Origin of the sequence: Hoeflea sp. TYP-13 (genome assembly GCF_040932035.1) — a bacterium.
Taxonomy (GTDB): Bacteria; Pseudomonadota; Alphaproteobacteria; order Rhizobiales; family Rhizobiaceae; genus Hoeflea_A.
Window position 1 is genome coordinate 118,927 of record NZ_JBFRBB010000003.1, and the last position, 57,671, is coordinate 176,597.

At 57.7% G+C, this 57,671-nt stretch carries 48 protein-coding genes and 1 tRNA gene (1 of these 49 running past the window's edge); 16 read left to right on the plus strand and 33 right to left on the minus strand.

All coding sequences use genetic code 11. The features are described 5' to 3' along the window. Window positions 1-87: 87 nt before the first annotated feature. Window positions 88-1,482 (minus strand): PLP-dependent aminotransferase family protein, encoded by a 1,395-nt coding sequence (locus ABVT35_RS17680; protein ID WP_368468082.1) that lies wholly within the window; start codon window positions 1,480-1,482, stop codon window positions 88-90. Between the two features lie 82 nt (window positions 1,483-1,564). Here ABVT35_RS17680 and ABVT35_RS17685 point away from each other — a divergent pair, with 82 nt between their 5' ends. Continuing rightward, the gene (locus tag ABVT35_RS17685) at window positions 1,565-2,515 is read left to right on the plus strand and encodes an EamA family transporter (RefSeq protein WP_368468084.1); all 951 of its coding nucleotides are present in this window, start codon (window positions 1,565-1,567) and stop codon (window positions 2,513-2,515) included. 158 nt (window positions 2,516-2,673) lie between these two features. On the opposite strand, the gene ABVT35_RS17690 is transcribed toward ABVT35_RS17685, so the two are convergent. From ABVT35_RS17690 to ABVT35_RS17700, 3 genes are read right to left on the minus strand one after another with little or no spacing between them, the layout of a single operon-like run. Beyond that, window positions 2,674-3,168, minus strand: coding sequence for an SRPBCC family protein (locus tag ABVT35_RS17690; protein WP_368468086.1), 495 nt, complete (start codon window positions 3,166-3,168; stop codon window positions 2,674-2,676). 17 nt (window positions 3,169-3,185) lie between these two features. Further along, entirely contained in the window at window positions 3,186-4,073 is an 888-nt protein-coding gene (locus ABVT35_RS17695) for an alpha/beta hydrolase family protein (protein ID WP_368468088.1), read from the minus strand. A gap of 25 nt (window positions 4,074-4,098) precedes the next feature. After that, on the minus strand, window positions 4,099-4,941 hold the full coding sequence (locus ABVT35_RS17700) for an SDR family oxidoreductase (RefSeq protein ID WP_368468089.1): 843 nt from the start codon (window positions 4,939-4,941) through the stop codon (window positions 4,099-4,101). A 105-nt stretch (window positions 4,942-5,046) separates the two neighbouring features. Here ABVT35_RS17700 and ABVT35_RS17705 point away from each other — a divergent pair, with 105 nt between their 5' ends. Beyond that, window positions 5,047-5,622, plus strand: a complete 576-nt coding sequence (locus tag ABVT35_RS17705; RefSeq protein WP_368468091.1) for a TetR/AcrR family transcriptional regulator — start codon at window positions 5,047-5,049, stop codon at window positions 5,620-5,622. Window positions 5,623-5,843: 221 nt separating this feature from the next. On the opposite strand, the gene ABVT35_RS17710 is transcribed toward ABVT35_RS17705, so the two are convergent. Continuing rightward, on the minus strand, window positions 5,844-6,380 hold the full coding sequence (locus tag ABVT35_RS17710) for a TetR/AcrR family transcriptional regulator (protein WP_368468093.1): 537 nt from the start codon (window positions 6,378-6,380) through the stop codon (window positions 5,844-5,846). Between the two features lie 124 nt (window positions 6,381-6,504). On the opposite strand from ABVT35_RS17710, the gene ABVT35_RS17715 reads away from it, so the two are divergent. The 3 genes from ABVT35_RS17715 to ABVT35_RS17725 all read left to right on the plus strand — a co-directional run bounded on the left by ABVT35_RS17715 (window position 6,505) and on the right by ABVT35_RS17725 (window position 9,082). Then, complete coding sequence (locus ABVT35_RS17715) at window positions 6,505-8,004, plus strand: MFS transporter (protein ID WP_368468095.1); 1,500 nt, start codon at window positions 6,505-6,507, stop codon at window positions 8,002-8,004. Between the two features lie 132 nt (window positions 8,005-8,136). Continuing rightward, window positions 8,137-8,346 (plus strand): hypothetical protein, encoded by a 210-nt coding sequence (locus ABVT35_RS17720; RefSeq protein ID WP_368468097.1) that lies wholly within the window; start codon window positions 8,137-8,139, stop codon window positions 8,344-8,346. A gap of 34 nt (window positions 8,347-8,380) precedes the next feature. Then, window positions 8,381-9,082 (plus strand): CPBP family intramembrane glutamic endopeptidase, encoded by a 702-nt coding sequence (locus ABVT35_RS17725; protein ID WP_368468100.1) that lies wholly within the window; start codon window positions 8,381-8,383, stop codon window positions 9,080-9,082. A gap of 28 nt (window positions 9,083-9,110) precedes the next feature. Here ABVT35_RS17725 and ABVT35_RS17730 read toward each other — a convergent pair whose 3' ends face one another. From ABVT35_RS17730 to cpdR, 5 genes are all read right to left on the minus strand, one after another. Continuing rightward, the gene (locus tag ABVT35_RS17730; RefSeq protein WP_368468101.1) at window positions 9,111-10,619 is read right to left on the minus strand and encodes a SpoVR family protein; all 1,509 of its coding nucleotides are present in this window, start codon (window positions 10,617-10,619) and stop codon (window positions 9,111-9,113) included. Further along, on the minus strand, window positions 10,603-11,925 hold the full coding sequence (locus ABVT35_RS17735; RefSeq protein WP_368468103.1) for a YeaH/YhbH family protein: 1,323 nt from the start codon (window positions 11,923-11,925) through the stop codon (window positions 10,603-10,605). Before ABVT35_RS17735 ends, ABVT35_RS17730 begins: the two co-directional genes overlap by 17 nt. Before the next feature lie 153 nt (window positions 11,926-12,078). Then, window positions 12,079-14,013 (minus strand): PrkA family serine protein kinase, encoded by a 1,935-nt coding sequence (locus tag ABVT35_RS17740; protein ID WP_368468105.1) that lies wholly within the window; start codon window positions 14,011-14,013, stop codon window positions 12,079-12,081. 799 nt (window positions 14,014-14,812) lie between these two features. Then, a tRNA-Val gene (locus ABVT35_RS17745) sits at window positions 14,813-14,887 on the minus strand. Between the two features lie 71 nt (window positions 14,888-14,958). Then, the gene (cpdR, locus tag ABVT35_RS17750; protein ID WP_368468107.1) at window positions 14,959-15,318 is read right to left on the minus strand and encodes a cell cycle two-component system response regulator CpdR; all 360 of its coding nucleotides are present in this window, start codon (window positions 15,316-15,318) and stop codon (window positions 14,959-14,961) included. Window positions 15,319-15,684: 366 nt separating this feature from the next. Here cpdR and ABVT35_RS17755 point away from each other — a divergent pair, with 366 nt between their 5' ends. Together ABVT35_RS17755 and hisN are read left to right on the plus strand one after the other, a co-directional pair. Then, a complete protein-coding gene (locus ABVT35_RS17755; RefSeq protein ID WP_368468836.1) occupies window positions 15,685-16,566 on the plus strand; it encodes an N-formylglutamate amidohydrolase in 882 nt (293 codons plus the stop codon). 249 nt (window positions 16,567-16,815) lie between these two features. Further along, entirely contained in the window at window positions 16,816-17,589 is a 774-nt protein-coding gene (hisN, locus tag ABVT35_RS17760; protein WP_368468109.1) for a histidinol-phosphatase, read from the plus strand. Between the two features lie 82 nt (window positions 17,590-17,671). Here hisN and ABVT35_RS17765 read toward each other — a convergent pair whose 3' ends face one another. Then, window positions 17,672-18,538, minus strand: a complete 867-nt coding sequence (locus ABVT35_RS17765) for an AraC family transcriptional regulator (RefSeq protein ID WP_368468111.1) — start codon at window positions 18,536-18,538, stop codon at window positions 17,672-17,674. A 92-nt stretch (window positions 18,539-18,630) separates the two neighbouring features. Between ABVT35_RS17765 and ABVT35_RS17770 the strand changes: the two genes are divergently transcribed. Both ABVT35_RS17770 and ABVT35_RS17775 read left to right on the plus strand, forming a co-directional pair. Further along, on the plus strand, window positions 18,631-20,166 hold the full coding sequence (locus ABVT35_RS17770; RefSeq protein ID WP_368468112.1) for a YjjI family glycine radical enzyme: 1,536 nt from the start codon (window positions 18,631-18,633) through the stop codon (window positions 20,164-20,166). Further along, on the plus strand, window positions 20,138-21,001 hold the full coding sequence (locus ABVT35_RS17775) for a YjjW family glycine radical enzyme activase (protein ID WP_368468113.1): 864 nt from the start codon (window positions 20,138-20,140) through the stop codon (window positions 20,999-21,001). The genes ABVT35_RS17770 and ABVT35_RS17775 overlap by 29 nt, the downstream gene beginning before the upstream one ends. A gap of 79 nt (window positions 21,002-21,080) precedes the next feature. On the opposite strand, the gene ABVT35_RS17780 is transcribed toward ABVT35_RS17775, so the two are convergent. Beyond that, entirely contained in the window at window positions 21,081-22,043 is a 963-nt protein-coding gene (locus ABVT35_RS17780; RefSeq protein ID WP_368468115.1) for an alpha/beta fold hydrolase, read from the minus strand. 215 nt (window positions 22,044-22,258) lie between these two features. Here ABVT35_RS17780 and ABVT35_RS17785 point away from each other — a divergent pair, with 215 nt between their 5' ends. After that, the gene (locus ABVT35_RS17785; RefSeq protein WP_368468117.1) at window positions 22,259-22,732 is read left to right on the plus strand and encodes an Hsp20 family protein; all 474 of its coding nucleotides are present in this window, start codon (window positions 22,259-22,261) and stop codon (window positions 22,730-22,732) included. A 51-nt stretch (window positions 22,733-22,783) separates the two neighbouring features. Here the strand turns inward: ABVT35_RS17785 and ABVT35_RS17790 are convergent, their stop codons facing one another. The 5 genes from ABVT35_RS17790 to ABVT35_RS17810 all read right to left on the minus strand — a co-directional run bounded on the left by ABVT35_RS17790 (window position 22,784) and on the right by ABVT35_RS17810 (window position 26,789). Next, window positions 22,784-23,362 carry a DoxX family protein gene (locus tag ABVT35_RS17790; RefSeq protein WP_368468119.1) on the minus strand — a complete coding sequence of 193 codons (579 nt, stop codon included), beginning with the start codon at window positions 23,360-23,362 and terminating at the stop codon, window positions 22,784-22,786. Beyond that, window positions 23,359-24,186: a DUF2063 domain-containing protein gene (locus tag ABVT35_RS17795; RefSeq protein ID WP_368468121.1), complete on the minus strand. Its 828-nt coding sequence runs from the start codon at window positions 24,184-24,186 to the stop codon at window positions 23,359-23,361. Before ABVT35_RS17795 ends, ABVT35_RS17790 begins: the two co-directional genes overlap by 4 nt. Continuing rightward, complete coding sequence (locus ABVT35_RS17800) at window positions 24,170-25,093, minus strand: DUF692 family multinuclear iron-containing protein (RefSeq protein WP_368468122.1); 924 nt, start codon at window positions 25,091-25,093, stop codon at window positions 24,170-24,172. The genes ABVT35_RS17795 and ABVT35_RS17800 overlap by 17 nt, the downstream gene beginning before the upstream one ends. 74 nt (window positions 25,094-25,167) lie before the next feature. Next, complete coding sequence (locus ABVT35_RS17805; protein ID WP_368468124.1) at window positions 25,168-25,470, minus strand: DUF2282 domain-containing protein; 303 nt, start codon at window positions 25,468-25,470, stop codon at window positions 25,168-25,170. A 269-nt stretch (window positions 25,471-25,739) separates the two neighbouring features. After that, entirely contained in the window at window positions 25,740-26,789 is a 1,050-nt protein-coding gene (locus tag ABVT35_RS17810) for a low specificity L-threonine aldolase (RefSeq protein ID WP_368468126.1), read from the minus strand. 578 nt (window positions 26,790-27,367) lie between these two features. Between ABVT35_RS17810 and gltB the strand changes: the two genes are divergently transcribed. Both gltB and ABVT35_RS17820 read left to right on the plus strand, forming a co-directional pair. Next, window positions 27,368-32,089 carry a glutamate synthase large subunit gene (gltB, locus tag ABVT35_RS17815; protein ID WP_368468128.1) on the plus strand — a complete coding sequence of 1,574 codons (4,722 nt, stop codon included), beginning with the start codon at window positions 27,368-27,370 and terminating at the stop codon, window positions 32,087-32,089. Between the two features lie 168 nt (window positions 32,090-32,257). Then, window positions 32,258-33,712 (plus strand): glutamate synthase subunit beta, encoded by a 1,455-nt coding sequence (locus tag ABVT35_RS17820; protein WP_368468129.1) that lies wholly within the window; start codon window positions 32,258-32,260, stop codon window positions 33,710-33,712. Between the two features lie 27 nt (window positions 33,713-33,739). On the opposite strand, the gene ABVT35_RS17825 is transcribed toward ABVT35_RS17820, so the two are convergent. Beyond that, the gene (locus ABVT35_RS17825) at window positions 33,740-34,966 is read right to left on the minus strand and encodes a DUF459 domain-containing protein (RefSeq protein ID WP_368468130.1); all 1,227 of its coding nucleotides are present in this window, start codon (window positions 34,964-34,966) and stop codon (window positions 33,740-33,742) included. 12 nt (window positions 34,967-34,978) lie between these two features. Then, window positions 34,979-36,175, minus strand: a complete 1,197-nt coding sequence (locus tag ABVT35_RS17830) for a lytic murein transglycosylase (RefSeq protein ID WP_368468132.1) — start codon at window positions 36,173-36,175, stop codon at window positions 34,979-34,981. Window positions 36,176-36,478: 303 nt separating this feature from the next. Between ABVT35_RS17830 and galU the strand changes: the two genes are divergently transcribed. Beyond that, window positions 36,479-37,366 (plus strand): UTP--glucose-1-phosphate uridylyltransferase GalU, encoded by an 888-nt coding sequence (gene galU, locus ABVT35_RS17835; protein ID WP_368468133.1) that lies wholly within the window; start codon window positions 36,479-36,481, stop codon window positions 37,364-37,366. Window positions 37,367-37,377: 11 nt separating this feature from the next. Here galU and ABVT35_RS17840 read toward each other — a convergent pair whose 3' ends face one another. The 11 genes from ABVT35_RS17840 to ABVT35_RS17890 form a co-directional block, all read right to left on the minus strand. Beyond that, a complete protein-coding gene (locus ABVT35_RS17840) occupies window positions 37,378-38,871 on the minus strand; it encodes an outer membrane beta-barrel protein (RefSeq protein ID WP_368468135.1) in 1,494 nt (497 codons plus the stop codon). Between the two features lie 100 nt (window positions 38,872-38,971). Beyond that, a complete protein-coding gene (locus ABVT35_RS17845) occupies window positions 38,972-39,427 on the minus strand; it encodes an NfeD family protein (protein ID WP_368468137.1) in 456 nt (151 codons plus the stop codon). Then, on the minus strand, window positions 39,424-40,413 hold the full coding sequence (locus tag ABVT35_RS17850; RefSeq protein WP_368468837.1) for an SPFH domain-containing protein: 990 nt from the start codon (window positions 40,411-40,413) through the stop codon (window positions 39,424-39,426). The genes ABVT35_RS17845 and ABVT35_RS17850 overlap by 4 nt, the downstream gene beginning before the upstream one ends. 423 nt (window positions 40,414-40,836) lie before the next feature. Next, window positions 40,837-41,850 carry a ferrochelatase gene (gene hemH / locus ABVT35_RS17855; RefSeq protein ID WP_368468838.1) on the minus strand — a complete coding sequence of 338 codons (1,014 nt, stop codon included), beginning with the start codon at window positions 41,848-41,850 and terminating at the stop codon, window positions 40,837-40,839. Between the two features lie 252 nt (window positions 41,851-42,102). Then, window positions 42,103-44,040, minus strand: a complete 1,938-nt coding sequence (locus ABVT35_RS17860; RefSeq protein WP_368468138.1) for a 5'-nucleotidase C-terminal domain-containing protein — start codon at window positions 44,038-44,040, stop codon at window positions 42,103-42,105. 152 nt (window positions 44,041-44,192) lie between these two features. Next, window positions 44,193-45,446 carry a phenylacetate--CoA ligase family protein gene (locus ABVT35_RS17865; RefSeq protein WP_368468140.1) on the minus strand — a complete coding sequence of 418 codons (1,254 nt, stop codon included), beginning with the start codon at window positions 45,444-45,446 and terminating at the stop codon, window positions 44,193-44,195. A gap of 102 nt (window positions 45,447-45,548) precedes the next feature. Continuing rightward, window positions 45,549-45,911, minus strand: a complete 363-nt coding sequence (locus ABVT35_RS17870; RefSeq protein ID WP_368468141.1) for a hypothetical protein — start codon at window positions 45,909-45,911, stop codon at window positions 45,549-45,551. Between the two features lie 339 nt (window positions 45,912-46,250). Further along, window positions 46,251-47,696 carry a homospermidine synthase gene (locus tag ABVT35_RS17875; RefSeq protein WP_368468143.1) on the minus strand — a complete coding sequence of 482 codons (1,446 nt, stop codon included), beginning with the start codon at window positions 47,694-47,696 and terminating at the stop codon, window positions 46,251-46,253. A 117-nt stretch (window positions 47,697-47,813) separates the two neighbouring features. Continuing rightward, on the minus strand, window positions 47,814-48,455 hold the full coding sequence (locus ABVT35_RS17880; RefSeq protein ID WP_368468145.1) for an aminotransferase class IV family protein: 642 nt from the start codon (window positions 48,453-48,455) through the stop codon (window positions 47,814-47,816). Continuing rightward, window positions 48,452-49,624, minus strand: coding sequence for an aminodeoxychorismate synthase component I (locus ABVT35_RS17885; protein ID WP_368468147.1), 1,173 nt, complete (start codon window positions 49,622-49,624; stop codon window positions 48,452-48,454). Before ABVT35_RS17885 ends, ABVT35_RS17880 begins: the two co-directional genes overlap by 4 nt. 149 nt (window positions 49,625-49,773) lie before the next feature. Continuing rightward, window positions 49,774-51,609, minus strand: coding sequence for a M3 family oligoendopeptidase (locus ABVT35_RS17890; protein ID WP_368468839.1), 1,836 nt, complete (start codon window positions 51,607-51,609; stop codon window positions 49,774-49,776). A gap of 401 nt (window positions 51,610-52,010) precedes the next feature. On the opposite strand from ABVT35_RS17890, the gene ABVT35_RS17895 reads away from it, so the two are divergent. After that, window positions 52,011-53,963 (plus strand): DUF882 domain-containing protein, encoded by a 1,953-nt coding sequence (locus tag ABVT35_RS17895; protein ID WP_368468149.1) that lies wholly within the window; start codon window positions 52,011-52,013, stop codon window positions 53,961-53,963. Between the two features lie 72 nt (window positions 53,964-54,035). Here ABVT35_RS17895 and ABVT35_RS17900 read toward each other — a convergent pair whose 3' ends face one another. Both ABVT35_RS17900 and ABVT35_RS17905 read right to left on the minus strand, forming a co-directional pair. Further along, entirely contained in the window at window positions 54,036-54,299 is a 264-nt protein-coding gene (locus tag ABVT35_RS17900) for a DUF2312 domain-containing protein (protein ID WP_368468151.1), read from the minus strand. A gap of 114 nt (window positions 54,300-54,413) precedes the next feature. After that, window positions 54,414-54,719, minus strand: coding sequence for a DUF1244 domain-containing protein (locus ABVT35_RS17905; protein ID WP_368468152.1), 306 nt, complete (start codon window positions 54,717-54,719; stop codon window positions 54,414-54,416). A gap of 279 nt (window positions 54,720-54,998) precedes the next feature. On the opposite strand from ABVT35_RS17905, the gene ABVT35_RS17910 reads away from it, so the two are divergent. Both ABVT35_RS17910 and pyk read left to right on the plus strand, forming a co-directional pair. Next, window positions 54,999-55,388 (plus strand): DUF1036 domain-containing protein, encoded by a 390-nt coding sequence (locus ABVT35_RS17910; RefSeq protein WP_368468841.1) that lies wholly within the window; start codon window positions 54,999-55,001, stop codon window positions 55,386-55,388. Then, window positions 55,388-56,827, plus strand: a complete 1,440-nt coding sequence (gene pyk, locus ABVT35_RS17915; RefSeq protein ID WP_368468153.1) for a pyruvate kinase — start codon at window positions 55,388-55,390, stop codon at window positions 56,825-56,827. The genes ABVT35_RS17910 and pyk overlap by 1 nt, the downstream gene beginning before the upstream one ends. Here the strand turns inward: pyk and ABVT35_RS17920 are convergent. Next, on the minus strand, window positions 56,794-57,671 hold the 3' portion of the coding sequence (locus tag ABVT35_RS17920) for an alpha/beta fold hydrolase (protein ID WP_368468154.1). 205 nt of this gene lie beyond the right edge of the window; only the last 878 of its 1,083 coding nucleotides appear in the window; its start codon lies off the right edge, out of view; it ends in the stop codon at window positions 56,794-56,796. The two genes, pyk and ABVT35_RS17920, sit on opposite strands and share 34 nt — an antisense overlap.

The following is a 57,671-nucleotide window of genomic DNA, read 5'->3' on the forward strand; positions in this document are numbered from 1 at the left end:
CGCTTTGTTGTCACTCGTGCTGAGTGCAACAGCCTCCGGTTTGGACTGTTTTTAAACGTGCCGGCATGCAGCAAAACTGTTTCTGCGTCATATGTCCATCGTGGAGGCGGTTGGCGCGAGGCGCAGCAGGTTGGCCAAAATCCGAAGTCCCTGTTCGAGCCGTGCCTCGCTCATCTCGTGACTCAGACAGACCCGCACCGCTTCGGGTGCATCGTTCCCCCGGGCGGCAAAGCTGCGCCCCTCACTCACCAGCACGCCGTACCGCGCACATTGCGCCCGGAACGTATCGGCTCTCCAATCCGAAGGCAGCGGCAGCCACAGGTGGAAGCCGTGGGGATCAGCAACGTAATCCATGTGACCCAGTATGGTCCGCGCGAGGGACTGGCGGCGCGTTGCCGCTGTTCTTTGCTGCATCGTCAGTTCCGACGCCGTTCCATCGTGGATCACCCGCGCCGCGACTTCCAGGGTCATGGGCGGCGTCATCCAGACGCTGAGGTTGACGGCGTGTCGAATGGCGGGAACCAGGCTGGCGGGTGCGGCCAGAAAGCCAATCCGCAATCCCGGTGCAACGGACTTTGAGAGGCTTGTGACATAGACCGTGTTTTCAGGTGCCCATGTCGCGAGCGGAGCCGGGCGATCCGCCTTGAGCGGACCGAAGACGTCGTCCTCGACGAGGATCACATCGTGCCGCTGTGCGATCTCGGCTATGGCCTGGCGCCGCGCCTTTGAGAGGGTCACCGTTGTCGGGGCCTGCAGGGTTGGTGTCAGATAGAGCGCCTTCGGCCTTCCACGGGTGCAAAGCTCGGCGAATGCTTCCGGGACGATGCCCTTGGCGTCCATATTGACGGTCGCGGTATGCAGGCCCAGCCTTTCAGCCATCGCGCGCACGGGTGTGTAGGTCAAAGTTTCTGTCAGCAGCAGATCACCAGGGCGCAAAAGCGCCATCAGCGTGCACAACAGTCCGTGCTGCCCGCCCATTGTCGTGATGATCTGATCCGGCCGGGCCGTCACCCCGCAGCTTTCAAGCCAGATCATGCCGGCTTCGCTGTGGTGCGCGAGGTCGTCATCCGTCTGGTAATCAAGCAGCGCCGGAAGCCCTTTGCCGCTTGCGATCTCTCCAAGGACACGCCGGATATGCGGTTCGGCGAACCCGGGCAGGGGAAGATTGCGCGACAGATCAATCGGTCCTGTTCGCTCGCGGCGCAGGTTGTTTTGCTCATCGATCTGCAACGCGGCATCGGATGACCGGACAAAGGTGCCGCGCCCGACTTCGCCGCGCAACAGCGCCCGTTTGACGGCCTCGGCATAGGCGCGGCTGGTGGTGTTCGCTGATATGCCCAGCTGATAGGCCAGTTCGCGATGCGGCGGGAGTTGCGTGCCAACAGCAAGGCGATCTGCGGCAATGTCCTCCGCCATCGCCTCCACGATCTGAAGATATTTAGGGCCGACACGGCCTTCGAGATCAGGTATCCAAATTGCCATCAGATCAATATTTTAATTGCATTGATCATAGATTAATAGCAAATCTCATATCAATCAATGCAATTATACCCGGATGCATCCCATGGCACTTCCGTCTGCTTCTGTTGGCAAGGGCATCGCTCTATCGCTGGTCAGTCTTACACTGCTCGGTGTGATGCCGATCGTTTCAAACCTCCGTCCCTCCGATGTGGGAGCGCTTTCATTCGCATTCGCACTGTCCGTCTGGCAGGTGGTCTTCGCTCTGCCGGTCTTTGGCTTTGAACTGAAAAGCGGAACGAAAGGCATATTTGGTGTCGAACTCTCGCAACGTGAGAGGAGCCGTATGATCGCGGTCGCACTCTTCACCGGAGCACTGTTTGGTCTGTCCACCTATCTTTATGTTCTGGGTGTCGAAAAGGCCGGTGCGGCCAATGCTGCAATCGCCATCCAGGCTTATCCGCTCTTTGCTATCCTGTGGGAGAGCCTGTTCCTGAGGCGCAGGAAGTCTGCTGTTGAACTGATGCTGACAGCAGTATTGATCGGCACACTGTATTATCTGGGGACGGAGGGAACGTTTCGGATGTCCGGCCTGTCGCCATGGTTCCTCGCTTCTCTTGGTGTGCCGCTGCTTTGGAGCATTGCGCATGTGATCATCAAGGAAGAGCTGGGCCGGACATCTGTTACCCCCGTGCAGGTGACATTCTTTCGGGTGGTGATTTCAATTCTGTTTCTCTTTGCGGTTCTTGCCGTTGCCAGGCCGACAGGGATTGCAGCGGGCCTAAGCGCGATTTTTCAGACCATGTCGGCGATTATGGGCCTCGTCTATTTTCTCGAACTGATCGTCTGGTTTTATGCCGTCCGGCACATCGACGTTTCGCTCGCCAGTTCCATCACGACACCCTGGCCCGCACTGACCATGGTCCTTGCTGTCATCTTTTTGGGAGACACCATAAGCACGTATCAGGTGACCGCGCTTCTTGTTGTCGTGGCATGCATCTACGGGCTTACCCTGGCGGGGCTTCGAAAAGCAAAACCCGCGCATGCGCAGGCCTAGTCATCCTGGCTGTCGGAGAAGCCGGTAAACAGTCTTTGATACCGGCAATTTCTTCCCGTTAAATATTCGGAATATCCAGAACGGCCGACCGGCCAATCACCGTGTCAACGCCAGTATGTCGCCGAAAAGGTCTTCCCACTCTGATTTGCTGAAGTCGGTCAATGATTGATGCTCGCAATGCGGTCCCGGAGCGCTTCGCTGACCTTTGCATATGACGGTTCAATCCAACCGGAATCCCAAAACCACATGTAGAGGCCCTGATCGATCTCATGCTGAGTGACTCTGGTTCCTCCTTCGACAGATTCCAGAAGCCACTGGTGATCGAAAGTCAGCAGTCCGGTCATCCCGCCTGTCTGCCTGAGCTCACGATTTTCGTTCAGCACTTTGACCGTCGTCTCAATGTCGAGGATCTGTCCGTCGGGCGCCTGCACGGTGTTTCGGATGTTTGCGCCTTCGTTATACTCACCTTCCACCTTGGTGAAAACCGGATTCCAGTCGCCATATGCCGACGTGTCCATCAGGACCGCCCACACTTCTTCCGGCGGTGCGGGAATGGTGACTTCAACGTGAAACGTTTCCCTGCCGATGAGGGCGAGCACAACCGCCACAAGCAGCAACGGAGTGATGACCCATTTCAGAATGGTCCAGATCATGGCGGTACCGATCAGAATTAGTTTTTCGCCATCATGTGCCGATCAAACCAGCCGAACAGCTTTTCAGGTTCCCGTCCAACGAAGTCGTAGGCGGCAAATCGGCTCTTTTCTATATCTAGCCACTTCATTTCCTTCTCAACGGCGAGATTGTCGTAATACTCCTTCACCATTTCAAGATTGGTCCAGGGATCGTTTTTGTTTTGCACGACCATGGTCGGAACGGTTATTTGTCTAGCGTCCGGCAAAAACGACCTGGTGTTGAGATCGAACCCCAGCCGCTCGGCTGTAACCTTGCTGCCGGCGCGCTGGAGGAAGCCTGGCATGCCGAATGCATCAACAAAATAGCTGTAGAGCAGCGGCTGGACCGCGATCATGGCCTTGATACCGGGATATTTTCGCAATCCGTCGTCCAATCCGTAAGCATAGGTTGTGGAAGCCGAGCCCATACAGATGCTGAGCAGGCCGAGGCTTGCGTCACGGTAGTCGGGGTGCTTGCTGATATAGTCCACCGCGGCGATCACATGCTTGGCCTCCTCGGGACCCCAGCTGACCCAGGGCGTTGTTCCGATGTCACTTTCCCCGTGACCGCGTAAATCGTACATAAGCACCGAATACCCGTTGTCAGACAGATATTTGGCCTGCCGCAGGAACGGGATGTCCTGCTTCCACGGTTTGATCAGTCCCTTTCCGTCCGGGCTGTAACCGGCGCGGTTGCACTGAACGCCGAAGTGGCTCTGGATGATGACGCGATCCGTGCCGCTTTTGATCAGCCAGCCCCTTATTGTTACGTCGTCGCGCGCCTTGAATTCGACGTTCTCATACTCAAGGCCATAATTTGCCGGGCTGTCGAACAGTGGCGACTGGAATGGTTTGACCATCATGTTTGCGATCATGTTGCCGAACATGTGCCTCTCCCGATGTTGAAAAATATCAGTTGCCGGGGACCAGCATCGTGCCGATGCGGTCGAGGAAGTCCTGCCGATTGTCCTGGCCCATCATGGCGATAAGCATCTCGGCATCCGCGCCGGTAGGACTGTGGATCGGCATTTCGGATGTTGCGCAGGCGTAGACCCGATCGGCCACCTCCTGCGGGTCGGCTATCTTGCCGCTTTCGCTGGCCATCTGCGCCCCGACGGAATTGATCTGTTCACGCAGCCGGTTTGAATATGCGACCAGTTCCGCATCGCCCTCGTCGATCCGTTTGTCTGTATTGGCGGTGAACCGTGTTGTCGGATAGGCACCTGGTGCCACGGAAAATATTCGGATGCCAAGCGGTCTGTATTCCAGCGCCATCGCCTCGGTCAGCCCGACCATGGCGTGTTTGGATGCCGAATAGATGGAGTTTCCTGGCAATGCCATGTGCCCCGCCATGGATGTCACGTTGATGATGGTGCCTGTTCCCGATGCCCGCATTTTGGGCAGTGCGACCCGCATAATGTTTATGGGGCCAAACAGATTGGTTTCGAACATCGACCGCATGTCAGATTCACTCGCCTGCTCGAACAGACCGTAGCCGCCATAGCCGGCGTTGTTGACGACCGTGTCGATAAAGCCGAATTCAGCTTCGCCAGCGGAAAATGCGGCTTCGATCGATTGAGAGTCGTTCACATCCAGACGGGTCGCGAGCATATGCTCGCCGCTGGCCAGATCCGTTTCCTGTTCCGGCGAACGCATGGTAGCGATCACGTTCCAGTCATTGTCGTGAAAGGTCGTTGCGATCAGTTTGCCGAAGCCGCTTGAGCAGCCGGTAATGAGGGCCGTTTGTCTGTGCATCCGAACAAATCCGTTGTTGTATATTGTGCAAATTCGATTTAACAGATTTACATCATGTGTTAATTCGATAATTAACACTTTTCCATAATCTGTCAAGTTGTAAAAATGACTGAAACGCAAACAAAGCTCCTTGAGGCGGCGATCCGCACATTCGTTCAATACGGCGTCCGCAAGGCGACCATGCTGGACATCGCCGAAGAGGCGGCGGTGTCGCGGCCGACGCTGTATGCGTCCTACCGAAGCAAGGATGAGATCCTCGGCGCATGCATCAGGTTCATGGCCGAAGCATCGCTGGAAAAGGCAAAAAAGGCCTGGGACAAGGTCGATGCGCTGGATCGGAAACTGGATGTCTATTTCGAAAACACCGTTATTCCGGCATTTGATCTGTTACAGAGTTCGCCGTCTTCCGACGATCTGATCAGCGGTCACAATGCGGCCGGGAAAGCGGCCATCCTTGAATCGCGGATCAACGCCCGAAATGCCCTGATAGACGTCCTTGCGCCTTTCGAAAGCCAGATCGAATATTCCGGACAGTCTGTTTCCCAGTTCGCCCATTTCGTCGTAATAACCGCACAGGGAATGAAATATACGGCGGGCAGCAAGGAAGAACTGCTCGACCTTCTTGCCTCGCTCAAGGCCGCGGTGTTGAGCGTTACAGGCGGCGAGTTCCGACGCGCGTAATTTATTACCCGCGGGCTGAATTCAAGTTAAAAGCCATCAACTCCAACGACCGCTTTCGAGCGTAGCCTGTCATTTCCGAAAGGTCCGCATTGCGGCCCTTCCATATGGGTAAAGTCGATGTCCCGAGCGGTTCCACCCGTGCGGTTTTCTGCGGGGCGCATGGAAGCCGGCCCTGACTGGACGCCCGCACTCCGGATTTTCCTGCACCGTCGATCTGTCGTCTATCGTGTCAACGCCAGTATGTCTTTGAGGAGATCATCCCATTCGGATTTGCTGAAGTCGGTCATGCCGAGCGAACTGAGCATGAAGACGCCTTCCGTCGCCAGTATCGCTATGCGCAGCCGGCGTCCCTCATCTGTGCTCAGATCCAGCTTGTCGAAGTAATTGCGATACCATTCGCGGGCCTTGATCCGGTGCTCCTCGGTCTGTGCCAGCAGCAACAGCATTGCCGCGTTGCGCAGATGCCGCTCGGTAATGTCCAGGTGCACGGCTGAGATATAGGCCTTTACCTCGCCATGACCCGACGTGTCGCTGCTTCTTTGTTCCTCGAGCTGGGCGTCAAAGTCCTTGTCCCAGCGTTCGAACATGGCTTCGATCAACGCATCCCTGGTGCCGAAGCAGGACTGAACGCCACCCTTGGATATGTCGGCCTCCTGAGCGACGGCACCGATGGAGAGCCCGGACGCACCTTTGTCCCGCACGACCCTTTCGGCGGCGTCCAGCACTTCATTGCGGTCTATCGTTTTCTTTCTGCCCATTCCCTCATGCTCTTTTTTAATACGGTCGTATTTTTACCATTGATTTTTATAAAATACGATCGTATTTATAAATCTAAACAGGACGTTGTTCCTCCCGACATTGCCAAATTCACAGGGGCTGTAAATGCCTATCAACAACAAATGGCTCGTTCTGGCCATCGTGTCATCCGCGCTCTTGATGATCGTCATGGATCTGACGATCCTCTATACGGCGCTTCCGAGCCTGACCTATGCGCTCGGAGCCGATGCGTCCGAAAAGCTGTGGATCGTGAACGCGTACTCGCTGGTGATCGCCGGCGTGCTGCCCACATTCGGCGCGCTCGGTGATCGCTGGGGTCACCGGAACCTGTTTCTTGCCGGCCTGACCGTTTTCGGTGCTGCCTCGCTGCTTTGTGCCTACGCGCCGAACCCCCAGATGCTGATTGCCGGACGGGTGGTTCTGGCGCTTGGCGGCGGCATGATGATGCCTGCTACCATTTCCATCATCCGCCTGACATTTACCGATGCGCGCGAACAGGCCATGGCCATCGGCATATGGTCCGCCGTCGCAGCCGGCGGCGCAGCGGCCGGACCCATCATCGGCGGCGTTCTGCTTGAATATTTCTGGTGGGGTTCGGTGTTCCTCGTCAATGTTCCGATCGTGCTTGTGTCGCTGGTTGTCGCAATTTTCTGCGTTACAAATGAACAGCAACTCAGCCAACGCCCGCTGGACTGGCGCGGCTCGGCGGAAATCATGTTCGGCATCATTGCGACCGTTTATGCCTTCAAGGAATTCGTCAAGCGCGATCCTTCCTACGAGATTGCCGTACTTGCGGGCCTGCTTGGCATCGTGACGCTTGTGCTTTTTGCGCGGCGCCAGCGTCGGATGTCCGATCCGATGATCGATTTCGGCCTGTTTAACAATACGCGCTTTTCGGCGGGGATATTCATTGCCTTCGTCACGTCTGCCTCGGTTGCCGGATTCGAGCTCGTGTTCAGCCAGCATCTGCAGCTGGTCGACGGGTTCTCGCCGCTTGATGCCGGGCTCTATATCCTGCCGGTTCCCCTGGCTGCGCTGGCTGCCGGTCCGATAGCAGGTGCGCTTATTCCCAGATGGGGTCAGGAAACGCTCATGTGGAGCGGCACGCTCGTAGGCGGCCTTGGCCTGGCTGTCTGCCTTGCGCTGTTCAACTATAATCTTGGTCTTGCGGTTGCCGCGCTGATGGCCCTCGGGTTCGGGATCGGTGTTGCCATGACCGCAGCTTCAAGTGCCGTCATCAATGGATCGCCCGCACACAGGACCGGCATGGCGGCCTCGATGGAATCGGTTTCGTTCGACATGGGTGCGGGGATCGGCGTTGCCGTTTTCGGCGGGCTGATGTCGGCGGCTTATACGTTGTCTTTTGCCGTTCCAAACGGGATTGTTCTGCCGGAAACTGCCGGCGACAGTCTGGAAGAGGCACTGACGGCAGCACACGCACTTTCACTGGCGGACCAGCATCTTGTTGAGGTCGCGGCAAAAAGCGGCTTTACCAGCGCCTTCGTCTTCGTAACCGCGGTTGTGTCGGTTGTGCTGGTGACGACGGCCCTTGTTATCTACGCGAAAACGAGGGTCGCACAGTTCGCTCATGTTCCGGCTGAGTAGTTTTATCGGTCGGCACAGGATTTGGCGTATGCGGAGAAATTTGTCGCAGTCTTCATTTGACGAGGGTCAAAATATGGTCAATCGTCCGGTACTATGATTGCGAACAACGAATAACGATAAGGATGCCGGCGCATGGCTTTTGACGACCTCATCACCAAAATCAACATGCTCTTCGTTGAAATGGAAAACCAGCCGGAAGACGCAACCCAGCTTCTCGAGCAGATTCGCCTTGAGCTCAACAAGCTCAGGGCAACGGGCCAGCCCTTGCCGGACGATCTGGTCAAGCTCGAGGAGCGGCTTGAAAGAGAGTTTGAGGCCCAGGCGCAAAAGGGCAGCTCCTGAACCGCCAGCTTCCGGCGACGGGATTGATTGGTCAATGTCCGGTTTTCGGTTCCTGCTCCCGGTCACATTGTTGAATGCGGACCGGCTGGTCGCAGTCGAACTCGGAACGATCCTTGTCGCACCCTTGCTGCTGGCTTATGGCGTGAACCAGCAGCTGCATTTTCCCGCACTCTTCGTGCTCCTCGGATACTGCCTTTGGCGGTTGTCGAAAGCGGGCGTGCGGCGGGCCTATATGCGGTTTGACTGGCAAGCCTGCCGTTTCGCGCTGTCCGGGATTTTATTAAGGGCAGGAGCGGCCTGGCTCGTGATCCTTGCATTCGTGCTGTGGTTTTACCCGGACCGGCTGTTGTGCATCCCTTCAAACAGCCCGATCATAATTGCAGGTGTGGCGGTGGGATATACGTTTGTCTCGGTTCTGCCTCAGGAAATTGTCTTTCGCTGCTATGCCGGATGGAGGCTGGATGAACTGAAAGTCCGGATTCTGCCCGCCACCATCATTTCGGCTGCACTGTTCGGATGGGTGCATATTCTGTTCGGTTCCTGGCTTTCCGTTGCGCTTGGCTTTGCAGCGGGCCTGGTATTTTATCGCACCTACAGGAAAACCCGGTCACTGGCGGCCGTTTGGGTCGAGCACAACCTTTTCGGCCTCGGTGTCTTTGTCCTCGGCCTTGATCCGCTGTTTTATCAGGGAGCGTTATTGGACCAGTTCGTGCCGGCCTGCGGCGGCGCCGGATAACCGGTACCCATGCGCTGATGCCCGCCGCTCAGGCCGCAACCTCTTCCATCTTGACCTCGTAACCCCATAGGGACTCCAGGTATGCAAGGGTTGCTTCCTTCAGTTCCTTGTCGAGGGGGACGCCGTTGCGCTTGACGTGCTGGAGTTTGAGGCAGCGGTCGCCCAGAAGGTCGACGTCAACCACCTGGATGAAGGGTTCGATCGAACCGAGATCGTAATTCTGGGCGAAGACCTCGCGGACATGCCGGAAGCCGCGTTCGTCGTGGATGCCGGTCACGAGATAAAATGGATCGTCGGAATTGTCCGACAGAGCGAACATGCGGAATTGACGGATGACCGTCGGGCTCAGGAACTGCTGGATGAAGGATTCATCGCGATAGTTGGCCCAGGCTTCGAGCAGCACGTTTCGCCAGTCCTTGCAGCCGGCGATATCCGGAAACCACTCACGATCTTCCTCGTTCGGCTCTTCGCAAATCCGCATGATGTCGCGCATCATCGCAAAGCCGAGGGCATAAGGGTTGATGCCGCTGAAACGGGGATCGTCGAATTCGGGCTGGAATATCACGTTCGTGTGGCTGTGCAGGATTTCAAGCAATGCGCCGTCGGTGATCAGGTTCTTCTGATGCAGGGCATTGACGATGTGGAAATGCACGAAGGTCGCGCAGCCTTCATTCATCAGTTTGGTTTGTTTTTGCGGATAGAAATACTGGGCAATGTTGCGGATGATGCGCAGCACCTCGCGCTGCCACGGCCTGAGAACCGGGCTGTAGTGCTCAAGGAAATAGAGAAGGTTTTCTTCCGGCAGGTGCAGCTCGCGCTTTCGCTCGCGTACTTCTGCGTCCGCCTTGGCCGACAGGGGCGAACCCGGCAATGTGCTCCACAGATAGTTGACGGCGCGTTCTTCGTGTTCGCGCCTGTCCTTCTGGCGTTCCTGCTCTTCTCGAAGCGAAGGTTCCCGTGGCCTTCGGTAGCGGAATACACCGTGCGGCATCAGCGCATGGGCGGCATCGAGCAGCGCTTCGACCTCAGCCACGCCGCAGCGCTCTTCGCACTGGGTGATGAAGCGTCTGGCATATTCCAGATAGTCGAGAATGCCGGCTGCATCGGTCCACTGCCGGAACAGATGGTTCGACTTGAAGAAGTGATTGTGGCCGAAGGCCGCGTGCGCCATGACCAGCGTCTGCATCGCCATGGTGTTTTCTTCCATGCAATAGCTGATGCAGGGATCGGAATTGATGACTATTTCGTAGGCGAGGCCCATAGCGCCCTTGCGGTAATGCCGCTCATTGGAGACGAAGTGCTTGCCGAAGGACCAGTGCCGGTACATCAGCGGCATGCCGATCGATGAATAGGCATCGAGCATCTGCTCGGACGAAATGATCTCGATCTGGTTGGTGTAGAAATCGAGCTTCAGATCGTCGCGGGCGACATCTTCAATGGCATCGTGGACGGTTCTCAGCGTGTCAAACGTCCAGTCGGCCCCTTCGAACAGAGGTTTGTTCTTCTTTTTGCGTACTGCTTTAGCCACTACTACCATCCGCGTATTTCTTGGCGAACAACTCGCGGAACACCGGGTATATGTCGGCCGGCCGGGAAATTCGTTTCATTGCGAAATTCGGCCAGCGGCTGGCAACCCGCCGGTACTCCCGCCACAATTCAACGCCGTTTTCCTCGCTGTTGAGGAATTCGGCTTCGGCCTCGTCGACGATCTCGACATAGGCAAAATACTGGCAGTTCTTCATCAGCTCCTCATTGAGCAGCGTGACGCATTTTTTGGAATCGCCCGAATAGTTCTCACCATCGGAAGCCTGTGCGATGTAGATGTTCCACTCCGATGGCGGGTAGCGTTCCTCGATCAGCCGCTTTGCCTCCACGAGTGCCGTGCTGACGACCGTGCCACCCGTTTCCTTGGCGTAAAAGAACGTCTCCTCGTCCACTTCCTGCGCATTGTGGGTATGGCGGACAAAAACCAGATCGATGGCTTCGTAGCGGCGGCTCAGGAACAGATGCAGCAACACAAAAAACCGTTTTGCCAGATCCTTCTCACGCTCGCCCATGGAGGCCGATACGTCCATAAGGCAGAACATGACGGCATGTTCGCGCGGCTCAGGCCGCTGCTCGAAATAATTGTAACGGACATCGAGCGGATCGATATAGGCGACCAGACGCTGGCGGCGCAGCATTTCCTCCAGCATCTCGTGAAGCATCGACAATTCGGTGCGCTGTTCAGGTGTAGGCGACGAGATTGCTTCCAGCTTGAAGATCTCTTCGCGCAGTTCGCGCACTTCAAGATCCTTCGGCCGTTTCAGCGCCATGCGCCTGCCAAGCGAATTGCGCATGGTCCGCTCAACACTGATATTGGCCGGTGAGCCGGTGATCGAATATCCCGCCCTGTGCGGTCTTTTCACCTCGATCTGCTTGAGGCCGCGCTTGACCAGGTTGGGCAGTTCCATGTCCTCGAAAAAGAGATCGAGGAACTCCTCGCGCGACAGGACGAAAAGGAAATCATCCTCGCCTTCGCCCGTGTCCGTACCGGTCTTGCCGCCGCCACCGGCACCGCCGGCGGGCGGTTTCTTTATCTTGTCTCCGGTGCGGAAGGATTTGTTGCCGGTTGATGTGTATTCACGGCGGCCCGCCTTGGTGGAATGGCGAAATGTCGGCTCGGAGATGCTGCCTGAGGGCACGATGACCCTCTCGCCGCGGTCCGCGTCCGCGATGCCGCGTTCGCGGACGGCTTCGTCCACCGATTTCTTGACGTGGGAGCGTACGCGTTTAAGAAACCGCCGCCTGTTTCCGAGGCTCTTGTCTTTCGGGTTCAGGCGCCGGTCGACGAAATGCCCCATGTCACTGGACCCTTTCCTTTCGAAGGTGGGGAAAACCGCTCCATCGGCGTCGTTGCGTCGCTTGTCCGATGCACGAATTGGTGCCGCGCGTCGCGCCTAGCCGAGTGAACCGATCTTCCGCCATCAAATGCTTCCAGCCAGCCCGAAAAGGGTCTAACCCGCCTTGTTTACACGCATGTACCATTCGACCAGGCGGCGCACCTGACGTTTGGTGTAGCCGCGCTCGATCATGCGATCGACGAATTCGTGATGCTTGGCATCCGCTTCCTTGTCGCGTTTGGCGCCGAAGCTGATCACAGGAAGAAGATCTTCCACCTGACCAAACATGCGCTTTTCGATCACGCGGCGCAACTTCTTATACTTGCGCCAGTCGGGATTCTTGCCCTGGTTCTCGGCACGGGCGCGCAGCACGAACTTGACGACCTCGTTGCGGAAGTCCTTCGGATTGGCGATGCCGGCAGGTTTTTCGATCTTCGCCAGTTCCTGATCGAGGATCTCGCGGTCGAACATCTGTCCGGTATCGGGATCCTTGTAGTCGTGCTCTTCGATCCAGGCGTCCGCATAAGCAATGTAACGGTCAAAGAGGTTCTGGCCGTAGTCGGAATAGGATTCCAGATAGGCTTTCTGGATTTCGTGACCGATGAACTCCGCATAGCGTGGGGTCAGCTCGGCTTTGAGGAATTCAAGATAACGTCCCTCGACATCGTCGTTGAACTGCTCGCGCTTGATGGCCTGTTCCAGCACATACATGAGATGCACGGGGTCGGCGGCGATTTCCTCGGTATCGTGGTTGAAGGTTTCCGAAAGAACCTTGAAGGCAAAGCGCGTCGAGGTTCCGGTCATTCCTTCGTCGACACCCGCGACATCCCGATATTCCTGCAACGATTTGGCATTCGGATCGGTGTCTTTCAGCGTCTCGCCGTCATAGATGCGAAGTTTGGAATGAAGCGTCGAATTCTCGTGCTCGTGCAACCGTGTGAGCACGGAGAAGCGCGCCATCATATTGAGCGTCTCGGGTGCGCACTGGGCGTCACGCAATTCACTTTCGCGCAGCAATTTGGCGTAGATATCCGATTCCTCGGTGGCACTCAGGCAATAGGGCACCTTGACCACTGAAATTCGGTCCAGGAACGCTTCATTGTTCTTGTTGTTCTTGAACTGCTGCCATTCCGCCTCGTTGGAGTGGGCGACGATGATGCCGTGATAGGGGAAGGCGCCGATATTCTCGGTGCCCACATAAGAGCCTTCCTGTGTCGCGGTCAGCAATGGATGCAGCACCTTGATCGGCGCCTTGAACATTTCGACGAATTCCAGGAGGCCCTGTGTCGTGCGGTTGAGGCCGCCGGAATAGCTGTAGGCATCCGGATCGCTCTGGCTCAGATGTTCCAGCTTGCGGATATCGAGCTTGCCGACGAGGGAGGAAACATCCTGGTTGTTTTCATCGCCGGGCTCCGTCTTGGTGACGCCAATCTGGCGCAGTTTGGACGGGAAGATCTTGACGATCGAGAACTTGGAAATATCGCCGTCGAATTCGTCCAGCCGCTTGACGGCCCAGGGCGACATCAGACCTGTGAGCAGCCGCCTTGGAATATTGTATTTATCCCCCAAAAGGTCGCCCATACGCTCGGGATTGAAGAGACCAAGCGGCGATTCGAAGACCGGGCTTATCTGGTCTCCCGCTTTGAGGACGTAAATGGGCTCATGCTCCATGAGCCGTTTAAGGATTTCCGCAACGGTGGATTTGCCGCCCCCTACCGGCCCGAGCAGGTAGAGAATCTGCTTGCGTTCTTCCAATCCCTGGGAGGCGTGGCGAAAGAAGCCGACAATCCGTTCGATTGTCTCTTCCATGCCGTAGAGTTCGGTAAAGGCCGGGTAACGTTTAATGGTGCGGTTGAGGAACAGGCGGCTCAGCCGTTGGTCCTGGCTGGTATCTACCAGCTCCGGTTCTCCAATAGCAGTGATCATCCTCTCCGCTGCCGTTGCGCGCATCCCCGGGTCGTCACGGCATGCCAGTAGATAGTCCTGCAGGGTTATCTCTTCTACCTTGGTTCTTTCATAAACCTCAGATTGCAGAGAAAACACGTCCATGATCCTCGTCCTTTCCTTGTCCTAGGCCCTTCCCCCGTTGTCGGTTCGCTTACAGTTTCTAAAGTGGTGTCGATGCGTCTGTTTGGCGAATCAATTCAAGTTGAAAAGCAGTGCTATCCAACACGTTAAGCGCCTTGCGCTTTCGCCAATTTTGAGAGTCGCCGAATCAACTTTCCCTCAAATTGTGACGAAAGTCCGGGCAATGTGATTCGTAAGTAAGTATATCACAACAAAGTCAAAATCCGTTGGGTGTTGTTCACAAAATTCAGCAATCCACATGGGTTTTTTTATGTTGCATTTTAACTATTTGGCCCCAACACCTTTATTCTCATAGTGTATAGCGACCGTGATTTTAGACGGGGATAACGAAAAAAAATGATCGCAACTTTGGGGGAGGCGATTTTGTACTGAGCACCGCCCAAACGGCCTTTACGGCCTGTAAATAGGGATTTCCGCGAGGCGTATCGCAATGAAAATTCTTGCGGCCACCGGACGTGTACGAAAGTCTTATGCAAAGATCATATGCCCCTAAGAATGCATGGGGCTTGATCGAGCGGGATGGACCTGCTTCTCAGATGTCACACTGATCAAAAAAACAAGGCGGCAGGTTCCGCCGGGGGCCAAAAACAGTGAATCTGGGCGTTGCCTGTTCAATCAGCCGCGCCTCAATCCAGTCTTTTCAGGAGCGTTGCAATTACCTTTTGGGATGCGAGTTGTTTTCATTGCCCACACGCTACGGAAGGACAACTGCAGCCTTTGGGAAGGTGCGCCGTTTTTCTTTGGATGTGATTGAAGATGATGGTGGGCGGTACTGGGATTGAACCAGTGACCCCTACGATGTCAACGTAGTGCTCTCCCGCTGAGCTAACCGCCCATCTGACCGGCCGCATACACCACAAAATGCATGACGTGGTCAAGCCCGTTTCGGGCGAATTTGTCAGATAATTATGCGGCCTGGAGAATCTTTTCAACCTCGTTGACGAGGTCGCGGAGATGGAACGGCTTTGAGAGAACAGTGGCGTTCTTCGGCGCCTCTGAATCCGGGTTCAATGCGACGGCTGCAAATCCGGTGATGAACATGACTTTGAGGTCGGGATCGAGTTCGGTCGCACGCCGCGCCAGCTCGATTCCATCCATTTCCGGCATGACGATATCGGTCAGAAGGAGAGAAAACGGCTCCTCGCGCAGACGCTCATAGGCACTGGCGCCGTTGTCGTAGGACTGGACGGCGTATCCCGCCTTTTCCAGCGCCTTGACCAAAAAGCGGCGCATATCGTCATCGTCTTCTGCAAGAAGTATTTTCATACCGCTACTCATGCCCTTCAATCCCGCGCCAATATCAGCTTTTGGCTTGTGTATGCTCAGCCGGTTTGTTTGGATAAGCCGGCTGTCCATTCCCTATTTTGGGTATTGTCTGCGCCCGCCGCATAACATGCAGGCACCGACCATTCAAACCCGGTGAAGTAAATATCGGGTGAATTTGCGATGAAAACCCGGCAATTTTTATAAGCCGCTGTTACGATTTTTTATGAGGGGTTCTCACGTTTGTCTCAACAGGGCCCGTTGAGTATGGACTTGGCCGCTTTCAACTGGCAACATAACCACCAAAGGATGTGATTTGCAGGAGTGCCGGTTTGACCACAGGGCGCGCAGAGCGGGATTAAGCCATTGATCGAAGATATTTTTTCCGATCACCCACCGTTTGAAATACGCATGCCTGCCGAACAAATCGTCCCTTTTGTATTCAATTCGCCCCATAGCGGCCGGGTCTACCCCGAAGCCTTTCTTTCAGCCTCCAGGCTCGACCGGCATTCCATACGCCGTTCCGAAGATTATTATGTCGATCAGCTGTTCGACGCGTCGCCCCATATCGGCGCGCCGTTGCTGGCAGCGCATTTCCCGCGCGCATTCATCGACGTCAACCGGGAGCCCTACGAGCTCGATCCGCGCATGTTCGAAGGCCGGGTTCCTTCCTTTATCAATGCCAGTTCGATGCGCGTTGCCGGAGGCCTCGGCACAATCCCGAGGCTTGTGGCGGAAAATATGGAGATTTACGGCCAGCGTTTAACCATGGAAGAGGGGCTGGATCGCATCGACCGTTTCTACCGTCCCTACCACGACCGGCTGCGCAAATTGCTGGTCAAAACCCATTCGCGCTTTGGTTACGGCGTTCTGGTGGATTGCCACTCGATGCCGGCAAGTGCGCAGGCCGGCAGCCGCACGCGGCCGGACTTCGTTATCGGCGATCGCTATGGGACCAGCGCCACCGAGGCGCTTTCAAGGCTGGCGGTCAGCATTTTGCAGGATCTCGGCTATACGGTTTCGCGCAACAAGCCCTATGCGGGCGGGTTCATCACCGAACATTACGGACGCCCCGCCCGCGGGCTTCACGCCATACAGATCGAAATCAACCGCGGTCTTTATGTCAATGAACAGACCTTCGAAAAGACAGCCGGCTTTATCGGGTTGCGCAAGGATCTGTCACAGTTCATGGACCTTTTGACCGAGTATTTTTCCAGCAACTATTCCGATGTGGCCCTTGCGGCCGAGTAGGCGCAGCGGCAAACTTCCCGGACAGGCCGGGCAAAAAAAAGACCGCACCGGTTCGGCGCGGTCAAATCTAGGGAGGAAACGCCCAATAAGGGCATACGCAGTCGTTGACTGCATCACCAACATATTGCTGCGCTGCACAAATGTCAAGAGATGAACAAAAATCTTTTCGCGCTTGCAATAATTTTCCACTCCATAAAAACGCCAATAGCCGCAGGCCATGACCCGAAACGCGGAGCCGTAGGAAGCAAAATGCAACCAGATCTTGAATTTCTGCACAGTCTTGCGGACGCAGCCGCGAAGGAAACGCTGCCGCGCTTTCGCGTCAATACCGAGATCACAAACAAACTGCAGAGCGGCTTCGATCCCGTGACCGAAGCCGACCGGGCCGCCGAAGAAGCCATCCGTGCGCTGATCGGGCAGAACTTCCCCGATCACGGCATCATGGGGGAAGAGCATGGCAGCGTCGGGCTCGACCGCGAATATGTCTGGGTCATCGATCCGATCGACGGAACGCGGGCCTTCATTTCCGGCCTGCCCGTGTGGGGGACGCTTATCGGGCTTTATAAAAACGGCCGGGCCGTCGCCGGTCTGATGGACCAGCCCTTTACCGGCGAGCGCTATGTCGCCGATGAGAGCGGCACATACTACCGGGGACCGGATGGAAAGCGCCCCGTCAAGGCACGCGATTGCACCTCGCTTGCCGATGCGACACTGTTTACCACGTCACCGCATCTGTTTGCCGGCGAGCAGGCAGAGCGCTATGGCGCCGTCGAAGCGCAGGTGAACCTCTTCCGATATGGCTGCGATTGTTATGCCTATGCGCTGGTTGCCAGCGGCAATGCCGACCTTGTGATCGAAAACGACCTCGCGGCCTATGATATCGGTGCCCTGATCGCGATCCTCGAATCTGCGGGCGCCGTCGTTACCAACTGGGACGGCGGCCGGCCCGAGCAGGGCGGCGACATCATCGCAGCCGGAAGCAGGGCCGTACATGAGCAAGCGCTTGCGCTGCTTAATGGTTGAGATGCGGCCGTACCGAGGTTTGCGGGACAGAAGCGCGTGCGCAGGGCAGTTTCACAATATGTCATCCGCGATGGCGGGGCCGTCAGAACCGTGCGGTCGCGCGAAATGAGCGCGGGGAACATCCATTGTGGCGTTTGAAATCCCGGCTGAAATGAAACGGATCGACATAGCCGCAGCGCATTGCGACGTTTGAAATATTCTCGGCGCTGACGGTCAACAAATGCCGCGCCAATACCATTCGCTCCTGACGAAGCCACGATATGGGAGACGTTCCGGCGACTGTACGAAAGCGGCGGAACAATTGCGACGGGCTAAGCCCGGCGATATCTGCCAATGATGATATGTTCCAGTCACGGGAAATGTCCTTGCGCAGTTGCCGCATGACATTTGAAACGGGATCCGAAACGTCCTCGGCAATCGCGCCAATCCTCTTGGTGAAAAGAACCGCAACGATTGAGGCGATCTGTGCGTTCATGGCCGCATCCGCTGACGGGAGATGATCGGCCAGGTTCTGCACGATGTCGGTGAAGCAGGGCTTCAGGTTGTCCACTTCGTCAAATGCCGGATTTTCCTGCAGGCCGATTTGCTCGTGCAATCTGTCCAGGCCATGGCCCGACACGGCCACCCAGATATATGACCACTGGTTTTTACGCGCCGCTCCGTGGGCATATTTGCGAGACGTATCAAGCCATACCAGGCTGCCGGCTCCCGTTGCGAACACACCATCGCCGACCTTGATGCGCCCTTCGCCCGAGAGGGTCAGGATAAGCGTGTGCTGGTGGTAGCGGTGGCTGACCATTCCATCCTTGGCTGAGACGTTGGTATGCCCGCCGGCTGCTACATGGTACGGCCAGGGCGAGTTCACCGGGTCAACGCTGTGAAAGTATATGTCTGAACCTGACGGATTCTCCATGAATGCGAGTATTGTCCAGTTTTGTGGCATTGTCATGCATTAAATGCGGTGTTTTTTGCGGGTATTGTCTATCTTGGTGAGTTGCCCTCGGCCCGTGGGCGATTGTGCCTTGCGTGAAGGAGCTCCAAATGCCCAGTGAAAACCCGAACTTCCGCCGCATTGTGAATGACCCAACGCTGAGTTCCGCGCAAAAGGCCCGCGCCCTTTCGCTTGAGGCTGAAAATTCGCTGACCTATCCGCAGATTGACGAAGAAACCCGGAATGCGCTGGACGCGCGGGTGATTTGCGACATGTACGAAGGTCATGCCCCTTATAAACCGCGCTACGTTTTGCCCGACTACGGGGTGGTTCTGGAAAACGGCAGCGAATGGCTGGAACTGCCGGCACCGAAAACGCTGGATGAGGCAATCAACACGCTGATGATCGCCTATCACCATGTGCCGTCGGTCACTGCCATGCCGGTTTACATCGGCCAGTTGGACGACCTGCTGCTGCCCTTCTGCGAAGGCGTGTCGGACGAAGCGCTCTATCAGAAGATCAAACTGTTCTGGCGCTATCTCGACCGGGTGCTGCCCGACGCTTTCATGCATGCGAATATCGGCCCAACGGACAATCGCGTTGCCCGGGCGGTTCTGCGGGTTGACGCCGAGCTCAAGCAGATTGCGCCGAACCTGACCTTTTTCTACGATCCGCAAATCAGCAGCGATGATATTTTGCGGCAGGCCGTTGAAAACATTACAAAATGTTCGAAGCCGCATATTGCGAACCACCCCCTGCACGGCGAGGTGTTCGGCGACCGCGGCTACGGTATTGTCAGTTGCTACAATGCCCTGCCCGTTTGCGGCGGTGCATCGACCCTGACACGGGTCAATCTGGCCGCTGTGGCCGAGCGGTCTCGCAACGTCGAGGAATTCCTGGCGGTCAAACTTCCACACTATGTCGACCTGAACTTCCGTCTGACCGAGGCGCGCATAGATTACCTATTCAATCAGTCGGGCTTTTTTGACAGCTTTCTGGTGACCGAAGGCTGGATCGACGAGACGCGATTTACTGCCATGTTCGGTATTTTCGCCATGGCGGAAGCCGTGAACGTTCTTCAAGACAAACAGGGCGCCAAGGGGCGCTACGGTCACGACCCGCAAGCCAACGCCCTTGGCCACAGGATCTCCGCGCGCCTCGAGGAACTTGTGGCTGCGCGGACGTTGAAGAATGTCTGGCGGTCACGCGCCATGCTGCATTCCCAGGCCGGGCTGTCCACCGACACGGGCTACACACCAGGCGTGCGCATCCCCTACGGAACCGAGCCGGACCCCGTGAGCCATGTTCAGGCACTGGCCGCACATCATCGGCATTATGCTTCGGGTGTCAGCGAAATCCTGACGCTGGATGAAACCGTCAATGCAAACCCCGACGCGGTGATGGATTTGTGCAAGGGAGCCTTTGCCAAGGGTTTTCGCGAGTTTACGGCCAATGTGGGCGGAAACGATCTGGTGCGGGTGACCGGTTACATGATCCGGTTATCGGATGTTGAACAATACAACGCCAAAAACGGATCACGAACCAATACCACCGCGCTCGGTGCGGAGGCCGCCAAATGCACGTCGATCCTGCAACGCAAACCCCGGGTAGTGGCAAATGAACTCCTTGCGGGCGCCGATCAGTAAGATCCTGAACTGGTCCTGTGTCGACGGGCCGGGCAATCGGATGGTTCTGTTTTTTCAGGGCTGCAATTACAACTGCGCGGCCTGTCATAACCCGCACACCATAGGCCAGTGCAACAATTGCGGCGATTGCATCCCGGCTTGTGCGCCGCAAGCTCTTTCACTGGTTGATGGCAGGATATCGTTTGAGGCTGACCTGTGCACCCATTGCGATGAATGCCTGAAGGCTTGCCAGATCAACGCCAATCCGATGGTTCAGACCTACAGCGTAAAGGACATTTGCGCTTTGCTGCGTGAAAATATCAGCTTTCTGTCCGGCATCACCGTTTCCGGCGGCGAAGCGACGCTGCATCTGCCGTTCATCAAGGCGCTGTTTTCGGAAACCGGAAAAGATCCGAAGCTGAAGCACCTGAGCCGCTTTATCGACAGCAATGGCCATCTCGGGACCACCGCCTGGCAATCTGTGCTTGATGTAACGGATGGCTTTATGCTCGATATCAAGGCCTTTGATCCCGAGCTGCACATGCGCTTGACCGGGCGAAAAAATGACCGCAGTCTCGCAAGTGTCCGGATGCTTCATGAAGCAGGAAAACTTTATGAATTGCGATTCCTGATGATCCCCGGCCGGACGGACAGCGAGACCGAAATCAAAAGTCTGATCGAATTTGCCCGAACCCTGGATGGCCCGGTGCGCATAAGGCTGAACGCGTTCCGTACCCACGGTGTCCGCGGGGAGGCTGCCGGTTGGCCGCCTGTGGCACGCGCAAGGGTCGAGACCGCGGCCGGCATGCTCAGGCATGCCAACCTTGGGCCCGTCGAACTGCCCGCACTTTGGTGACGGATTGTAGCTGACAAAGGCGGCCGGAGTTTCTCGAACGGTCTGAAAATGCGCTGGCATCCGGTGGCCACCGTCAGCCCTATAATTCACCCGGCATGAAGGCTTTGATTGCTGCCATGACCTGCTCCCGGAAGATATCGGCTTCCTGGAACAGTTCGTGTTGGGCGTGGTCGATGGTGATCAGTTCGCTGGCGCGGAAGTGGGAGGCCAGTTCCTCGACGGTTTCGATCGGTACGATCGTGTCGGCGCCGGCGCCAAGAAGCAGTGTCGGGATGCGGATCGAAGCAAGGTGCGCGGGCCTGTGCACGCGCTTCATCGCTCGGAAACATTCGGACAGCCAGCGAAAGGTCGGGCCACCAAGGATAAAGTCCGGGCAGGTATCGTAGATGGCCCGGTTACGAGCAAATCTCTGACGGTCCGACGTCAGACTGTTGCCTTCGAATACGAGATTGCTTCGCTTGTTGCCGGTGGGAGATTTCCTGCCAAAACCAAACATACTGGCCGCCCCAACCATGAAGCGCAGCATCGGCTCGCCGAACCGGCCGTCCTGCATGCCGACAAAGGGGGCTGAAAGCGCCATTTTTTCAACGCGGTTGGCAAGGCGCGGCGCAGCTGAAAGTGCGATCAGGCTGCCGGTCGAATGGCCGATTATGAAAAAGGGCAGACGCGCATCCGGCAGGACGATGTTTTCCAGAAAATACTCAAGATCGTCCTCGTAGTCCGAAAACCGCTGTACGTGGCCGGCGATTGAATTCTTCAAAAGCCTTTCCGATCCGCCCTGGCCGCGCCAGTCGAACGTCGCGACCCACAGGCCGGCGTCGGTGAGGTCGCGGATCGTTTCGTAGTATTTCTCGATGGTCTCGTTACGACCCTGTAGCAGAACGACCGTGCCCGATGCCCGGGTAACGCTGGAACGAAAAATCGCGTAGCGTAGCTTCTTGTTGTCGCGGGTTTCGAAGTAGCCGGCAGTGGCGTTTTCCGGCGCCGGATTGTCCGGCGTGTCGTGGATGATGTTTTCGGGTTTGGGTGCGCTTTGGTCCATGTTTCTATTGAACCTTTCTGGCCGTGCTGATCAAGGGTCAATGTGCTTTAAAAACAGGGGCATTCACGGTTATTGCAGATATCTTGAAACGCTGCTTTGCAGTCACCATTTATAGCTTGCAGGCGCCATTCCGGGCCTGCTGGCTCGATGGCCTGCCGCCAAGCGGGGGTATCCGAAGCCAAGACCAAAACAGTCGCTCAATGGAGGACAAGACCATGCGTCATGTCGATTTTTCACCCCTTTATCGCTCCACCGTCGGATTTGACCGGCTCTTTACCATGCTGGACAGCCTTGCCCAGCCTGACCAGGGCCAGACCTACCCTCCCTACAATATCGAAAGAACAGGCGACAACGCCTACCGGATCACCATGGCCGTCGCCGGCTTCGGTGAAGACGAACTTTCCATCGAGGCACGCGAACACGTGCTGACGGTCAAGGGCGAAAAGACGGACAACAGCGGCAGCGACGAAGGCGAATTCCTTTATCGCGGTATCGCCAAGCGCGCTTTTGAACGCCGCTTCCAGCTCGCCGAATATGTGGAAGTCAACGGAGCCAAGCTCGAAAACGGACTGCTTCACGTGGACCTCGTGCGCGAAATTCCCGAGGCCATGAAACCGCGCCGTATTGAAATCACGGCCGATAAATCAGCAGATACGACCAAGCAGATCGAAGCCGAAACGGTCGCCTGACCATTTTGGGCAGACTAACGAAAACGGCGCCTTGATCGGCGCCGTTTTTGCTTATGCGGGCAATGGTCCCGTCAATCGCGCGTTCCACCATCGGGAGATCAGCGTATCCAGCGATATGAGGCCAGGGCCTTTGACGGCCACGTAGATGAGCGGTGTAATCCAGAACAGCCGCTGGTCGAGAATTTCGCCGGGCTGGCCGTTGAAAAGCGTGCCCAGCGCAACGCCATGGCCGGTCGCGTCCACATAGGTCTGCACGAACACAAAAGCGATCATGCCTACGGCACCGACGCGGGCGAACAGACCGATAATCACCAGGACCGGGAGAATGAACTCCCCGTAGGTTCCTGCATAGACCATGATGTGTGCCGGCAGAGGCAGCGCGCTTGCTTCATATCCGGCGGCCTCGAAGGCCTTGCCTGCGATCTGGATGTAGGCGCTGTCTGTTACCTCGAACATACCAAGCAACCCGTCTCCAATCTTGGTTTTGGCCGAGTTCAGGTAATAAACGTAGAGCGTGGCGGCGATGACGAAACGTGAGAACAGACCGAGGAACCAACCGGCTGTAATTGTCTCGACCGCACCAAACACTCCGTCATGCAGCCGGCGTATCATTTCAATGAGCGACGTCATGGTTTGTGTCCCTTTTCGTTCTTGTCCTGGGATGCAATTCCGGTGAATACACCGGCTTCCAGCATGGCTGCGATTGCCTGTGCCAGATCGAAATCTTGTGTTTCTTCCATGGCCGAGCCGGCAGCCTTGCCCAGTGTGTCGCCGTTGATCAGCGCCTGCAGAAATGCAGCGCCTCCCGGCGGCAAATGTCTTATCTCGACATCGAATTCGCGCCGCGTAATCAGCCCGTCCTCGGCGGTGCCGGGGTCGATCCCCGAAAGGTCTTTGCCTGCGCGGTTCGCCGAAAAGATCGATACCGCTGCATAGGTCGAGCGAACGATATGCGCTGCCGGATGGGCATTAAAACACTGAGCCGCGAGATCTTCCGGGGGAACGGCACCGAGCTCCGCCGGGTCCATCGCCGGTACATCGGCCGCGTGGAATGCGTCCAGCCAGGCACGCTCGATCCGGGCGACGTCCGGCAGGTAGCTGAGTTTTTCGACCGGCTCGAATTTTTCGAGAAAGGCAGGAAAACCTGAGCCATAGCGAAACAACAGCGGTGAGGATGGCTGTTCGCTCCGGACATAGATCTTGGCCATTGCGCGAAAGAACTCGTCGCCAACGAGGCGGTGAACAGCAGGATAGATATCGCAAAGCGCCCCAACGAGGCCGACCGTCACATTGTTGCGGTAGACATTGAACCGTTTGGCGGCCTTCTTGCCTTGCGGGCCGACAATGCCTTGCGGCGTCGGCAGGTCCGGGTCAAGCAGGGCGTCGGAGAACGGCTCCAGGCTTGCCGCACCGGCGGTCCCGCCTGCGCGCTTCGTTTTAGCCGTTTGCGGCATGGCGGCTCCCCAGCAGGTAGTTGGTAGCCCGCCGCTCGAGAATTTCATCGGCCCGCTTTGCCTCATGACGCAGGACCGGCCAGTCGGGAACATTGTTGTCCCATTCAATCAGTGTCGGAACCGGCCCCATCTGACCGATGACAATGTCGTAGAGTTTCCAGACCTCGTCGTCGACTGGGCGGTCATGCGCGTCAATCAATAGCGGTTCGCCTTCGTCATCGACGTCCGGTGCGTGGCCGGCGAGGTGTATCTCCTCGACCTTCTCCAGCGGAAATTCGGAGAGATATGTCAGTGGGCGGTATTTCTGGTTGGTGGCCGAGACGAAGACATTGTTGATGTCGAGCAGCAGGCCGCAGCCGCTGCGCTCGGCAATCTGCGCAATGAATTCCGTTTCGCTCATGGTCGACCGCTCGAACTGCACATAGGTCGACGGGTTCTCAAGCAGGATCTTGCGGCCGAGCGCGTCCTGGAGCTGACCGATGTGACTGCAAACCCGGTCGAGCGTCTGCTTGTCGTAGGGAACGGGCAGGAGGTCATTGAAATAGTTGGCGTCGTGAGTGGACCAGGCAAGATGCTCGGAAACGAGACCGGGCTGGTAGCGGTCAACGACACGTTTCAGACGTTTGACGTGTTCGTGGTCAATGCCGTTTTCACTGCCGATCGAAAGGCCGACCCCATGAACGGATAGCGGAAAATTCTGGCGAATAGCGGTAAGTGCGCGATGCGGTGCGCCGCCTTCACCCATGTAGTTTTCCGCGTGGATTTCCAGAAAGCCGATGCGGTATTCATCGTTCAAAATGGCATCGACATGATCCGGTTTCAGACCTGCGCCGGCGCGTGCGGGGATGGTGCTGTCCGTGAAACGGGCACCGACATCGGTGTCTGCCCAGGAGGCTTTGTTCGTCATAGAATTTCTCCCGCTTCACCGGATTGCCGACCACCCGTAACAACGCGGGCGGTCGGCATAAATTCCGGCTTGGCTTAGGCCGGCAGGTCGCGATCGAGCGGCTCAAGCGAACCGGTGCGGCCATCCGGCAGGTTCATCGTGGTGCAGGTGCCGTCGCTGACCAGCTTCCAGGCATTGCCCTGATAATCGACGGTCGACGTTCCGGCGCAGGTGGTGCCGGGACCTGCCGCGCAGTCATTCTGACCGGCAAGGGAAACGCCGTAGCACTTTTCTTTGGCAGAGGCCGTGGTTGTCGAGGCAACGAGTGTTGCACCGGACAGGGCCATGGCAACCGCACCGGCAACAGCGGAAGCGCCAACAATTGTTTTCTTGGACATGATGATCTCCTTGGGAGTTTTTGATTCAGATGGTGACACTTGTCTTTCCCCGGTGGTTGCCGGGACGGGCGGAGTTTCTGAAAAATGCGGATAAATTGGAAATCAACAGCGTGTTATCTCCTGTAAGCCAGTCGTGACAAAAGTGTTATGTCCGGGCGCCGCAGAAAAAAATGCGGTCCACCCGGCAGTTTACACCGCTATCGGCGTTGCGTATCCGTTGCTTTCATTGCCACTGTGCCGGCAATCACCGGTGGGTTAGCGTCCCGATATTATTCCAATGACTCGGCAAAACCGAGGACATGGTCCTCGGTGGTCGCGAATCCGGTAACGAGCCGCGTGATGAGTTCGTCATCACCGACAAGGCTGCTGGCGAAATTCGGCGTATGCCACTCGTAAAACCGGACGCCTTTTTCGATCAGCATGTCAAACCGGTCGCGCCGCATGATGGCGAAGACTTCATTGGCCTGGCTGTCCCAGGCAAGGCGTGCATTGTCCGATGCCCTGATGATCTCCTGAAGCCGGGAAGACATGTTGTTGGCGTGGGCGGCGACCTGCATCCACAGATCGTCCTCGAAATAGGCTTCAAACTGTGCCGCTATGAAGCGGGTCTTGGAAAACAGGTGGGCCGATCGTTTGCGAATGAACGGTAAGTCCTTCGCTTTTTCAGGATCGAATACGACCAGCGCCTCGGCGCACCAGCAACCGTTCTTGGTGCCGCCGAAGGAAAGAACATCGACGCCGCGCCGCCAGCTCATCTCGGCAGGGCTTGATCCAAGTCCTGCCATGGCATTTGCAAAGCGGGCGCCGTCCATGTGTAGCGATAGCCCGTGTTTTCGGCAGATTTCGGCGACGGCCTCAATTTCACCGTGCTCGTAAACGGTGCCGATTTCGGTGGACTGGGAGATGCTGACGGCCATCGGCTGGCCGGCATGGACAAATTCTGGCGGAACACGGCCGATCGCGGCTTCGAGTTCCTGCGGATCGATTTTGCCGTAGGCGCCGTCCACACCTGCAAGGCGTATGCCCTGACCCAGGAATTCGGGTGCGCCGCCCTCATCGGCGATCAGATGGGCTTCCCGGTGACAAAAGGCAACGCCGCCCGGCCTGCTGACGGAAGCCATGGCGAGCGAATTGGCTGCCGTTCCGGTGCCGACAAAAAAGACGGCGACCTCGCGTTCGAATATCTCGTTGAACTTTGCCTCGATTTTTTTGTCCAGATCGCTGCCTCCATAGGCGGCTGCAAAGCCGGATGCATGGCGGGTGAGCGATTCGGCGATAAGAGGATGTGCGCCTGCCCAATTGTCCGAGGAAAAATGCATGGGGGTCCTTTAGAGCAAACCTGATGATGTCCGCACATTCATGACACGGAATGCCTGCAAGGCAAAGCGCGCGTGTCAAACCGGTGTCTCCGGTCATAATGAAACCAAAACTGTCACGATGGTGAAATATTATGTCGCCAATTGTCCGGGTGTGGCAATATGCTGATGTTGCGGGTCACAAAAATGACCCTGCCATCTTGCTCCCGGTGCCGGTTTCTGGCATACAGGGTCAAAATAGGACAGCCATACTGTCCTAATTGGATGCTCGAAACCGCATTTCAGGTTCGAATCCAAAAAGGCTACATTGGTGGCCGCAATGGGGAAGGGCGCCCGATCCGGGCTTGCAGGTCCGCATTGAAGCGCATGTCAAGTGACGGATTTCATTAGAAATTTGTCTTTGAACGGGCGCGAACGGTGTTTTGAAACCGGACCGTTTTGGACCGCAGAGCGCCGTAAATAGGCTAATTGCTCAAATTCGCCGCGTGATAAAACTGTACCGGAATGAACCGAACCGGCACGGACAATCAGGTCGCCCCATGAAGCCGAACGGTTTCCCAGGCCATGACAGGAGGAAAAAGATGACGGATAAAACGCCATCACAGGCAGTCGCTGTGCCACGATCGACACAAGCACTGACGGTGAAACGCGCCGGCACGTCTGGATTCCCTGAAAAACAGGGCCTTTACGACCCGCGCAACGAGCACGACGCCTGCGGAGTGGGCTTCGTTGCCCATATGCGCGGCGAAAAGTCCCACCAGATCATCGCAGATGGTCTGTTCATGCTGGAAAACCTGACCCACCGCGGCGCGGTTGGCGCGGATCCGCTGATGGGCGATGGTGCCGGAATGCTGGTGCAGATCCCGCATGGGCTGTTCCGCGACGAGATGGCGAAGCAGGATGTTTCCCTGCCCGAGGTCGGTCACTACGCCGTCGGCTATCTGTTCATGCCGCAGGATGCGGAGATGCGTGCCCATATCGAGGAGATCATCGAGGAAGTGGTGGTCGCCGAGGGGCAGATCCTTCTCGGCTATCGCGATGTGCCGGTGGACAATTCCTCCCTCTCAAAGGCGCCGGATATTGTTGCGACTGAACCGTTCCATCGTCAGGTTTTCATCGGCCGTAATCCGGAAATCGAGACAGAAGATGAATTCAAGCGCCGGTTGTTCATTCTGCGCAAGGTTATCTCGAACCGTATTTTCGACGAGACCGACGGACGCGACAACGGCTTCTACATCGTTTCGCTTTGCAGCCGGACCATCGTCTATAAGGGGATGTTTCTCGCCTATCAGGTGGGTGCCTATTACAAGGATCTGACGGATGAGCGTTTCGTCTCCGCCGTTGCCCTTGTTCACCAGCGCTTTTCGACGAACACATTCCCGTCCTGGAAACTTGCGCATCCTTACCGGATGGTCGCGCACAATGGCGAGATCAATACGCTGCGCGGCAATGTCAACTGGATGGCCGCCCGCCAAGCGTCTGTTTCGTCCCCGCTTTTCGGTGACGACATCTCCAAATTGTGGCCGATTTCCTACGAAGGACAGTCGGACACGGCCTGTTTCGACAATGCGCTGGAATTCCTCGTGCAGGGCGGCTATTCGCTGACCCATGCCGTCATGATGCTGATCCCGGAAGCCTGGGCCGGCAACAAGCTGATGCATGATGACCGCAAGGCCTTTTACGAATACCACGCGGCGCTGATGGAGCCCTGGGACGGACCGGCCGCGGTCGCCTTTACGGATGGCCGGCAGATCGGCGCGACGCTCGACCGCAACGGCCTTCGCCCGGCCCGCTACATCGTCACCGACGACGACCGTGTGATCATGGCTTCGGAGGCTGGCGTGCTGCCTGTCGAAGAAAAGAAAATCGTGCGCAAGTGGCGGCTACAGCCCGGCAAGATGCTGTTGATCGACATGGAGGAGGGCACGATCGTGTCCGACGCCCAGATCAAAAAGGAGCTCGCCAACGCCAACCCCTACCAGGAATGGCTCGACCGCACCCAGATCGTGCTGGAAGATCTTCCGAATTCGGGAATGTCGGCAAGCCGCACCCATGCTTCGCTGCTCGACCGGCAGCAGGCTTTCGGCTACTCGCAGGAAGATCTGAAGCTGCTGATGTCGCCCATGGCAACGACGGGCCAGGAGGCACTCGGCTCCATGGGCACCGATACGCCCATTTCGGCCATGTCGGACAAGTCGAAGCTGCTCTACACCTATTTCAAGCAGAATTTTGCACAGGTCACCAACCCGCCCATCGATCCGATCCGAGAGGAATCGGTGATGAGCCTCGTGTCCTTCATCGGGCCGCGGCCGAACCTTTTCGATCTTGAAGGGCTGGCCGAGCGCCGGCGTCTGGAAGTGCGCCAGCCGATCCTGACCAATGAGGATCTGGAGAAAATCCGCGCGATCGGCGATATTTCCGACAACCAGTTCCAGACAAAAACCCTCGACATGACCTATCGCGAGAGTCGCGGCGCCGACTATCTGGCCGAGGCACTGGACAATCTTTGTGCGCGCGCCGAACGCTGCGTCAACAATGGCTACAACATCATAGTCCTGTCGGACCGGCAGATTTCGGTCGACCGGATCGCCATTCCGGCCCTGCTCGCAACGGCCGCCGTGCACCATCATCTCATCCGCAAGGGTCTTCGCACCTCGGTCGGCCTGGTGGTGGAAACGGGCGAACCGCGCGAAGTACACCATTTTGCGGTTCTTGCTGGCTATGGCGCCGAGGCCATCAACCCTTATCTCGCCTTCGATACGCTTGCCGACATGCACAATAAGGGCGAGTTCCCGGCAGCGGTCGATCCGTACGAAGTCGTACACCGCTATATCAAGGCCATCGACAAGGGGCTGTTGAAGGTGATGTCCAAGATGGGCATTTCCACTTACCAGTCCTATTGCGGCGCGCAGATATTCGATGCGGTCGGCCTGTCGACGGCATTTGTGAAAAAGTACTTTTTCGGGACCGCAACAACGATCGAGGGCATCGGGCTGGAAGAAATCGCCATCGAAACCCATGCGCGCCATGCGCGGGCTTTCGGCAATGATCCGGTGCTTCGGACCGCGCTCGATGTCGGCGGTGAATATCTCTACCGCATCCGCGGCGAAAACCATGCCTGGTCGCCGGATTCCGTTGCGCTGCTGCAGCATGCGGTCCGCGGCAATGCGCAGGACAAATACCGTGAGTTCGCGCGCATCGTGAACGAGCACGCGGAGGGTCTCAACACCATTCGCGGCCTGTTCAAGATTGCCGATGCCGAAGATGCCGGTCGCAAACCTGTTCCGCTTGACGAGGTCGAGCCGGCTGCCGATATCGTCCGGCGCTTTTCCACCGGCGCAATGTCATTCGGCTCGATCAGCCGCGAAGCGCACACGACACTTGCGATCGCCATGAACCGGATTGGCGGCAAGTCCAATACCGGCGAGGGCGGCGAGGAACCGGACCGCTACATGCCGCTGCCGGACGGATCGATGAATCCGGAACGTTCGGCAATCAAGCAGGTCGCATCAGGCCGCTTTGGCGTGACAACCGAATATCTGGTCAATTCCGACATGATACAGATCAAGGTCGCGCAGGGCGCCAAGCCCGGTGAGGGTGGCCAGCTGCCCGGCCACAAAGTCGACGCGACGATCGCCAAGACCCGCCATTCGACCCCGGGCGTCGGTCTGATTTCACCGCCGCCGCATCACGACATCTATTCAATCGAAGATCTGGCACAGCTGATCTACGATCTGAAAAACGTTAATCCGGAAGCCGATGTTTCGGTCAAGCTGGTTTCGGAGGTGGGTGTCGGCACGGTTGCCGCCGGCGTTGCAAAGGCGCGCGCCGATCACATCACCATTTCCGGGTATGATGGCGGCACCGGCGCATCGCCGCTGACATCGCTGAAACATGCGGGTTCTCCCTGGGAAATGGGCCTTGCCGAAACGCATCAGACTCTGGTGCTGAACGGGCTGCGTTCACGTGTGCCGCTGCAGGTGGATGGTGGACTGCGCACCGGGCGCGACGTGATTGTCGGCGCTCTGCTTGGTGCCGACGAGTTCGGCTTTTCAACGGCCCCGCTGATTGCCGCCGGCTGCCTGATGATGCGCAAGTGCCACCTCAATACCTGCCCGGTCGGCATCGCCACACAGGATCCGGTGCTGCGCCAGCGTTTCAAGGGAACGCCGGAGCATGTGATCAACTATTTCTTCTTCATTGCCGAAGAGGTGCGCGAGTTCCTTGCCGCCATGGGCTATCGCAAGCTGGACGAGATCATCGGGCAATCCGATCTTTTAAAGAAGGATCAACTGATCAGTCACTGGAAGGCCAAGGGGCTGGATTTCAGCAATATCTTCTACAAGCCCGAGGCACCGAAGGAAGATACCTACTGGACCAAGCGCCAGGAACACCCGATCGATGATGTTCTCGACCGCTCGCTGATCGAGAAGGCGGCGCCGGCGCTTGAGGACAAGACGCCGGTTGCCTTCGAGACGGACATAAAGAATGTCGACCGCTCCACCGGCGCCATGCTGTCGGGTGAGGTTGCCAAGCGCTTTGGCCACAAGGGGCTTGCGGATGACACGATTTCCGTCACCCTGAACGGTACCGCCGGGCAGTCCTTCGGCGCGTTTCTTGCGCGCGGCATTTCCTTCGATCTTGTCGGTGACGGCAACGACTATGTCGGCAAGGGGCTTTGCGGCGGCCGCATTGTGGTTCGCCCGCCGGAAGACAGCCGGATTGTGCCGGAAGATTCCATCATCGTCGGCAATACCGTGCTTTACGGCGCCGTCGAGGGTGAATGTTATTTCCGTGGTGTCGCGGGAGAGCGTTTCGCCGTGCGCAACTCCGGCGCGGTTGCCGTGGTTGAAGGCGTTGGCGATCATGGCTGCGAGTATATGACCGGCGGTATTGTCGTCGTCATCGGGCAGACAGGCCGCAATTTTGCCGCCGGCATGTCCGGAGGCGTTGCCTACGTGCTCGACGAAGCCGGTGATTTTGCGCGCCGCTGCAACATGGCCATGGTCGAGCTGGAACCGGTTCCCGAAGAAGACGACCTTCTGGAGGAGCTGCACCATCACGGCGGTGACCTTGACCACAAGGGACGTGTTGATGTCTCCGGCGATATGACACGCCACGATGAAGAGCGGCTTTACCAGCTGATCTCCAATCACGTCCATTACACCGGCTCCGAGCGCGGCAAGGACATTCTGGAAAACTGGGCCGACTACCGTCCAAAATTCCGCAAGGTGATGCCGGTGGAATACCGGCGCGCCCTGGAGGAAATGGAGCGCATGCGCATTGGCGTGGCGGCCGAATAGACGGATATGTCAAACAGTGGCGCCCGGTCTTGATGGGCAGGGCGCCAGGCAGAAATGGGACACAGGACAGGTTTTGAACCACGCTGCGGCTGCAAGAGGCGGCCTGACAATCTGAAAAGACGCCGGCGATCAGGGATCTGTCTGAAGGAATGAAGAATAGGAACGGATATGGGTAAGGTTACTGGATTTCTGGAAATCGACCGTCAGGTCGCCAAGTACCAGCCTGCGTCGGATCGCGTGCGGCACTTCAAGGAATTCACGATTCCGATGTCCGATTCGGAGGTCGTCAAACAGGCGGCCCGCTGCATGGATTGCGGAATTCCCTTTTGTCACGGACCGACCGGCTGCCCGATCCACAACCAGATTCCCGATTGGAACGATCTCGTCTTCAACGACAATTGGGAAGAGGCGATACGCAACCTGCATTCGACCAACAATTTTCCGGAATTCACCGGCCGCATCTGCCCGGCACCCTGCGAAGAAGCCTGTACGTTGAATCTCGAGGACATACCGGTCGCCATCAAGACGGTGGAGCAGGCGCTCGCCGACAAGGCCTACGACATGGGCTACGTGGTTCCTCAGCCTGCCGACACGAAGACCGGCAAATCCGTTGCGGTCATCGGTTCGGGCCCTGCGGGCATGGCCGCGGCGCAGCAGCTTGCACGCGTCGGCCACGAGGTGCATGTCTATGAGCGCGAAAGCGCCGCCGGCGGTCTGCTGCGCTACGGCATTCCCGATTTCAAAATGGAAAAGCACTATATCGACAAGCGTGTTGCGCAGATGGAAGGCGAGGGTGTTGTCTTCCACTACGATGTTCATATCGGTGTTGACAAGACCGTCGATGCGCTGCGCGAAGAGCACGATGCCGTGATCTATTGCGGGGGATCGGAAAAGCCGCGTGACGCCGGAATTCCGGGTGTGGATTTTGCCGGCGTTCACGATGCGATGCCTTATCTGGTGCAGCAAAACAAGCGGGTTGCGCGCGAAAACATCGATTCAACAGGCTGGCCGTCGGAACCGATCCTTGCGGGAGGCAAACATGTCGTTGTCGTCGGCGGTGGCGATACCGCTTCCGACTGCGTGGGAACGGCTTTCAGGCAGGGCGCCGTCAAGGTGACGCAGCTCGATATCCGGCCGCAGCCGCCGGTCCGGGAAGACAAACTGGCGGTGTGGCCGTTCTGGGCCACCAAAATGCGCACGTCCTCATCGCAGGCCGAAGGTGCGGTCCGGGAATTTCAGGTCGGCACCCTGGAGTTTGTCGGTGAAAACGGCATTTTGACCGGGGTGAAGTGCTGCCAGGTCGATGAGAAGAGAATGCCGATCGCCGGTACGGAATTCATCATCAAGGCCGACCTTGCATTTATTGCCATCGGCTTCCGCGGCCCATTCGAAAACGGCGTTCTGAAAGATCTTGGCGACCGGCTCGAAATCGGCGTTGACGGGCGCGGTTCGACCTATGTGATGGCCAATGAGAGCGACTATCGCACATCCGTTGACGGTGTCTGGGCGGCCGGCGATGTGCGTCGCGGCCAGTCGCTGGTTGTATGGGCTATCCGCGAAGGTCGGCAGGCTGCGCACGATGTCGACAAGCAGCTGATGGGATCGACCATCCTGCCGCGGTAAATACTCAACTTCTGCAGAAACGTGGAATCAGCCTTGCGGCGCTTCGGGTGCTTTTGTGAGCGAGGTCTTGTCCTGCTTGCGCGGCCAGACGAAATAGTCGGCCCTGCCCGGTGGTGCGTCGCTGGTCTTGCCGTCAAAGACCAGGTCATCACGCGGCGTACGTGTCAGTGATGTGGGTGGTGCGCCGGCGCCCAGCAGCTCTTTCGACCCGTCGAGGTCGGGGTCGTTCATTGCAATCGGACTGGTGCGCACAAGCACGGAGCCGGTGCTGGGGTGCAGCACCAGCAACTCCGGCAGATTTTCCTCTGTAAGCTTTGCCACGTGCTCGCTGGCATCATCACCAAGCAGGCGTCGGATCGGCTTTTCCACGTAGAAAGCGAGCTTGCGCTTGCCTGCCTTTGTCATTCTGATGCCGTCTGATGTTCGCAGCCGCACCTGCTGGCCGATGACGTTCGAACCGGTATAGACGAACTTGCCCTCCGCATCGACGAAGCCGTCCCAGATATCGACATATTCGCCATTCACTTCTTCGGTGATCGCTCTGTAAATCTCGTTAAAGGCCAGCATATCCCTCGACATGGTGGACTTTTTGTAGGATGGCGCACCGACCCAGATAAGCGGAATATTGCGGGAGCGGACCGCGCGCGCGATGGAATCGACCCGTTGCGCATATACAGAGTTCCAAATATCTGAACGCAGAGGAATTCGTTTGCGACCCTTTCTGCGCATGTCCTGCCGGTCGTTAGATCCGATCATGACGACGACCATGGACGGCTGTATCTCGTCCAGAAAACCCGGCAGCTTTTTGTTCCAGTTGTAGTAGTCGTCGCGCACCAGCCCGGAGGAACCGCTGGTCTTGCGTACCACGCTGACACCGGGTGACTGTTCGAAGGCGGTATCGAGGCCCTCGGACAGTGACTTGGCCATAAAATCGCCGACCACCAGAATCTTGCGGGCGTTTTCGAGCTTCTGGACTGTCTCGACCTTTTTCGTCTTTTTCCTGTTCTTTTTGCCCGGGGAAACGCGAATGACCGATTTTTTTCTTCTTATTTTCGCTCTGGGTTTTTGGCGGTTGGTTTTTTCGGGGCGAACCTTGCGTGGCCCAAACAGCCTGTCGATAAGGGTTCGGCGCTCATATTTGGTCTGCGCATCGGCCGAACTGACCGGCAGCGCCAGCGATATTGCCATCGTGAAAACAGCAAGCAGGGGCAGCACCAAAAGGTAGGAACCCAGATTTCTGCCTATTGCGACCACACCGGTCTCCGTTCATCGCCTCAGTGTCTTGAGTAATTTTTGCGATGGAACACCGTCCGGCGTCAAGCCGGTTTGCGATTGAAATGCCTTGATGGCGAGCTGCGAACCGGAGCCGATATTGCCGTCGATTTCGCCGGAATAGTAGCCAAGTGCCTTCAAATGGACCTGAATTTCCCGTCTTTCGTCCATGGAAAGCACGCCCTTTGGCCGCGGCCATTTCTGCTTGAGACCGTCATAGCCGGCGATGCGGTCGGCAAGCAATCCGACAGCCAACGCGTAACTGTCGGAATTGTTGTAGCGCTTGATGATGAAGAAGTTCCGCAGCATCAAAAAGGCCGGTCCCCTGCCGCCGGCAGGCATTTTAAGGACCGCTTTTTCACCGGGCCGTGGAAAAGTGCGGCCGTTGGGTCTCCTGAAGCCGAGATTTGCCCATTGGGCGAGTGTCTTGGATTTTCCGACATAACGGGAGGCGTTGCGCGGCGCCTTTACCTCGTAACCCCAGGTTCTTCCGGTTTTCCAGCCGTTCTTGCGCAGGAGATTGGCGGCTGTCGCCAGCGCATCGGGCACCGAATTCCATATGTCGCTACGGCCGTTGCCGTCGTGGTCCACTGCAAAAGCCAGATAACTTGTCGGTATGAACTGGGTGTGGCCCATGGCGCCGGCCCAGGAGCCGGTCAGGTTTTCCTTGGAAATGTTGCCGGACTGCAGGATCTTGAGCGCGGCGATGAGCTGTTTACGGGCAAATTTTGCACGTCTGCGATCGGCATAGGCAAGGGTCGCGAGCGCCCGTGGCACATAGTGCAGCCGGTCGGGATAGTTGAAAACGTTGCCATAGCTGGATTCCACCGACCAGATGGCGAGCACTACCGAACGTTCGACGCCGAAGCGGCGTTCGATCTCGGCGAGGGTCCGGCTGTAGCGCTTGGCCATCTCCTGCCCGGTCTGCACCGTCGTGAAATGAACCCGCGTATCGATGTAGCTCCACGTATCCTGTTTGAATTCAGGCTGAAAGCGTGCCTTGCGCAGTACCTCCGGATCGGGTTCGCGGACGCCGGCAAACGCCTTTTGATAGGTGGATTTCTTGATCCCGGACTTCGCCGCCACCGGATAGAAATCGTTGATCCATTTTCGGAAGCCTGCATCGGCCGCCGCCGGTGCCGCGTCGAAGAGCATTGCAGGCATCATCAATAGCGGCAGAAACGCAAGCATTTTGCGTCTGCCGGAGCACTGCAGTCCCGTATTTCCCGCCATCTGAGACATCGCCGTCAGTTTAGTTGCGGCTCAAGGCGGAAAAATGGCCGCCTTCCGCTGGTTTAATACACTCTGTCAGACATCATAAATAGGACGCATCAACAATGTGTTAACCATAAAAGAGCACAACCAAACCGGTTCCGCCGGTAATTGTGCCACGTGCATGGCGCCGGTCAAATGTGTTGATTATTGCGGACCGCACGGGATATCTACGCTAGTCCCGAATTACCGGGTATTTGCTGAGACGAAAGGCACGGTTACATGGCGCAGCAGGGCAGGGTCAGAAAAGCAGTTTTTCCGGTTGCGGGGCTTGGAACGCGTTTTCTGCCGGCAACCAAAGCGATCCCGAAGGAAATGCTGACAGTCGTCGACAAGCCGGTCATTCAATATGTTGTCGACGAGGCGCGCGCGGCAGGCATTGAGCATTTCATTTTCGTCACGGGTCGCAACAAGGCCGTCATCGAAGACCATTTCGACATTCAGGTGGAGCTCTACGACACACTGCGAAGCCGCGGCAAGATCGATGAGCTGAACAATCTCGAGGCGCTGCAGCCGAAACCCGGCCAAACGAGTTTTACCCGCCAGCAGGAGCCCCTCGGCCTTGGCCACGCGGTATGGTGCGCGCGTGAACTCGTCGGTGATGAGCCATTTGCACTGCTTTTGCCCGATATGGTGATGCAGGATGATCGCGGGTGCCTGGCGGGCATGGTCGATCTTTATGGAAAAGTCGGCGGTAACGTCATTTCCGTTGAGGAAGTGCCGGAAGAAGAAACCCATCGCTATGGCATTGTCGGCGTCGGAGAAGACATCGGTGATGACGGGTTCCAGATCAGCGCCATGGTCGAAAAGCCGGCGCCGGGCACGGCACCATCGAACTATTTTATCAATGGGCGCTATATTCTGCAGCCGGAGATATTTTCAATCCTGGAAACCCAGGAAACAGGCGCCGGCAATGAAATCCAGATTACCGACGCGATGCTGAAACTGGCCGAAAGGCAGCCGTTTTCGGCGTATCATTTCCGCGGCAACACTTTCGATTGCGGATCGAAGGAAGGTTTCATCAAGGCAAATGTCTCATTCGCTCTGACGCGCGAGGATATCCGCGCGAAGGTAGAGGACGACCTGCGCCGCATGCTTGATGCGATTTAGCAGCTATTGCATCAGCGCTGCATCTTAACGCCGAGCCCGACAAAGAACTCATCATTGTCCAGCCCACCGTCATTGAGCGTCTTTTCGTAAGTGGCGCCGCCGTCGATGGCGAAATAGCGATTGAGCCACCAGGTGAACCCGGCACCTGCGCCCACAATGGTCTGATTGGGGGTCGAACCGACATAATCGCGCCAGCCGAGCAGGCCGCTGAGGCTTGCTGTCACATTCGAGCGCAGCTGGTGGGTGACCTCGGCGGTCGCGGCGTAGTAGACCGATCCGGACTCATTGGCCGTCGTTGAATCTTCAAGGCTTGTCGAAACGCCCATCAGCACGTCCGTACCGCGGTGCGGAGACCAGGTGGCAAATCCATTCACCGTGACCGCCTGGATCGGTTCGAGCCGACTGTCGTCGATATCGCGCAGGGCATAGCCGACGGCAAATTCGCCGGTCAGCTTTTCACCGAAATCGGCGGTAACGCCAGTGCGCAGGGCGTAGGTGTTCGAGTTGCGCGCAAATCCGGACGCATCGACGGTGTTGTCATAGATAATCTGCCCGAAACTGCCCTGGACAAAGGGCGTATAGGCCGAGCCTGTTTCAAGGCCGGCGCGCAGGGTGACCGTATAGTTGTCCTGATCGCGATCGGACAGCGAAACCAATGTGCCGTCGGACAACTCCGCATCGCCGTATCTCGAACGGCCGCCGTCAATCGTCGCGGTGCCCCGCCAGGAGCCGAACAGATGGCTCAGCGATGCGGCGGCGGCAAATGTGTGAACTTCGGCCTGCGCGACGGCGCCGGAAATGGCATTGGGATCCGTCTGGTCCTCCCGTCCGAATTCATAATCAACGCTGAGATCCGCAGTCGTCAGCGACGACAGGTCGAGTCTCAAATCGGCATTGACGGATGTGCTCGGGTCTTCCGCACCGTTGCCGCTGATCGTCTTGTCGAGTACCTGTTCGGCGCCAATATTGAGCTGATGCCTGGACCAGTTGGATTCGATTTCCGTCTCCAGCACAGTCCTGCTGTAGGTTCGCGAGACGTGCGATGTGCCGTCATCCTCGGTCTCATGCGCGATCTGCTGCGTTACCGTCGGGCGCAGGATGAAGGTTCCGACCCGGATTCCAACCGGCGCAAAGGGATCGGCATCGTCCTGCCGGTTGATCTGGTTTGCCACCGGTTCGGCGCGCGGATTTACGGTTCCGGCGCTCTGTACGGGCTGAGCCGGATCGATGATGACCGTCGTATCGAGTGCCGGTCCTTCATTTTCGCCACGGCGGGTGTCGTCGGCAATGCGATCTGCGGCGCGCAAAAGACGCCGTCGCTCCGCATCCGAAAGGCCGTCGTCATCGGTAATGCCGCGCAGCAGCAGATCCTCATTGGCAATGCTCTGAGCACCGGCCTCAAGAGGGTACATGCTGCCGATTGCGAGCGCGCAAAACAGCATCCCCGCCCGTGGCGGGGATGTGCTGAAAACACTGTCCGTGACTTTGCGTTTACTCGACGCCATGGAGCCTTGAACCGGAGGGTTTGAATTCTTGTCAAACCGTAAAGCTTCGTGGTTAAGGCTTCCTTTACGTGCTGCTCAGCCGGCTATCTGTTTTACCGGCCTAGACGGCTTCGACACGCAGCTCCCTGCCGTTGCTTTCCACCACGCGAACCTGCGCGCCGACAGGCAGGTCGGGTCCGCTCACCACCCACATCGTATCATCGATGCGAATACGGCCGCGTCCTTCCTTGATGGGCTCGGACAGCGTTGCGGTGCGACCGACGAGGCTTTCACCGCGCTTGTTCAGCAGCGGCTCATCGGACACCCCGCTTTTTGCCATGATGCGGCGGCCCAAAATTGCCGCCGCGCCGGATAGAACTGCAAATACCAGTATCTGTGTCTGCCAGATCCAGAACGGGTCGTTCCATAAAAACAGCGACAGGCAACCGACAATGACTGCGGCAATGCCGATCCAGATCAGGAATACCCCCGGCATGAGGATTTCGGCAGCCAGGAGAATCAGCCCCAGGACCCACCAGCTCCAGGGTCCAAGTTCCGTGACGATGCGCTCAATCATACCTCGTCATCCCGGTGTCCCGCCGAAGGCACGGAGCCGCTGCGCCTGGGTGCGCCGCCCGGATTGGAGCCTCCGTCACCGAAAACTTCCTTGGCGATTGCGCCTATGCCGCCGAGCGAACCGATCAGGGACGAGGCCTCCATGGGCATCAGCACGATCTTCTGGTTACGGGCCGTGCCGATCGAAGCAAGCGCTTCGGTGTATTTCTGGGCAACGAAGTAATTGATTGCCTGCACGTCGCCGGAGGCGATGGCTTCGGAGACGACCTGTGTTGCCTTTGCCTCGGCAGCGGCAAGCCGCTCGCGCGCCTCGGCGTCGCGGAAAGCCGCCTCGCGGGTGCCTTCGGCTTCCAGGATGGCCGCCTGCTTGGCGCCTTCGGCGCGCAGGATCTGAGCGTTTCGCGAGCCTTCGGCTTCCAGAACCTCGGCACGCTTTTCGCGTTCGGCCTTCATCTGCCGGGCCATTGAATCGATGAGATCGGTCGGCGGGTTGATGTCCTTGATTTCGACGCGGGTAATCTTGATGCCCCATGGATTTGCCGCCTCGTCGACGACCCGCAGCAGCCGGTCATTGATTGCATCCCGGTTGGACAACAGCTCGTCAAGGTCCATCGAACCCATGACCGAACGGATATTGGTCATCGTCAGGTTCAGGAGCGCGGTTTCGAGATTGTTAACCTGATATGCCGCCTGGGGCGCGTTCAGAACCTGATAAAAGGCGACGGCATCGGCAGCGACGGACGCATTGTCCTTGGTAATGACTTCCTGCGTCGGCACATCGAGAACCTGTTCCATCATGTTCATGCGGGCGCCGACGCGGTCAATGAACGGTACGATCAGGTTGAGGCCGGGATTCAATGTCCTTGTGTAGCGCCCGAAGCGCTCGACTGTGTAATTATAGCCCTGCGGCACCGTCTTTATGCCGGCGAACAGAATGAGGATGACAAGTACAACAAATACGATGACTGCAATGTCGAATCCGGCCAAAGGCATATTTTCTCTCCCGCTGAAACCTGTCGTCCACGGGCACGAATACACACCGCGAATCAGTCAGCGCCGGTTCGTGCCTTCACTGTAAGATGGGTGTAACGGTGAAAAGTTGCAAATGGGCCTAGAGCGTGTCTTGTTTAAATAGATGCATTTGATAGCGGCAAATCGGCCCAGTCGGCTAGGCGCGTCGCGTAGCGCGATGTGGGGCATCGGGCAAGCGGCGCAACGACGCCGATGGGCCGATTTGCAGCTACCCTCGAGAAGGTTATGTTATTGAAATAGGGTGGTACGGGCCGGGCGATTTTGCCCGCTGACTGCGTTGGCTCACGCTTGTGGTGGGTTAACACCACGGCGCGCAATCCGACTTGTCAGCGACCAAAATCGCCTCGGTCAAATGACTCTATTTAAGCAAGACACGCTCTAGACCCAGCCCTTCAGCTCGCGTCGCACGACCGCCTCGATAACGGCCATGCCGGCGGCGCTGTCGTTGAGGCAGGGTATGTGGGAAAAATGCTCGCCGCCGTTTTCATGGAATATTTCGCCGGCTGCCACCGCGATCTCCTCAAGCGTCTCGAGGCAGTCGGATACGAAGCCCGGATTGATGACGGCAATGCGCTTGACACCGTCTTTCGCCAGTTGTTCGACCGTCTTGTCCGTATAGGGCTGCAGCCATTCTTCCGGTCCAAAGCGTGACTGGAAGGTGGTCATCAGCTTCTTTTCGTCCCAGCCGAGACGTTCGCGCACCAGCCGCATCGTTTTCATGCACTGGCAGTGATAGGGATCGCCCTTTTTGAAATAGGACTGCGGAATGCCGTGAAAGGAGGCGAGCACCACCTCCGGTTCCCATTCAAGCCCTTCAATATGCGTGGTGATCGATTGCGCAAGCGCCTCGATATAGGCCGGGTCGTCGTGATAGGGCGGCACGGTGCGCAGCGCCGGCTGCCAGCGCATGCCCATCAGCGTCTCGAACGCCTTGTCGTTGACGGTTGCGGTGGTGCTTGCGGCATATTGCGGGTAGAGCGGGAACAGCAGGATCCGGTCGCAACCGGCATTTTTAAGCGCCGTCAGCCGGTCCGGGATCGACGGCTGGCCGTAGCGCATTGCCCAGTCGACCACAACTTCGGAATGGCTTTCGAAAGCGGCAGCCAAGGCGTCGGACTGGTTGCGCGTATAGGTACGCAGATAGCTTTCATCCAGATCCTTGTTCCAGATGGTCTCATAGGCCTTGCCGACCTTGCCCGGCCTGGTGTTGAGCACTATGCCGAAGAGGATCGGATACCAGAACAGCCGCGACCATTCGATGACGCGCCTGTCGGTCAGAAATTCGCGCAGGTAGCGCCGCATCGATGTGGTGTCGGTGCCGTCGGGCGTTCCGAGATTGACCAGCAGCACGCCGACCTTGCCATGGGCGACGGTTGGATGATTTGCAGGCAAATATGAGGCTGCGGGTTTCAGGTCTGTGCTGTCGGCGTGTTTCATCATCGGTCCGTTCTTGTGTCCGATGGGAACATATGCGCCGGTGCTTATATTTCAAGCGGAATTAATGCCGCTGGCTGGGGTGGGAGGGAAAGGGCGGCTCATAAATCTTGTGTTGGTGAAATTGCGTCCGCCGGACTAATGCGAAACGGAAACGCCGCCCCGAAAGGGCGGCGTTTTCAATATTGGCTGTTAATTATCCTCGGCAGATCAGTTCTGCTTTGCAGGGATATTCAACTGCTGGCCGACCGCCAGTTTGTGCGGGTTCTGGTCGGGGTTGGCTTTGGCGATGTTGCCCCATTGCGTGGCATCGCCGAGATATTTCTCCGCCAGTTTCCATAAATTGTCACCGGCTTCGACCACATGGGTGGTGGCCGCCGATGCGGTCTTCTCCATGGCCTCGACTTCCTTGGTTGCTGTACCTTCCGTCTTGCTGGCTTCCGAAGAAGCGCTGTCGCCGGTGGCGGCTTCCCGGGTCGTTGTCACCTGCGTGATGCGATCGCCGACATAGGGCTGGTAGGGCGATTTTTGCGTCAGGTAAGCCGCAACAACCTCTTCAAGGCCCGGGCCGTAATCATAGGCGTCGATGCCGTCGGTGGCGAAGACCTTGTAGCCGTCGCCGCCCGCTCGCATGAAGTTGTTGGAAACGACGCCATAGGTGGCGTTGAGGTCGATCGCTTCGAACTGACCGTTGTTTTCGACCATGACATTCGAGGTGCGGTCGCCCGCCGGAAGCGAAAGATCGAAGCTGTATTTAAGGCCCGCGACCTGCGGGAATCGCCCGGCGCCTTCCTCGACCTGGCTGACGCCGTTTTCAAGTGCGGCGACGACATCCGAGCCCTTCAGCTTGAAGGTCGAGAGCGTGTTCTGGAACGGCAGGACCGTGAGGACCTCGCCGACGGTGATATCGCCTTTGTCGATCGAGGCGCGCAATCCGCCGCCATTTTGGATAGCGATGCTGATACCCTGGCCGGAGACCCGGTCGAGCATCGCGTCGGTCACCAGATTGCCCATCTCGCACTCTTTGGCGCGGCAGCTTGCGCGGTCGCCGTCGATCGGCGCGGCTGCCACGGCTATCACCTGGTTCATCTGTTCCTTGATGGGTTCGGCGAGTTCGGAGATCCGGGTTACCATCGCCTCGTTCGGCTTGATGCTGGCGTCGAGAAGGATGGGCTCGCCTGCGGCGCTCTTGATGTTGCCGTCGTCGTCAAAGATGATCTTGACGTCACCCAGATATTTCGAATGCGCATAGGCGTGAACGACTGCGACCTGGTTTCCCGACGGGCCGGTCAGCATGGTCGGATAGGGGCCGTGGGCCTTGTCATTGGTGTTTGAAAGCAGCGTGTTTGAATGGCCGCCGACGATGAGGTCGATGCCGTCGACCTGCGTGGCGATCTTCTTGTCCTCTTCAAAGCCGGTGTGGGTAAGGGCAATGATCTTGGTTGCGCCTGCTGCCTTTACGGCATCGACGGCGTCATTGAGGTAGAGCACCGGATCCATGAACAGGACCGCATCGCTGGGTGAGGAAAGCTCGACCGTGTCGGCGGTCACCGCGCCGATGACTGCGACCTTTTCCGTGCCGAAATCCTTGATGACATATTCAACCATCTTGCCCGCTATCGGGCTGTTGGCACCGATCAGGGCATTGCCGTAAATGGTCGGGAAATTGGTATTGTCGAGGAAGGTGGCGAGTACTTCGTCGCCATCGTCGAATTCATGGTTTCCGAGCACCATGGCGTCAAGGCCCAGCAGATCGAGGAATTCGGCTTCCGCCTTTCCCTTGTAGACGGTGTAGAAGACCGAACCCTGGAAATTGTCGCCGGCCGAAAGCACCAGAACGTTGTCGAGCTCCCCGCGGCGCTGGTCGATGGCGGTTTTCAGGCGTGCCATTCCGCCGAAGCACTTGCCGGCGGTCTCGTCGTCGGATGAGCAGGTTGAATCATACTTATTGATCGGCTCGATGCGGCTGTGGAAGTCGTTGAAATGCAGCACATTGAGTTCGAAGTCGGCAAGCGCGACGGCCGTCGATGCGGCCAGGGCGGCGATTGCTACAGACAGACGGGTCAGGATTTTCGACATAAGCGGCTCCTTGACTGACATAGCCAGCGCCCATCGGCGCGTGATGGTGCCGGCACTGAAATCAGGCATTGCGCGGTGCACAACGCCTGCAAACCATTGGTAATGTCGCGAACGGCCGAAGCCCGAAGAGCAACCAATAAGCCGGACCGACGGCCCATGGTTTCACCAAATCGTGAAGACCGCAACCCCGAAGTGTGAGTCCGGGGCGTGATACGGGTATTCTACGCGTCGTAGTTGCGCTCGTCGGAGATGACCTTGCCGTCGTTCGGAAGGCTTCCGGATTCGGCAATCACCACCTTGCCTTTCAGCTTGGTGATATCGGCAAGACTTCCGGCCAGCGCCTCGGCATCGGGCTGTGCGCCGGGTTCGGCCTCGACATGCAGGGTCATGGCGTCCCGGTCGCCGTCGCGAATGACGACGAGGCGTGCCTTCGCAACGTCGTCGTGACGCCTGACGATAGCGGCGATCTGCTTGGGATCGACGAACATTCCCTTTACCTTGGTGCGCTGGTCGGCGCGCCCCATCCATCCCTTGATGCGCATGCCGGTGCGACCGCAGGGTGACTGACCTTCGAGAACCGCCGTCATATCTCCGGTTCCGAAGCGGATAAGCGGGTAGGCCGGATTCAGCGAGGTTACGACGATCTCGCCCACTTCGCCATCCGAAACCGGATCGCCTGTTCCGGGGCGTACGATCTCGACGATCATATTTTCGTTGAGGATCATGCCGGGATAGGGATTGCCGTCTTCATCGGCGCTCTCATAGGCAATAATGCCCACATCCGCTGTGGCATAGGATTGGAGAACCGCGATGCCGCGGTCACGGTATTCTTCACGCAGCGAGGGAAACAGGGCTCCGCCGGAGACCATTGCACGCTTGATTGACGACAGGTCCGTGCCGGTTTCCACAGCCTTGTCGAGCATTACCTTCAAATAGTCGGGGGTTCCGGTGTAGGCGGAGGGCTTCAGGGCTGCCGCGGCCTCGACCTGCATTTCCGTGTTGCCGACGCCCGCCGGAAATACCAGGCAGCCAAGCGCGCGGGCGCCTTCATCAAGCACAAATGCGCCGGGCGTCATGTGATAGGAAAACGTGTTGTGGATGATGTCGCCGGAGCGGATGCCGGCGGCAAACAGGCCGCGCGCCGACTGCCAGGGATCGGCACCAAAACCCTGCGGTTCCCAGACCGGTCCGGGCGACATGAACACGTGGTTTCCGACAAGCGCATCCGGATCTGCAAGGCCTCCAAAGGGCGGGTTGGCCGCCTGCAGTTCCATCAGTTCGGGCTTGCGCAGTACGGGCAGCGTTGCAAGTGCCTCGCGGTTGTTGATCTGCGTCGGGTCGCAATCCCCCAACCAGCTTCGCAGCCCTTCCGCCTTGCTCATGGCGTTGGTGAGAAATTCAGGGAGTGCAGAAAACAGGTCCACTTCCCTTTGCTGCGGATTGCGTGTTTCGAGGTTGTCAAAATGTATGGTCACGACGAACTCTTCCCTTTACTTTTCGTCAAATAGGCCAGCTCAGCGTGGCGGGTCTTGTCCGCCCCGGCACACGTGCCAGAAATGTGAAACCTTGCGAACCGGTCAGACCAGTCGGCGCGTCAGCGAGAACTGACCGCCGCTGCTTGACGTGCAATTCAGACGGGTCGGAGAAACAAGCGAACAATTGACCCGCGAATTGGTGTTGCGCACCAAAGAGCGTATGTCGATTTGCACGAGCCGCGGATTTACATAGGTGTATTTGCCGGTTGCCAGCAGCGTATTGGTGTCTGTTGTTCTGGTTTCGAATCGACCGGAGAAGAAGCTGGACTGGATTCCGTTCGGATCAACCCATTGTCCCTCGATCGAATTCCTGTCGTAACCGGGGCCCGGCCCGTAGCTTGGTACGCAGGCCGAAAGGCCCGCTGCTACGGTCGTAAGGGCTACGAGCCTGATCCATTGCCGCATGATCACCTCCGCGTTGCTGGCTTGGACCGGCTAGCGGAAACTCAAGGTCAACTGTCCCCACGGTTGCCCCGATCCAATTCAGTTACAACTGATATCATCCGCTAACCTATTCCTGCAACATGATGGAATTAGGACAATGGAATTAGATCCCGGTGATGCGGCGTTGCAACAAACCACTAGTGTCCTGAACCGGAAGCCCGTCACAATATGTAGCACACCGGGAACGAGCTTCAGGTTCAAGAAGGACACTAGCAGAGTTATGATTCTAGTGTGGTTTACGGATTTGAAGTTCCTCCAGGCAATAGCTGCGATAACGATAGGAACTTCAAATCCACCACACTAGTGAACGAGCACGTTCCTGAACTGCCATGCGTCAGATTCATCGAGATCTTCGGGAAACAGGCCGGGACGGTCGGTGAGCGGTGTCCATTCCGTATAATGACCCTCCACCGGGCCGAGATAGGGGAGTTGGACCTCAAGACAGCGTCGGAAGTCCATCTCGTCGGATTCGACGATGCCGGCCTGCGGATTTTCAAGCGCCCAGACCATGCCGGCAAGCACGGCGGATGTGACCTGCAATCCGGTGGCGTTCTGATAGGGGGCAATCTCGCGGGTCTCTTCGACCGACAGGCGCGAGCCAAACCAGTAGGCGTTCTTGTCGTGGCCGTAGAGCAGCACGCCGAGTTCATCGATGCCGTCGACCAGCTCGTGTTCGTCAAGCACATGCAGGACAGGCTGCTGCTTGCCGCCATTGCCGAACATTTCATGCAGCGACAGAACCGCATCGTTGGCGGGGTGGTAGGCGTAATGGCAGGTCGGCCTGAAAGTCACATCTCCCGCGTCATCCCTCAGCGTGAAGAAATCGGCAATGGAGATGGATTCATTGTGTGTTACGAGAAAACCGTATTGCGGACCCGGCGTCGGACACCATGTGCGCACACGGGTATTGGCGCCCGGCTGGTCAAGATAGATCGCCGCCTGGCATCCCTCTTCATGGCTGTGCGCATTTTCCGGTTTCCAGTTTTCGTGCGTGCCCCATCCAAGTTCCGACGGCTGCAGACCTTCCGAAATGAAACCTTCCGCGGACCAGGTGTTCCAGAACACGTCGAGCGGCTTCGGGTTCTTGGCGCGCTGCGTATCGCGCTCGGCAATGTGGACGCCCTTGACGCCGGCCTTGTGCATCAGCCTTGCCCAGCCTTCGCGGTCGGCCTGCTCCGGTATCTCGAAATCGAGGCCGAGGTCCTTGGCGAGATTGACGAGGCCCTGCTTGACGAACCAGGAAACCATGCCCGGATTGGCCCCGCAGCATGAAACAGCGGTCGTTCCGCCCGGGTTCGCCAGCTTTTCCCGGCGCACCGTTTCGCGCAGCGCATAGTTGGTGCGTGCGGCATTGTCGAGCGAATCGTCGAAGTAAAAGCCAAGCCAGGGCTCGACCACGGTGTCGATATAAAGCACACCGATCTCGCGGCAGAACTTCATCAGCTCCAAAGAAGATGTATCGACGGACAGGTTGACGCAAAATCCCCGGCCTTCCCCTTCGGTCAGCAGCGGTCCGAGCAGTTCCTTGTAATTGTCGGTGGTAACGGCGGCCTGCACATAACGCACGCCATGTTCACGCAGCAGCGCCTCGTCGTCATTGCGCGGATCGACCACGACCATGCGGCTCTTGTCATAATCGAAATGGCGTTCAATAAGGGGCAGGGTGCCGCGTCCGATTGAGCCGAAGCCGATCATGACAATCGGGCCGTCGATTTTTCCGTAAACGGGATAGTCGGCGTTCGCCATGGTAGATCCTTTCACCAGATGAATGGGTGCTTTGTGTCCGGTCGTATTTGCGCATGCTCTAAGCACAAAGACGGTTCCGATGGAAGTGGCAAGACAGTGCCGGGTGGCGGTTTGCCGCTATTCGATCAATATCGCCGGTAACAGGCCACGCAGGGAGTTTCCGACATAAAGGCGCTCAGCCGATCTGAGATCGTTGATTTTCAGCACGGCTTCAACCGCTTTACCCGCCTCGATCAGTTCCTGCCGCAGCACGCCCTTCAAAAGACCGCATTCGAGCGCAGGTGTGCGCAATGCCGCTTCGTGCGGCACCTTTATAAAAATGTTGCTGATGGTGCCCTCGCAAACCGCGCCGTTTTCATTGAGCAATAGCACTTCGTCGGCCTCCGCCGGATGATACTCTCCCCGCGCCCGGATGTAATGGTCGCGTTTGGTGGTCTTGTGGCGCAACATCGGATCCGACGACTGCAGCCGCGTTGCCGCGATTGCCAGACGCCAGGGTTTGTCCGGATCGGTGGGCGGGCAGGGGTAGGAATTGATCTCCACATTGCCTGCCGCCGACAACTCAAGGCGGATACGGCGGTCCGATCCCTCTGCCTCCAGCTCGGCTATCGCTGCCTCTATCCGGTCCCGCCGGAAGGGAATTTCAAATGCTGCGGCCGATTGTTCGAGCCGTGAAAGGTGCAGCGGCAGACGGTCGAGCACGCCGTCGGCGCGCATTCGCATCGTCTCTATCAGGTTGGGCTTGTCCGGGCTGCTCATTGTGTATCTTCCCGGTGTTCAGTCTGACGCAGCGCATAGCGCGCCTTGATCATGCATTCCTCATATTCGGACCGGGCGTCTGAATCGAATATGATGCCGCCGCCGACATTGAACACGGCTTCGCCGCCCGGATAAAGGCTGATCGTTCGGATCGCCACGTTGAATTCCATCGCACCGCCCGGCGCGATCCAGCCGATGGAGCCGCAATAAACATTGCGGTCCGTATCTTCGAGATCGTGGATGATTTCCATGGCGCGGATTTTCGGCGCGCCGGTGATTGAGCCGCAGGGAAAGATCGCCCGCATGATCTCGCTGAGGGTGATTTCCTTTTCAAGCCTGCCACGAACCCGGCTGATCATCTGGTGAACGGTGGCGAAGCTCTCGACATGGTAGAGTTGCGGAACGTGGACGCTGCCCGCGGCACAAATCCTTGACAGGTCGTTGCGCAGCAGATCGACAATCATCAGGTTTTCACTGCGGCATTTCGGATCGCTTTCGAGCTGCTGCTTTAATAGCTTGTCTTCCTCGGCCGTCTTGCCGCGGGGCGCGGTTCCCTTCATCGGTTTGCTTTCGATCCAGCCGTCCCGACCGACGCGGAAGAAAAGTTCGGGCGAACGCGAAACAATCTGCGGCCCGTCGAGGCTGACAAGGGCGCTGTGGGCGACCGCCTGGCGGGAGCGAAGCGTATTGAACAGCGTAGCGGCATCAACATCACAGCGCGCGGCAAACTCGAATGTGAGATTGGCCTGGAAACAATCGCCGGCGTGAAGATGGGAACGCAGGCGGTCGAACCGGCTCTTATAGGTATCGAAATCCCATAACGGCCGCGCCTCAGACAAGGCGGCATCCGTGTGCGGTGCGGCCAGCAGACGGTCAGCCTCCTCGGGGGCTTGCGGTCCGTCGAACACGCCGAAACTCATCAGGGGACAGGTACGCTTGGGATCCGGCCGTTCGGAGAGCCTCGTCCTCAAAGCCGGCTCCAGCGTCCTGCCGGCGTCGTAACTGACATAACCGGCCGCCCACAAACCGCTTTGCCGTGCCTCTTCCAGTTCTTTGAATGCCGGTTCGATATCCTGCGGAGTCCAGGCCGTTACGACAGACCTGGCACCGGAGAAAAACAGGTTTTCACCGGTAAAGTCGTTCCGGAACAGGATGAACTCGTCATTCATGGGCTGGGTGGCGGCTATAGTCAGGGTGCCGTTTCATTGCCGGCACCGGTGCAACGGCAACTGTCTATAGCCTGTGTGGCGCTATGGCAATGTCCTGCAAACCGCATTGCGTGCCGCAAACCGGTCATGTTGTCAGCGACGTAAGCGCGTTACGCGTCCAGCGCCTCCAATTCGTCGATCAATCCCTCGATCATCGACAGGCCCCGGCTCCAGAAGGACGGGTCGCTTGCATCGAGGTTGAACGGCGCCAACAGCTCCGAATGGTGCTTGGTGCCGCCGGCACGCAGCATGTCGAAATACCGCTCCTGGAAACCGCTTTCCGCATTACGGTAGACCGCATAAAGCGAGTTCACCAGACAGTCGCCGAATGCATAGGCATAGACGTAGAACGGTGAATGGATGAAGTGTGGAATATAGGCCCAGAAGGTTTCATAACCGGATGAAATCCGGATGGCGGGACCAAGGCTTTCCTCCTGCACCGAGATCCACAATTCACCGATCTTCTCGGAGGTCAGCTCGCCTTCGCGTCTTGCGGTGTGGACCTTGCGTTCGAACTGGTAAAAAGCGATCTGCCGCACCACCGTGTTGATCATGTCCTCGACCTTCTGGGCGAGCATTGCCTTGCGCTCCTTTGGATCGCTGGTGCGGTCGAGCAAAGCCCTGAAGGTCAGCATCTCGCCGAAGACGGAGGCGGTTTCGGCGAGCGTCAGCGGCGTCGGTGCCATAAGCGCGCCCTGTTCACCGGCCAGAACCTGGTGAACGCCATGTCCAAGCTCGTGCGCCAGCGTCATGACGTCCCGCGGCTTGCCGAGGTAATTGAGCAGAACGTAAGGATGGGCGGACGGAACGGTGGGGTGGGAAAAAGCGCCCGGCGCCTTGCCGGCGCGCACCGGCGCGTCGATCCAGTTGCGGTCGAAAAACCGGCTCGCTATGTCGGCCATCTGGGGATCAAAATCGCCATAGGCCGAAAGCACTGTTTCTCGGGCCTTGTCCCAGCTGATCAGCGTTTGCGGCGTCTCAGGCAGCGGTGCATTGCGGTCCCAGAATTCCATCTGCTCCATGCCGAGCCATTTTGCCTTCATCGTATAATAGCGATGGGACAGGCGCGGATAGGCATCGGACACCGCATCCGAAAGCGCATCGACCACCTCACGCTCCACTCGGTTGGCCAGGTGCCTGCTATCGGCAATATCTTCAAAGCCGCGCCAGCGGTCCGATATTTCCTTGTCCTTGGCGAGCGTATTGGTGATCAAAGTGAAGGTACGGATATTCTCTCCAAAGGTCTTGGTCAGCGCTTCGGCTGCCGCACGTCGTTCGCTGCCGTCCGACGACTGCAGTTTGTTCAGCGTTGGCTCCAGGGTCAGAACCTCGCCATCGATGGTGAAGCGCAACGCCGCCATCGTTTCGTCGAACAGCCGGTTCCATGCGCCGTGACCGGTGACAGATTTTTCGTGAAACAGCTTTTCGATCCGGTCCTCAAGCTGATAGGGCTTGTCCTTGCGCAGATCGATCAGCCAGGGCTTGTAGTGCGCTGTCGCCGGATCGTTTTTGATGGCTGCATCGATAATGCCATCGTCAATGCGGTTGATTTCCAGAGCGAAAAACAGGAGGCGGCTGCTGATGTCGGTGATTTTCGACTGGATGTCGCCATAGAATTTGGCACGTGCGGGATCGCTTGTATCGGAAAAATAAGTTAATCCGGCAAAGGAAACGATTCGGCCCATGACCTCTTCGAGCGCTTCATATTGACGCAGTGCCGCGCCAAGGCCCTCGTCCCCGCCGGCGGTGGCGGCGGCCTCCAGCTTGTTTTTCCACCGTTCTTCAAAGGCCCTGCTTGCACGATCGGACTCTTCAATGTCACCGGTGAGCTCGGGTGCGTCCATAGCCGCATAAAGATCGCTCAGATCCCATTCCGGCAAGGTACCCAGATCATCTGCATCCTTGCCGGCCGCAGATCCGGCCGCAGAATGGCAAATCCCTTCCATGACGGTCAATAATCGGAGCAATGTGGGCATTTGCGGGGCCTTTCAGGAAATGTCTCGTCCACAATACTAGGGTCCGGGGAGCTGAACTCCAGCCGGGCATGCCGGATCGTCTGTAAATTTCGCGTGGATTATGGAGTGTTCACAATTCGCCACATTTTGACACGATTCGGGAAATATGAAACCGGATAAATTCACTCCTTGTTAGTTCTTTGTTCACTATAAATATCAGTTGAAACGGAGTGTGAGCGCTCTGCCATGCTCTGACCGCATTTGTCATACAGCTGTGCTGTAGTGACGATTCGGGACTGAAATTAACGCAAATCCAGCAACATAGCTTGACCGCAGGCTGGATTGGCAGAATTATCGAGGGACATTTTGGGGACGCAGGGGTTTTTAAGAATTTGCTGAAACGCTTTAACACGATTGCCTTAACGGTCAATCAGCGCAGGCGGCTGCTCGCTGCTGCGGTGACCGTGCTCGTGTGCTCTGCGGCAGCCAGCCCCGCTTTATCCGAAACACGCTCGCTGAAGCTCTATTTCGTGCACACCAAAGAGCGTGCGACGATCACCTTCAAAAAGAACGGACGTTATGTCCCGGGTGGCCTGAAAAAACTCAACCGTTTCCTGCGCGACTGGCGGCAGAAGGAATCCACAAAGATGGATCCGCGGCTGTTTGACCTTCTGTGGGAAGTCTATCGCGCCAGCGGTGCAAAAAAGCATATCCATGTGGTTTCGGCTTACCGCTCGCCAAAGACCAACGCGATGCTGCGCAAGCGCTCGCGTGGTGTGGCGAAAAACAGCCAGCACATTCAGGGCAAGGCGATGGATTTCTATCTGCCGGATGTGTCGATCAAGAAGCTGCGCCGCATCGGCATGCAGTTTCAGGTCGGCGGCGTCGGATATTATCCGAAGTCCGGTTCGCCATTCGTGCATCTTGACGTCGGCAGCGTCCGGTCCTGGCCGCGCATGGACCGCAAGGAGCTGAGCAAGGTTTTCCCGAACGGCAAGACCCTGCACCTGCCGACAGACGGCAAGCCGCTTCCCGGTTACAACCAGGCGCTTGCTGATTATAAATCGCGTGTCAGCTCAAAGAGCATCAAGGTTGCAGGCGGGCGCTCCGTTCGCAGATCTTCAGGTGGCGGCGGAAATCTGCTGGCCGGTCTGTTCGGCCGCAAAGAGGATGAGGACAAGCCTCAACGCAGCAAACCGAAAGCGCAAACGCAGGTGGCGTCGGTGGCGATAAAGCCTGACGCGGCGCCTCAACTGGTCGAGACCGTGCCTGAACTTGCCTATGTGCCGACACCGCAGTCTCGGCCGGCTCCACCGGATGAAGGCGTGCAGATCGCTCTGGCATCCGTGCGGGAAACGGGGATAAAGGCGACGCCGGCAGTCTTCACGCCGCGCCGTCCCGGCAGCCTGATTCCCGAAAGTGGTGGTGTCGCAATCGACATTCCGCAGGAAGCCGAAGCTGCAAGCCCCGTTGCGGTTGCGGCACTGCCTGCAACGCAGCCATCGACGCTGGTGCCGAGTGGGTCACAGCTTTCCGCCGAAAGCGGCGGTAACCTCATCCCAATTCCGCAGCTCAGAACAGGAACTGCCGATTACAAGGGCACAAGGGTTGCACTGGCGCCGACGCGAGACAATCCGCCGCCGGAGGTCGTGCTGGGCGCACTCCTGAACGCTCCCGTTATGGCCAAACCGGCCGAAACACCACTGACCAGGGAAGAGTGGAGCAATGGGCAGGACGCAGCAGCCGGGGACGGCGACAACGGCACACCTCAGCTTGCCTATGTTCCGCGGCCGGGAGAACGCCCGGACGTGACGTCACCGGAGGCGCAGGTGCTTGCAGCCGCGTTTGAGCAAAGCGCGTATGAACGGTCCGAAGGCGAGCCGGCAACCGGTATACCGGTGCCAACGCCATCCCCGTTCGGTGCGGCGCACGGCGAAATGGTTTCATTGCCGCCTGTCCAGGTGGCCCTGGCCCCGCCGACAGGGCGCCTTGGAGCGTCCGACTCGCGCGTTGACGTATTTGCGCCATCGATCGCCCTGCCGAAAGCCAAAGGCGGTCGGCCAAGTGCCCGGGATGCGGTGAGCGATCGACAGGCCTCGGTTCGCACAGAGCCGGTGCTCACAGAGAATTTGATCACCCACCGTGCATTCACAGCACACACGCTTGCCGCCATGGATGCACCCGTGACCGCACCGCAGTTCGTATCGAGCTACATGCGCTCAGCTCCGGCAACGGTTCACGTTGAAGGCTTTTCCACGGAAAACAGGATTGCAAGCGCAGACCAGTTCTCCGGCCGGGCCGTCAACTTCATGACAGTTGCCCGTTTCGAAGTGCGCAACCAGTAGGGCATCGAGCCCCGTTCCAAGAACTGATTGTCATATAGCAAGCGTCCGTGACGCCGCGCAGCCAGAAACGCTCTAAGCGTCCGGCGGCGCTTCGACCATGCCGAGCGCATGGAGGTAGGTGTCGAGAACAGCTTCCTGTTCCATGCGTTCATTCGCATCCTGCTTGCGGATCGAGATCACCTTGCGCAACACCTTGGTGTCATACCCCATGGATTTTGCCTCGCCATAGACTTCCTTGATGTCGTCGGCGATGGTTTTCTTTTCTTCTTCCAGCCTTTCGATCCGCTCGACAAAAGCGCGTAGTTGATCTCTGGCTACTCCATGGGCATCCGACATGGGCGACTCCTGAACTGTTAGAATGACGCGCACAGGTGCCTTGCCGACGGCGTGACGTCAAGAGGGTTGAAGGGGTTGTCCCGGAAAGAAAACGACCTGTGCAAAAATTGTTGGTCAGTGTCCCTTATGGGACTCAACAAAGGCTGCTTTCTGCTCGTCAGTGGCTTCGGTCTGGTACTTGTTCTTCCAGTCTTCGTAGGGCATTCCATAGACGATCTCGCGCGCCTCTGGCTTGGTCAGCGCGACGCCCGCCTCGTTGGCGGCATCCTGATACCAGTTCGACAGGCAGTTGCGGCAAAATCCACCCAGATTCATCAGGTCGATGTTCTGCACGTCGGTGCGTTTGCGCAGATGTTCGACCAGTGTCCGGAACGCTGCGGCTTCGAACTCGGTACGCTGCTGTTTGGTCAGGTCCGTCATTTCATACTCCACGCAAGTTTGTCTGTTGATCAGGCTTTAATGTTCCAAGCCATTCGCGTGAACCTCACATAGCGCCATTAACCTGGATAATCTATCGGTAACTGCCCGATCCGGATGTCAAATTTCCAGGCAAAATGGCACGTTTCGTTGACATTATGAGGGTCAATGCGGCACATAGCATACGGAAATATTTCAAGTAAGGAATTTAGGCGAACAGTGTCTGAACTCAGCACATTTTGCTGTCGTGGCCTCTTGGGTGTTCTTGCGTTCCTGGGCTACATGGCGTCAGCGCCCGAAGCGCAAGCGGATTTTCGCGTGTGCAACGGAACACAAAATCTGGTCGGCGTCGCTATCGGCTATCGCAGCGAAGAAGGCTGGATATCGGAGGGCTGGTGGCAGATATCCGCCACCTCCTGTGCGACGCTCATCGAGGGACCCTTGGCCTCGCGATTTTATTACCTGTACGCAGAAGATGCCGCCAAGGGCGGTCGATGGGGCGGCAAGGTCGACATGTGCGTGGCCGAAGACGAGTTCAAGATCGTTGATGTGAAAAACTGCTTTACCCGGGGTTTTTTGCGAATGGGTTTCAAGGAATATGATACCGGGCAACAATCGAGCTGGATGGTTCAGCTCTCCGATTCGACAGATACCGAGGAAGGTCAAAATTAATGCAGCGTCTGCGCAAAGTGAAAATTCTTGCAACTCTGGGGCCCGCCTCCTCGGAAGAGGAAACGATCCAGAAGCTGCATGAAGCTGGTGCAGACCTATTTCGTATCAATATGAGCCACGCCAGCCATGACGTGATGCGCACGCTGATCAAGCGCATTCGCAATGTGGAAAAACGCTGTGGCCGTCCGATCGGCATTCTCGCAGACCTCCAGGGGCCGAAACTGCGTGTCGGAAAATTTGCCGACGGTGCGGTGGAATTGCTTCCCGGGCAGACCTTTACGCTGGACAAGAACGATACGCCGGGTGACGCCATGCGTGTCTACTTGCCGCATCCGGAGATTTTCGATGCGGTTGAGCCTGGCCACCGGCTGCTGATCGACGATGGCAGGCTGCAGCTAAAGGCCGAGACCTCGGATGGTGAGACAATCGTCTGTTCGGTGGTTTCCGGCACCAAGATTTCTGACCGCAAGGGTGTCAGCCTGCCGGACACGACACTCGGCGTCGGTGCGTTGACGGAGAAGGATCACAAGGACCTCGATGCGGTGCTGGAAACCGACGATGTCGACTGGGTGGCGCTGTCATTCATTCAGCGGCCTGAGGACCTGGCCGAAGTGCGCAAGGTTGCCCGCTCACGTGTTGGCCTCATGGCCAAGATCGAAAAGCCCCAGGCAATCGAACGCATTGACGAGATAATCGAGCTGTCCGATGCGCTGATGGTGGCCCGCGGCGATCTCGGTGTGGAAATGCCCATCGAATCGGTGCCCGGCCTGCAGAAGCAGCTGACGCGCGCCTGCCGCAAGGCGGGCAAGCCGGTCGTCGTTGCGACGCAGATGCTGGAATCGATGATATCGGCGCCGGTTCCGACCAGAGCCGAGGTGTCCGATGTCGCAACCGCTGTGTACGAAGGCGCGGATGCCGTCATGCTGTCGGCGGAATCGGCTGCGGGCGATTATCCGATCGAAGCCGTGACAACCATGGCGGCCATTGCCCGAAAGGTCGAGCAGGATCCCAACTATACCGGCATTATCCATGCCCAGCGCTCCGAGCCTGAAGCAACGGGGGCCGATGCAATATCGCTCGCGGCCAGACAGATTGCCGAAACGCTGAAACTGTCGGCCATCGTCTGTTACACGTCGTCGGGCACGACCGGCATGCGTGCTTCGCGTGAACGTCCGCAGGTGCCGATCATTGCCCTGTCGCCGGTCATTCAGACGGCGCGCCGCCTGTCGGTGATCTGGGGGCTGCACTGCGTTGTTACAGAAGATGCACGCGACCTCGACGATATGGTGGATCGGGCCTGCCGTATTGCATTTCGTGAGGAATTTGCGAAACCCGGCGACCGTGTGATCATCTCGGCCGGTGTGCCTCTTGGAACCCCCGGGGCAACAAACATGCTGCGCATCGCCTATATCGGATCGGACGGCATGACCGGTATCTGATCGCTCGAGGCGCCGTTCGTATTCTTTCCTGATGACGCGTCCGTGGGCCGGTCGGCCATGGTGAGTTGCTGCTCGAGTTTTTGAGCCAGTGCCACAAGATCGACGTTTCCGCCTGAAAGTTTTTCCAGCGCCGATATGCAAAGGTCCGTAGCGGCGTAGTCCGGTTTGTGTCCGACGCCTTTCAGCCGGAGGAGTTCCGCCCCGGAGATGGCGCCGGCGAGACTGCTTGAGTGTATGTCCGGAGAGACGACGTCATCGGTGTGGCCGGTGACGACTACGGTGGGTTTGTCTATTTGCCCGTATCGCGGTGAAACGGCAACGACATGGGCATAAAGGTTGGCAACGTCGCACGCGTTGTGGCGAAATGTGTGAGGCCGTAGAACAAGTGCTGCTGCCGAGTCGCGCAGATAATCCGGTGGATAGGCATTAGGGCTGAAGACGCAGCGAGCAACCTTCTCGATCCGCAAAAGGCCCGCCGGCATCACCAGTAACCAGGCGAAGATCCGGCCGATCAGCGGGTTCGAGGCCAGGTGATAGTGCCAGTCAATACCGCCCGGCCAGGGGTGCGACACCGAGGAAAGAAACAGAAGACCGTTTACCTTTTCCGGCCTCTCGAGAGCCATGTTCGCGGCAATGATGCCGCCAAAGGAATGGCCGACAATCAAGGCGCTGGAGATATTCTTGCGGTTCATCAGCTCGGCAATTGCCTGTGCCTGTCCGCCGGGATGCGCGTTTCCGGCGCCACCCCTTTCGGACCAGCCGTGTCCTGGCCTGTCGACAAACAGGAGTTCTGCTCGGCCCTCCAGCTTTTTTCGGAACGCCTGGGCCTGATCCAGCAGGTTGC

Coding starts and splice junctions, on each gene's coding strand:
- ABVT35_RS17705 (WP_368468091.1), top strand. CDS start 5,047: ATGACTGAAACGCAAACAAAGCTCCTTGAGGCGGCGATCCGCACATTC.
- ABVT35_RS17840 (WP_368468135.1), bottom strand. CDS start 38,871: ATGGCGTCGAGTAAACGCAAAGTCACGGACAGTGTTTTCAGCACATCC.
- cpdR (WP_368468107.1), bottom strand. CDS start 15,318: ATGAAAATACTTCTTGCAGAAGACGATGACGATATGCGCCGCTTTTTG.
- pyk (WP_368468153.1), top strand. CDS start 55,388: ATGCAGCGTCTGCGCAAAGTGAAAATTCTTGCAACTCTGGGGCCCGCC.
- ABVT35_RS17805 (WP_368468124.1), bottom strand. CDS start 25,470: ATGTCCAAGAAAACAATTGTTGGCGCTTCCGCTGTTGCCGGTGCGGTT.
- ABVT35_RS17720 (WP_368468097.1), top strand. CDS start 8,137: ATGGCTTTTGACGACCTCATCACCAAAATCAACATGCTCTTCGTTGAA.
- ABVT35_RS17695 (WP_368468088.1), bottom strand. CDS start 4,073: ATGTTCGGCAACATGATCGCAAACATGATGGTCAAACCATTCCAGTCG.
- ABVT35_RS17890 (WP_368468839.1), bottom strand. CDS start 51,609: ATGGAAGGGATTTGCCATTCTGCGGCCGGATCTGCGGCCGGCAAGGAT.
- ABVT35_RS17700 (WP_368468089.1), bottom strand. CDS start 4,941: ATGCACAGACAAACGGCCCTCATTACCGGCTGCTCAAGCGGCTTCGGC.
- ABVT35_RS17885 (WP_368468147.1), bottom strand. CDS start 49,624: ATGAATGACGAGTTCATCCTGTTCCGGAACGACTTTACCGGTGAAAAC.
- ABVT35_RS17790 (WP_368468119.1), bottom strand. CDS start 23,362: ATGACGTCGCTCATTGAAATGATACGCCGGCTGCATGACGGAGTGTTT.
- ABVT35_RS17775 (WP_368468113.1), top strand. CDS start 20,138: ATGAACTCCTTGCGGGCGCCGATCAGTAAGATCCTGAACTGGTCCTGT.
- ABVT35_RS17860 (WP_368468138.1), bottom strand. CDS start 44,040: ATGCCTGATTTCAGTGCCGGCACCATCACGCGCCGATGGGCGCTGGCT.
- ABVT35_RS17780 (WP_368468115.1), bottom strand. CDS start 22,043: ATGGACCAAAGCGCACCCAAACCCGAAAACATCATCCACGACACGCCG.
- ABVT35_RS17765 (WP_368468111.1), bottom strand. CDS start 18,538: ATGACAATGCCACAAAACTGGACAATACTCGCATTCATGGAGAATCCG.
- ABVT35_RS17870 (WP_368468141.1), bottom strand. CDS start 45,911: ATGCGGCAATGGATCAGGCTCGTAGCCCTTACGACCGTAGCAGCGGGC.
- ABVT35_RS17740 (WP_368468105.1), bottom strand. CDS start 14,013: ATGGACGTGTTTTCTCTGCAATCTGAGGTTTATGAAAGAACCAAGGTA.
- ABVT35_RS17830 (WP_368468132.1), bottom strand. CDS start 36,175: ATGCTTGCGTTTCTGCCGCTATTGATGATGCCTGCAATGCTCTTCGAC.
- hisN (WP_368468109.1), top strand. CDS start 16,816: ATGCAACCAGATCTTGAATTTCTGCACAGTCTTGCGGACGCAGCCGCG.
- ABVT35_RS17685 (WP_368468084.1), top strand. CDS start 1,565: ATGGCACTTCCGTCTGCTTCTGTTGGCAAGGGCATCGCTCTATCGCTG.
- ABVT35_RS17690 (WP_368468086.1), bottom strand. CDS start 3,168: ATGATCTGGACCATTCTGAAATGGGTCATCACTCCGTTGCTGCTTGTG.
- ABVT35_RS17710 (WP_368468093.1), bottom strand. CDS start 6,380: ATGGGCAGAAAGAAAACGATAGACCGCAATGAAGTGCTGGACGCCGCC.
- ABVT35_RS17875 (WP_368468143.1), bottom strand. CDS start 47,696: ATGGCGAACGCCGACTATCCCGTTTACGGAAAAATCGACGGCCCGATT.
- gltB (WP_368468128.1), top strand. CDS start 27,368: ATGACGGATAAAACGCCATCACAGGCAGTCGCTGTGCCACGATCGACA.
- ABVT35_RS17725 (WP_368468100.1), top strand. CDS start 8,381: ATGTCCGGTTTTCGGTTCCTGCTCCCGGTCACATTGTTGAATGCGGAC.
- ABVT35_RS17845 (WP_368468137.1), bottom strand. CDS start 39,427: ATGATTGAGCGCATCGTCACGGAACTTGGACCCTGGAGCTGGTGGGTC.
- ABVT35_RS17900 (WP_368468151.1), bottom strand. CDS start 54,299: ATGTCGGATGCCCATGGAGTAGCCAGAGATCAACTACGCGCTTTTGTC.
- ABVT35_RS17810 (WP_368468126.1), bottom strand. CDS start 26,789: ATGCATTTTTCCTCGGACAATTGGGCAGGCGCACATCCTCTTATCGCC.
- ABVT35_RS17910 (WP_368468841.1), top strand. CDS start 54,999: ATGGCGTCAGCGCCCGAAGCGCAAGCGGATTTTCGCGTGTGCAACGGA.
- ABVT35_RS17680 (WP_368468082.1), bottom strand. CDS start 1,482: ATGGCAATTTGGATACCTGATCTCGAAGGCCGTGTCGGCCCTAAATAT.
- ABVT35_RS17800 (WP_368468122.1), bottom strand. CDS start 25,093: ATGACGAACAAAGCCTCCTGGGCAGACACCGATGTCGGTGCCCGTTTC.
- ABVT35_RS17770 (WP_368468112.1), top strand. CDS start 18,631: ATGCCCAGTGAAAACCCGAACTTCCGCCGCATTGTGAATGACCCAACG.
- ABVT35_RS17785 (WP_368468117.1), top strand. CDS start 22,259: ATGCGTCATGTCGATTTTTCACCCCTTTATCGCTCCACCGTCGGATTT.
- ABVT35_RS17820 (WP_368468129.1), top strand. CDS start 32,258: ATGGGTAAGGTTACTGGATTTCTGGAAATCGACCGTCAGGTCGCCAAG.
- ABVT35_RS17905 (WP_368468152.1), bottom strand. CDS start 54,719: ATGACGGACCTGACCAAACAGCAGCGTACCGAGTTCGAAGCCGCAGCG.
- ABVT35_RS17735 (WP_368468103.1), bottom strand. CDS start 11,925: ATGGGGCATTTCGTCGACCGGCGCCTGAACCCGAAAGACAAGAGCCTC.
- galU (WP_368468133.1), top strand. CDS start 36,479: ATGGCGCAGCAGGGCAGGGTCAGAAAAGCAGTTTTTCCGGTTGCGGGG.
- ABVT35_RS17715 (WP_368468095.1), top strand. CDS start 6,505: ATGCCTATCAACAACAAATGGCTCGTTCTGGCCATCGTGTCATCCGCG.
- ABVT35_RS17795 (WP_368468121.1), bottom strand. CDS start 24,186: ATGCCGCAAACGGCTAAAACGAAGCGCGCAGGCGGGACCGCCGGTGCG.
- ABVT35_RS17880 (WP_368468145.1), bottom strand. CDS start 48,455: ATGAGCAGCCCGGACAAGCCCAACCTGATAGAGACGATGCGAATGCGC.
- ABVT35_RS17730 (WP_368468101.1), bottom strand. CDS start 10,619: ATGGTAGTAGTGGCTAAAGCAGTACGCAAAAAGAAGAACAAACCTCTG.